This window comes from Pseudomonas fjordensis (genome assembly GCF_976987115.1).
This window is the reverse complement of the sequence record NZ_OZ336860.1, coordinates 2,431,351-2,489,021: the sequence shown is the minus strand read 5'-3', so window position 1 is coordinate 2,489,021 and position 57,671 is coordinate 2,431,351. Positions and strand designations below refer to the sequence as shown.

49 protein-coding genes and 1 tRNA gene (2 of these 50 only partly in view) are annotated in these 57,671 nt (G+C 59.4%); 29 read left to right on the top strand and 21 right to left on the bottom strand.

What is annotated here, in order from left to right; genetic code table 11:
• Both ACWHXD_RS11455 and ACWHXD_RS11450 read right to left on the bottom strand, forming a co-directional pair.
• Nucleotides 1–454: the 5' portion of a DUF6543 domain-containing protein gene (locus tag ACWHXD_RS11455; protein WP_138762645.1), read on the bottom strand. Its footprint begins 4,751 nt before the window's first position; the window shows 454 of its 5,205 coding nt (coding positions 1–454); its start codon is at nucleotides 452–454; the stop codon falls past the left edge of the window.
• A 92-nt stretch (nucleotides 455–546) separates the two neighbouring features.
• Nucleotides 547–2,586: a M3 family metallopeptidase gene (locus ACWHXD_RS11450; protein ID WP_186932427.1), complete on the bottom strand. Its 2,040-nt coding sequence runs from the start codon at nucleotides 2,584–2,586 to the stop codon at nucleotides 547–549.
• 410 nt (nucleotides 2,587–2,996) lie between these two features.
• Here ACWHXD_RS11450 and ACWHXD_RS11445 point away from each other — a divergent pair, with 410 nt between their 5' ends.
• On the top strand, nucleotides 2,997–3,296 hold the full coding sequence (locus tag ACWHXD_RS11445; protein WP_014718001.1) for a hypothetical protein: 300 nt from the start codon (nucleotides 2,997–2,999) through the stop codon (nucleotides 3,294–3,296).
• A gap of 120 nt (nucleotides 3,297–3,416) precedes the next feature.
• The gene (yecR, locus tag ACWHXD_RS11440) at nucleotides 3,417–3,719 is read left to right on the top strand and encodes a YecR family lipoprotein (protein WP_032892382.1); all 303 of its coding nucleotides are present in this window, start codon (nucleotides 3,417–3,419) and stop codon (nucleotides 3,717–3,719) included.
• 41 nt (nucleotides 3,720–3,760) lie between these two features.
• Here yecR and ACWHXD_RS11435 read toward each other — a convergent pair whose 3' ends face one another.
• Nucleotides 3,761–5,011 (bottom strand): MFS transporter, encoded by a 1,251-nt coding sequence (locus ACWHXD_RS11435; protein ID WP_138762647.1) that lies wholly within the window; start codon nucleotides 5,009–5,011, stop codon nucleotides 3,761–3,763.
• A 102-nt stretch (nucleotides 5,012–5,113) separates the two neighbouring features.
• Between ACWHXD_RS11435 and ACWHXD_RS11430 the strand changes: the two genes are divergently transcribed.
• Nucleotides 5,114–6,067, top strand: a complete 954-nt coding sequence (locus ACWHXD_RS11430) for an AraC family transcriptional regulator (RefSeq protein WP_032892385.1) — start codon at nucleotides 5,114–5,116, stop codon at nucleotides 6,065–6,067.
• A 236-nt stretch (nucleotides 6,068–6,303) separates the two neighbouring features.
• A complete protein-coding gene (locus tag ACWHXD_RS11425) occupies nucleotides 6,304–6,531 on the top strand; it encodes a hypothetical protein (RefSeq protein WP_138762648.1) in 228 nt (75 codons plus the stop codon).
• 150 nt (nucleotides 6,532–6,681) lie between these two features.
• Here the strand turns inward: ACWHXD_RS11425 and ACWHXD_RS11420 are convergent, their stop codons facing one another.
• The 8 genes from ACWHXD_RS11420 to vasI are packed head-to-tail and all read right to left on the bottom strand — an operon-like array spanning nucleotide 6,682 to nucleotide 20,574.
• Nucleotides 6,682–8,004, bottom strand: coding sequence for a hypothetical protein (locus ACWHXD_RS11420; protein ID WP_098952012.1), 1,323 nt, complete (start codon nucleotides 8,002–8,004; stop codon nucleotides 6,682–6,684).
• 49 nt (nucleotides 8,005–8,053) lie between these two features.
• Complete coding sequence (tssM, locus tag ACWHXD_RS11415) at nucleotides 8,054–11,692, bottom strand: type VI secretion system membrane subunit TssM (protein ID WP_138762649.1); 3,639 nt, start codon at nucleotides 11,690–11,692, stop codon at nucleotides 8,054–8,056.
• A gap of 20 nt (nucleotides 11,693–11,712) precedes the next feature.
• On the bottom strand, nucleotides 11,713–13,047 hold the full coding sequence (locus ACWHXD_RS11410; protein WP_186932426.1) for a T6SS immunity protein Tli4 family protein: 1,335 nt from the start codon (nucleotides 13,045–13,047) through the stop codon (nucleotides 11,713–11,715).
• Nucleotides 13,044–14,297: a T6SS immunity protein Tli4 family protein gene (locus ACWHXD_RS11405; protein WP_138762650.1), complete on the bottom strand. Its 1,254-nt coding sequence runs from the start codon at nucleotides 14,295–14,297 to the stop codon at nucleotides 13,044–13,046. Before ACWHXD_RS11405 ends, ACWHXD_RS11410 begins: the two co-directional genes overlap by 4 nt.
• The gene (locus ACWHXD_RS11400; RefSeq protein ID WP_138762651.1) at nucleotides 14,285–16,081 is read right to left on the bottom strand and encodes an esterase/lipase family protein; all 1,797 of its coding nucleotides are present in this window, start codon (nucleotides 16,079–16,081) and stop codon (nucleotides 14,285–14,287) included. Before ACWHXD_RS11400 ends, ACWHXD_RS11405 begins: the two co-directional genes overlap by 13 nt.
• Nucleotides 16,078–18,597 carry a type VI secretion system Vgr family protein gene (locus ACWHXD_RS11395; protein WP_138762652.1) on the bottom strand — a complete coding sequence of 840 codons (2,520 nt, stop codon included), beginning with the start codon at nucleotides 18,595–18,597 and terminating at the stop codon, nucleotides 16,078–16,080. The genes ACWHXD_RS11400 and ACWHXD_RS11395 overlap by 4 nt, the downstream gene beginning before the upstream one ends.
• 4 nt (nucleotides 18,598–18,601) lie before the next feature.
• On the bottom strand, nucleotides 18,602–20,020 hold the full coding sequence (tssA, locus tag ACWHXD_RS11390) for a type VI secretion system protein TssA (protein WP_138762653.1): 1,419 nt from the start codon (nucleotides 20,018–20,020) through the stop codon (nucleotides 18,602–18,604).
• Nucleotides 20,008–20,574 carry a type VI secretion system-associated protein VasI gene (vasI, locus tag ACWHXD_RS11385; RefSeq protein ID WP_238344573.1) on the bottom strand — a complete coding sequence of 189 codons (567 nt, stop codon included), beginning with the start codon at nucleotides 20,572–20,574 and terminating at the stop codon, nucleotides 20,008–20,010. The genes tssA and vasI overlap by 13 nt, the downstream gene beginning before the upstream one ends.
• Before the next feature lie 437 nt (nucleotides 20,575–21,011).
• Here vasI and tssB point away from each other — a divergent pair, with 437 nt between their 5' ends.
• The 23 genes from tssB to ACWHXD_RS11270 all read left to right on the top strand — a co-directional run bounded on the left by tssB (nucleotide 21,012) and on the right by ACWHXD_RS11270 (nucleotide 45,222).
• Nucleotides 21,012–21,515 carry a type VI secretion system contractile sheath small subunit gene (tssB, locus tag ACWHXD_RS11380; RefSeq protein ID WP_499084006.1) on the top strand — a complete coding sequence of 168 codons (504 nt, stop codon included), beginning with the start codon at nucleotides 21,012–21,014 and terminating at the stop codon, nucleotides 21,513–21,515.
• Between the two features lie 30 nt (nucleotides 21,516–21,545).
• Nucleotides 21,546–23,024, top strand: a complete 1,479-nt coding sequence (gene tssC, locus ACWHXD_RS11375; RefSeq protein WP_032892394.1) for a type VI secretion system contractile sheath large subunit — start codon at nucleotides 21,546–21,548, stop codon at nucleotides 23,022–23,024.
• The gene (gene tssE / locus ACWHXD_RS11370) at nucleotides 23,025–23,441 is read left to right on the top strand and encodes a type VI secretion system baseplate subunit TssE (RefSeq protein ID WP_032892396.1); all 417 of its coding nucleotides are present in this window, start codon (nucleotides 23,025–23,027) and stop codon (nucleotides 23,439–23,441) included.
• Nucleotides 23,442–23,448: 7 nt separating this feature from the next.
• Complete coding sequence (gene tssF / locus ACWHXD_RS11365) at nucleotides 23,449–25,215, top strand: type VI secretion system baseplate subunit TssF (RefSeq protein ID WP_138762655.1); 1,767 nt, start codon at nucleotides 23,449–23,451, stop codon at nucleotides 25,213–25,215.
• Nucleotides 25,179–26,201, top strand: coding sequence for a type VI secretion system baseplate subunit TssG (gene tssG / locus ACWHXD_RS11360; protein WP_047710549.1), 1,023 nt, complete (start codon nucleotides 25,179–25,181; stop codon nucleotides 26,199–26,201). Before tssF ends, tssG begins: the two co-directional genes overlap by 37 nt.
• Nucleotides 26,198–27,547 (top strand): type VI secretion system lipoprotein TssJ, encoded by a 1,350-nt coding sequence (gene tssJ / locus ACWHXD_RS11355; protein ID WP_138762656.1) that lies wholly within the window; start codon nucleotides 26,198–26,200, stop codon nucleotides 27,545–27,547. The genes tssG and tssJ overlap by 4 nt, the downstream gene beginning before the upstream one ends.
• A 37-nt stretch (nucleotides 27,548–27,584) precedes the next feature.
• A complete protein-coding gene (gene tssK, locus ACWHXD_RS11350; RefSeq protein WP_098952019.1) occupies nucleotides 27,585–28,931 on the top strand; it encodes a type VI secretion system baseplate subunit TssK in 1,347 nt (448 codons plus the stop codon).
• On the top strand, nucleotides 28,924–29,730 hold the full coding sequence (gene icmH, locus ACWHXD_RS11345; RefSeq protein ID WP_032892403.1) for a type IVB secretion system protein IcmH/DotU: 807 nt from the start codon (nucleotides 28,924–28,926) through the stop codon (nucleotides 29,728–29,730). The genes tssK and icmH overlap by 8 nt, the downstream gene beginning before the upstream one ends.
• A 103-nt stretch (nucleotides 29,731–29,833) precedes the next feature.
• Nucleotides 29,834–30,355, top strand: a complete 522-nt coding sequence (locus ACWHXD_RS11340) for an Hcp family type VI secretion system effector (protein ID WP_032892404.1) — start codon at nucleotides 29,834–29,836, stop codon at nucleotides 30,353–30,355.
• A 77-nt stretch (nucleotides 30,356–30,432) separates the two neighbouring features.
• Nucleotides 30,433–30,690, top strand: coding sequence for a PAAR domain-containing protein (locus ACWHXD_RS11335; protein ID WP_047710546.1), 258 nt, complete (start codon nucleotides 30,433–30,435; stop codon nucleotides 30,688–30,690).
• A gap of 26 nt (nucleotides 30,691–30,716) precedes the next feature.
• Entirely contained in the window at nucleotides 30,717–32,747 is a 2,031-nt protein-coding gene (locus ACWHXD_RS11330) for a type VI secretion system Vgr family protein (protein WP_138762657.1), read from the top strand.
• A complete protein-coding gene (locus ACWHXD_RS11325) occupies nucleotides 32,744–33,679 on the top strand; it encodes a hypothetical protein (protein WP_499084003.1) in 936 nt (311 codons plus the stop codon). Before ACWHXD_RS11330 ends, ACWHXD_RS11325 begins: the two co-directional genes overlap by 4 nt.
• The gene (locus ACWHXD_RS11320; RefSeq protein ID WP_138762659.1) at nucleotides 33,676–37,002 is read left to right on the top strand and encodes a T6SS effector BTH_I2691 family protein; all 3,327 of its coding nucleotides are present in this window, start codon (nucleotides 33,676–33,678) and stop codon (nucleotides 37,000–37,002) included. The genes ACWHXD_RS11325 and ACWHXD_RS11320 overlap by 4 nt, the downstream gene beginning before the upstream one ends.
• Nucleotides 37,003–37,146: 144 nt before the next feature.
• On the top strand, nucleotides 37,147–37,950 hold the full coding sequence (locus ACWHXD_RS11315; protein ID WP_499084000.1) for a DUF6708 domain-containing protein: 804 nt from the start codon (nucleotides 37,147–37,149) through the stop codon (nucleotides 37,948–37,950).
• Between the two features lie 84 nt (nucleotides 37,951–38,034).
• Nucleotides 38,035–38,838 (top strand): DUF6708 domain-containing protein, encoded by an 804-nt coding sequence (locus ACWHXD_RS11310; protein WP_499083998.1) that lies wholly within the window; start codon nucleotides 38,035–38,037, stop codon nucleotides 38,836–38,838.
• An 84-nt stretch (nucleotides 38,839–38,922) separates the two neighbouring features.
• Nucleotides 38,923–39,726, top strand: coding sequence for a DUF6708 domain-containing protein (locus ACWHXD_RS11305; RefSeq protein WP_499085049.1), 804 nt, complete (start codon nucleotides 38,923–38,925; stop codon nucleotides 39,724–39,726).
• An 84-nt stretch (nucleotides 39,727–39,810) separates the two neighbouring features.
• Nucleotides 39,811–40,614 (top strand): DUF6708 domain-containing protein, encoded by an 804-nt coding sequence (locus tag ACWHXD_RS11300; RefSeq protein ID WP_499085047.1) that lies wholly within the window; start codon nucleotides 39,811–39,813, stop codon nucleotides 40,612–40,614.
• Between the two features lie 84 nt (nucleotides 40,615–40,698).
• Entirely contained in the window at nucleotides 40,699–41,481 is a 783-nt protein-coding gene (locus tag ACWHXD_RS11295; protein ID WP_499083997.1) for a DUF6708 domain-containing protein, read from the top strand.
• A gap of 115 nt (nucleotides 41,482–41,596) precedes the next feature.
• Nucleotides 41,597–43,117: an IS21 family transposase gene (gene istA / locus ACWHXD_RS11290; RefSeq protein ID WP_081273177.1), complete on the top strand. Its 1,521-nt coding sequence runs from the start codon at nucleotides 41,597–41,599 to the stop codon at nucleotides 43,115–43,117.
• Nucleotides 43,114–43,854, top strand: a complete 741-nt coding sequence (gene istB, locus ACWHXD_RS11285; protein ID WP_064491510.1) for an IS21-like element helper ATPase IstB — start codon at nucleotides 43,114–43,116, stop codon at nucleotides 43,852–43,854. The genes istA and istB overlap by 4 nt, the downstream gene beginning before the upstream one ends.
• 149 nt (nucleotides 43,855–44,003) lie before the next feature.
• Nucleotides 44,004–44,333, top strand: coding sequence for a hypothetical protein (locus ACWHXD_RS11280; protein WP_138762663.1), 330 nt, complete (start codon nucleotides 44,004–44,006; stop codon nucleotides 44,331–44,333).
• A 12-nt stretch (nucleotides 44,334–44,345) separates the two neighbouring features.
• The gene (locus ACWHXD_RS11275; RefSeq protein ID WP_138762664.1) at nucleotides 44,346–44,537 is read left to right on the top strand and encodes a hypothetical protein; all 192 of its coding nucleotides are present in this window, start codon (nucleotides 44,346–44,348) and stop codon (nucleotides 44,535–44,537) included.
• A 73-nt stretch (nucleotides 44,538–44,610) separates the two neighbouring features.
• Nucleotides 44,611–45,222, top strand: a complete 612-nt coding sequence (locus ACWHXD_RS11270; protein WP_192901653.1) for a hypothetical protein — start codon at nucleotides 44,611–44,613, stop codon at nucleotides 45,220–45,222.
• A gap of 581 nt (nucleotides 45,223–45,803) precedes the next feature.
• Here ACWHXD_RS11270 and ACWHXD_RS11265 read toward each other — a convergent pair.
• The 5 genes from ACWHXD_RS11265 to ACWHXD_RS11245 all read right to left on the bottom strand — a co-directional run bounded on the left by ACWHXD_RS11265 (nucleotide 45,804) and on the right by ACWHXD_RS11245 (nucleotide 49,516).
• Nucleotides 45,804–45,879: transfer RNA gene (locus ACWHXD_RS11265), tRNA-Gly, on the bottom strand.
• Between the two features lie 60 nt (nucleotides 45,880–45,939).
• Entirely contained in the window at nucleotides 45,940–46,500 is a 561-nt protein-coding gene (pgsA, locus tag ACWHXD_RS11260) for a CDP-diacylglycerol--glycerol-3-phosphate 3-phosphatidyltransferase (RefSeq protein WP_032892416.1), read from the bottom strand.
• A 32-nt stretch (nucleotides 46,501–46,532) separates the two neighbouring features.
• Entirely contained in the window at nucleotides 46,533–48,356 is a 1,824-nt protein-coding gene (gene uvrC, locus ACWHXD_RS11255; RefSeq protein ID WP_138762665.1) for an excinuclease ABC subunit UvrC, read from the bottom strand.
• Between the two features lies 1 nt (nucleotide 48,357).
• The gene (gene gacA / locus ACWHXD_RS11250) at nucleotides 48,358–48,999 is read right to left on the bottom strand and encodes a response regulator transcription factor GacA (protein ID WP_003190387.1); all 642 of its coding nucleotides are present in this window, start codon (nucleotides 48,997–48,999) and stop codon (nucleotides 48,358–48,360) included.
• Nucleotides 49,000–49,150: 151 nt separating this feature from the next.
• A complete protein-coding gene (locus tag ACWHXD_RS11245) occupies nucleotides 49,151–49,516 on the bottom strand; it encodes a helix-turn-helix domain-containing protein (RefSeq protein ID WP_032892420.1) in 366 nt (121 codons plus the stop codon).
• Nucleotides 49,517–49,598: 82 nt separating this feature from the next.
• On the opposite strand from ACWHXD_RS11245, the gene ACWHXD_RS11240 reads away from it, so the two are divergent.
• The gene (locus tag ACWHXD_RS11240; protein ID WP_044273192.1) at nucleotides 49,599–49,838 is read left to right on the top strand and encodes a DNA-binding protein; all 240 of its coding nucleotides are present in this window, start codon (nucleotides 49,599–49,601) and stop codon (nucleotides 49,836–49,838) included.
• Nucleotides 49,839–49,873: 35 nt separating this feature from the next.
• Here the strand turns inward: ACWHXD_RS11240 and ACWHXD_RS11235 are convergent, their stop codons facing one another.
• The gene (locus ACWHXD_RS11235) at nucleotides 49,874–50,320 is read right to left on the bottom strand and encodes a GNAT family N-acetyltransferase (protein ID WP_032892423.1); all 447 of its coding nucleotides are present in this window, start codon (nucleotides 50,318–50,320) and stop codon (nucleotides 49,874–49,876) included.
• Nucleotides 50,321–51,070 carry a carbon-nitrogen hydrolase family protein gene (locus ACWHXD_RS11230; protein ID WP_138762666.1) on the bottom strand — a complete coding sequence of 250 codons (750 nt, stop codon included), beginning with the start codon at nucleotides 51,068–51,070 and terminating at the stop codon, nucleotides 50,321–50,323.
• 1,195 nt (nucleotides 51,071–52,265) lie between these two features.
• On the opposite strand from ACWHXD_RS11230, the gene ACWHXD_RS11225 reads away from it, so the two are divergent.
• Entirely contained in the window at nucleotides 52,266–53,345 is a 1,080-nt protein-coding gene (locus ACWHXD_RS11225; RefSeq protein ID WP_098952035.1) for a 3-deoxy-7-phosphoheptulonate synthase, read from the top strand.
• Between the two features lie 57 nt (nucleotides 53,346–53,402).
• On the opposite strand, the gene ACWHXD_RS11220 is transcribed toward ACWHXD_RS11225, so the two are convergent.
• From ACWHXD_RS11220 to ACWHXD_RS11210, 3 genes are all read right to left on the bottom strand, one after another.
• Nucleotides 53,403–53,825 carry a hypothetical protein gene (locus tag ACWHXD_RS11220; RefSeq protein ID WP_032892429.1) on the bottom strand — a complete coding sequence of 141 codons (423 nt, stop codon included), beginning with the start codon at nucleotides 53,823–53,825 and terminating at the stop codon, nucleotides 53,403–53,405.
• Between the two features lie 133 nt (nucleotides 53,826–53,958).
• On the bottom strand, nucleotides 53,959–57,573 hold the full coding sequence (locus ACWHXD_RS11215; protein WP_192901654.1) for a transporter substrate-binding domain-containing protein: 3,615 nt from the start codon (nucleotides 57,571–57,573) through the stop codon (nucleotides 53,959–53,961).
• 11 nt (nucleotides 57,574–57,584) lie between these two features.
• Nucleotides 57,585–57,671, bottom strand: partial view of a response regulator transcription factor gene (locus ACWHXD_RS11210; protein ID WP_032892431.1) — the 3' end only. The gene runs 540 nt beyond the window's last position; the window shows 87 of its 627 coding nt (coding positions 541–627); its start codon lies beyond the right edge, outside the window; its stop codon occupies nucleotides 57,585–57,587.

Below are 57,671 nucleotides of genomic sequence, written 5' to 3'. Positions count from 1 at the left end.
GGAAGACAGCGCCACCCACGGTATGTGCGCTAATTGTCAGGTTCGCAGTGGGCGTCAGGATGTGCTGCTGGGAGATGGAAAGGTAATCGAGCAACCCTTGGCGCTGCGACGAGTCTTTGAGCCACGCCCCCAGTTGCGTCTTGAGTGCGTCATGGCTTTGCAGCTTTTCCAGGCCGCGAACGGGCGTGTAGAGAATAACGCCCCCTTCCGGGGCGGGGCTCATGACGAAGGCGCCCGCCAGTTCAATAGCCGGTTGGCCGGGTACGTTCAGTTGCAGGGTTTGGACGTGCATCGGCACTGTTTGTGCGCGTCGCAACGCATCGGTGGCCAGGTAGACGCTGTCGAACCAGTCAAGGTCCTTGAGGGTAAAGTTGCGTGCGCGTTGGCGCTTGCTGAGCTGCGTGCGCTCGGTTTGAGTTTCGCTGAAAAAGTACGGTGGGTTGTCCGTGACCATTGAATACGCTCCACGCCGGATGGGCTGCTGAACTGAGCAGCGGTGAGTGATCGGAAAAGATCACTCTGGCGCTTCACGTTTCAGTCGAGGAGCTACATATGCCTATGCTCATGCCCCGCTGGTAGCTCGGCGCATCGCTTGCCGTCCCCGCGGAACAGCGCAAGTGAGCGCAGCAGCGTCCCGGTGTCCCCCTCAGTGATAAAAGCGTCCCGGAAGGCTTTGCCGGTCTCAGGGTTGAACAGGCCATCGCGCTCAAACCGCTCAAAAGCCTGGCGGGCCAGCACACCGGACCACGGGTAGGAATACAGTTTGGCCCCATAGCTCCCCATCGGTTGTTCGAAGCGGTTGATCGGGCGGGCGCCATCAGGCCACTGCAAGTACCCCACTTCAGCGTTGGCCTGGGTGAACACCTCGTGTGGTGTACGCCCGTCACCGTAGGTACGGTGCAACTCGAAGTCGACGAGGCCTGTGAGCAACACACTGGCGGTTTCATGACTGGTCTGGGTGTGAACCCATCGGCGCATTTTATTAGCCATATCATCACCCAAGGGCTCTCCCGTCTGAAAATGGCCAGAGAGCCAGACCAGGAACGGCGAAGTAAAGCAGAACTGCTCCAGCACTTGGCCGAAGAATTCCGCCGCATCATGGCTCCATTGGTCCATACCGGAAATCGCCCGATAGGGGGCGACGGTCAACAGGTGCTGCAGGCAGTGGCCGAACTCATGCAACAAGACCCTCAATTGCAGATGATCCAGCAAGCAAGGCTGGGCCTCTGTCGGCCGTGGCAACTTGCTGCGTAGCACCGCGATAGGCCGTTGCGGACGCCCCTCGGCCGTCATTCGGTGGCTGCGCAAGCCAGAGGCGGCGCCAGTCTCGCCACCCTCTACGCGGCGATAAGGGTCAATGAACAAATGTCCGATCGGCTGTTCATACTCCCTGAGCTCAAATACCCGCACATCCGCGTGCCAGGTATCGACCGTGGTCTGTTCGACCAGCTCAACGCCGAACAGGGTCTGGGTAAAGGTGCACAAGCGTTGCAGCACGGTGTCCAACGGGAAATAGTTGCGCAACGCATCCCGGGAAACGCCGGCCACGTCCTGACGGATTTTTTCCACGAAATAGCTGTGATCCCAGGGTTGCAGAGCGTCGACCCCGTGCTGCGCGGCATAGCGTTGCAGTTGTTGCGCCTCATCGGCGAATGTCGTGCGTGCCTGCTCAACCTGTTGATGCATAAAGGCAACGACCTCATCGCTCGTCCGCACCATTTGCTCCACCAACGCCAGCTCGGCGAAGTTGGCATAGCCCAGCAATTGTGCTTTCTGGTGACGGCTGTCGAGCAACACCGTCAGGATCGGTTCATTATCGGTGGCAAGGGCATCCGCACCGGTGTCCACGGCACGGCTGTAGTAAGCCACCATCATTTCCTGGCGCAAGGCTCGATGGTCGGCGTAGCTCATCACGTCCTGAAAGGACTGTTCGCAAAGGGTTAGTAACCAGCCATCCAGACCTGCGTCCCGAGCCGCGACCGCCAGGCGCGCCAAGGTTGCGTCGGGCAGTCCGCTCAGCAGCGCCTTGTCTTGAATGTGCTTACGCCATGCATCGCTGGAGTCTCTTACCCGGCGCAGGAACTCCTGGCTGAACTCACCGATTTGCTGGTTCAGCGCTTTGAGCCGTAGCTGCTTCTCAGGAGAAAGATCAAGGCCAGCCAAATGGTACTTGCGCAATATTTTACGCAACGCACTGTGGCGTTGTTGATTGAAAAGCGCCGCAATCGGGCTATCGGCAAGCTGTCGGTGCAGCTGATACAGGTCGTTGTTCACGGCCAACTCGGCTTTGTACTGCATGGCCAACTCGTAACTGCGGTGCGATGCCTGCGCCCACGTCGGCCCTTGGGGCTGGGCGTCAAGCAGCTCAATGAGGTTGAGCACGCCATCCAGGCGAGCCTTCAACGCCTCCAGGGCTTGCACCAGGTCGTCCCAGGTGGGAAGTGGTGCCTGGCTGGCAATGATCGTGGCGGTGGCGTTGCGACTTTCAGTGATGATCTGCTCAACGGCAGGCACCAAGTGTTCGGCCCGGATGGCTGAGAACGGTGGCAAGTCGTAGGGCTGTAGCAGTGGGTTGTTTTCAGACATGAAGTCACTCCTCAAAGGTAGCTTGCGAAGCAGCCAGCCTAGGGAGTGAATCATCGTTGGGTGGGCTAAATAGGTATGAGTAATAGGAACAAAAAAGCGATAGCGCGCAGGACACGATCGTCAGTCATCAACATCAGCCTTTGAACCCCCGCCTTACCCATGCGCTGGCGCAGGCGCGCGTCATGCAGCGTGGCAGAGGCCGATAACCGCTTGGATTGTTGTAGGTGATTTCCTTCAGCCCCAACACGCTTCACCGTAGCCTCCGTCTCGATTTCCTCCAGGTGATTGTGGGGCCTTTTACGCGCTCCTAGACTTCGCCGCCGTAGGGCAAATCCCTGTTCCCTCATGATTCCCACAGGCGGCATGGCGCACATTTTTTTGCCGCCGCCACTCGCAAGGAGCCTCACCCAATGACCAAGACCTCAACCGCCCTCCTCCTACTCGCACTGGCCAGCCTGCTGGCGGGCTGCACCACCAACCCCAACGTATTGCAGATACACAAAGTCACCGCTGAGGCGATTGGCTTGGCCTCTACGGATGAACTGACCATGGGCCCGGTCACCAAGAGCAAGGAAGACTTCCTGGGCGGCGCGGAACTGAACTTCAAAGCCACGACCGCCAAGGGCCGTGTGTTCAACTGCTCGACGGTCATGACGCCAGGCATCCTGCTTGAGCCGCCGAAGTACTCGCGCCTGACCTGCACGAAGTAAGCCTGGCAGCCGGTGCGGGCGTTGCGCGTACCGGCTATGCGCACAGATCCAACGCTGATACTGGCGAACAAAAACGCTGCCTACCCACGTCATTTCTACCCATGAGGATCGTCCTCGACAATGAAACCCGTCATCGTCGCCATTGCCCTACCGCTCTTTGCAGGCTGCGTCACGCCCAAATACTGGGAAGCTACCGGCGGCAACCCGTCCGATGGGCTGGTCCAACTCTCCTACGTACATACGCCGTTCGAGTACGGCCAAATCCGCGAATCCCAAGGCTTGGCGATCGCCACGGGGCGCTGCCAGTTTTGGGACTATGCGCGGGCAGAACGCGCAGGCACAGAGAAATCCGTGTGCCGAACGATGGGGCAGTTTCATTGCCTGGAAACCACGGTGACTCAGGATTATCGGTGTCAAAAGTGACATCCACCCAAGGCGCAAAGAGGCGGTTTAAAAAAAGCGAATCAAAGATGCAACGCGGGCCTGGACTCGCGAACGCCATGGACAGAAGGCACCCGCACACGCAGCGCAATCAGCAACGCAGCCAGCAGCATCAGCACCGCTGCCGCTATGAATACGCCCGCGCTGCCACCGAGGCTGAACACTGCACCACCCGCGGCGGCGCCCGTGGCGATGGCGGACTGCACAGAGGCCACCACCATGCCGCCGGCGCTTTCCGCCTGATCAGGTACCGCGCTGGCGACCCAGTTCGACCACGCCACCGGCACACCGCCAAAGGCCAAGCCCCAGATTGCCAGCAGTATCGCCTGCCCCGGCAACGAGGGCGGCAACAGCACCAGCGCCAGTGCTGCAACGCCGACCAGCGCAGGCATCAACACCAGAGTGGCCAGCGGGCGGCGCTCCAGCAGCTTGCCGGCCAACAGTGTGCCGACGAAGTTCGCCGCCCCGAAGCCCAGCAACATCAGCGACAGCCCTTGCGGGCCGATGCCGGTAGTGCCTTCAAGGAATGGCCGAACATAGGTGAACATCGCGAAGTGGCCGCTATGCACCAGTACACAACCGAACATCCCCATGGCGATGCCCGGGCGCTGCAACACGTCGAAAACCGTGCGCAGACGTGCCGGCCGGCGCGGCGCGAGGCGCGGCAAAGTCAATGACTGAAACGCCAGGGTCATCATGCCGACCGCCGCCGCTGCAAAGAACGCACTGCGCCAGCCGTACAGCCCGCCCAGATAGCTGCCCAGCGGCACTGCAACGACCGTCCCGACGGCAATCCCACTGAAAATAATCGAAAGCGCCCGAGGTAACAGCGCACTCGGCACCAAGCGCATCGCCACCGCCGCAGCCATACTCCAGAACCCGCCAAGGGCAATCCCCAGCAAGATGCGCATCAACAACAGCACCGCGAAGCTGGAGGAAACGGCGACCAACAGATTGGAGGCAACCATCAACGTGGAAAACCCCAGCAACACCCAACGTCGGTCGATGCCGCGGGTCAGGCCTGGCACCAACAAACCGGCGAACAACGCTACCACTGCTGTCACCGTTACCGCCTGGCCAGCCAGCGCTTCGGACACGCCCAAATCAGTCGCCATCAGTGTTAACAAACTGGCCGGAAGGTACTCAGCGGTCAGTAACCCGAACACCCCCATTGCCAGCGAGAAGACGGCCATCCACGCGGGGGCCGCAGGCTCTGCATCCGAGAAGGCGTCGGGATGGCGGTTGGATACGGCATTACATACACAGTCAGTCATTGCAGGGATCTCCCAATCATCATTGCGACCCGCAGTCTAGGCGCGCGAATCTGGATGATCTATGATCCAAAATCTCTCATTTTTGACTAAAACACCTGAACAATGTCTGCAGAACAGTTTGCGCTTGCCTCGGATCTCATCAACGAGCTGTTGCGCGGCATGCGCCTGCGTGGCGTCGAATACCGGCGTATACAAGCCAGTCCGAGTTTCGGTTTGGGCTTCGCTGAAAAACCTGGGCATGCATGGTTCCATTTCATGGCCGTCGGCAATGCGGTACTGCGAATGGAGGACGGCACCACCTACGCGCTGTCTGCCGGCAACGCCGTGTTCATCTCCCACGGCGCGGCCCATCAACTGTATTCCCATGCGGACGTGCCCGTTCAGGACATCGACCGCCTAGACGGCGTCCCCCTCGGTGACACCGTGAGCGCGGTGCACACCGGAACCGATGCCAGCCCAACGCCGAGCACCATTTTGTTCAGTGGTTGTATGGAGTTTGAACTGGGCAGCATCCATGGCCTCGGCAAACTGATGCCGGGCCTGATGTTGATTGATGCCGACGGCCAGCGCTACCCTGGACTGGTGCCTATTCTGTCCACCATGGAACGCGAGGCCAGCGCCGCACGTGTGGGCTTCGCCGGTATCCTCGCACGGTTGGCCGACGTGGTGGCCGCCATGATCGTTCGCGGCTGGGTGGAGTGCGCTTGCGGGAATGCCTCTGGCCTGGTCGCCGCCTTGCGCGACCCCCGCTTGGCCGGTGCACTGCTAGCGCTCCATCAACAACCGGGCCGCGACTGGACCGTTGCGCAATTGGCAGCGCAATGCAACACCTCACGCTCGGCCTTCGCGGACCGCTTCCAGGTGACGATTGGCATGACGCCGCTGCGCTATGTCACCGAACTGCGAATGCGGCTTGCAAGCCAATGGCTGACCCTCGAAAGGCTGCCGATCGAAGAGGTAGCACAACGCTTGGGCTATACATCCCAGGCGGCTTTCAGTCGCGCATTCAAACGCATTACGGGGAAGACACCGGGGTTCAGTCGCAAGGTGAGGTAGCCTACTGTCACGTGAAGCTGAGCGCATGTAGTCGACGATCTTTACCCCTGAATAATTTAACGCCCGTTACGTCGAGGAATGGGTCACGGCAGTGCACAACCGGCTAAAGGACTGTCAAGTATGACAGTAGACGCCTGCGACGCCCCACCTGAGAATGAAGGCCACGCGGCGAGAATCCCCAGCCTCTGAGACTGGGCCAGCACGTTTGCCGCCAGCACTCGATGAGGGGCTCAGTCATGGAGATCACTGAATGCCGTGCCGCAGACAACGTCATCTTGACGCTAAAGCAACCGATGAACGCGCGACGCACCCGTCTGCTGTGCGGCTATCTGCGCCAGATCAATCCGCCGGCCAAGTATTTGATCCTGGTCGAGGAATGGACGGCGCAAGCCCATTACGTGCAGTTCAACCAGATTAGAGGGTGCGCGCGCATCAGCAAAAAACTGCGGCCACGCCCGGCCTGAGCATTCGCTCATGAACCTGCGTTCACGTAGCATCAGCGTAACGCTGGCGGTCGGCTTGTTCACCACCATGGGAGTGGCACAGGCAGAACGTGCCCTCATCGAGCCGTCGCAGATACAAGAACTTTTATTGTATGGAGCACCCTGCCCGCTTTACGAGCGCAGCGCCTCACCAATTTCTTCAATAGCAAAACCAACGTCATGCCCCGCACGAATCAACTCCGCGAACCGCAGCATCACGGAAGAGCCGACATCGTGGGACAGCGCCAAGGTCATCAGTTCGCGTATGGGTTCATCAAGCGCTGCTTCGACGCTGGGTGAACACGCCTGCCCTGTGAGCCAGGCAACAAGGGACGAGACCCTATGGCCTGGGGTGTCTTCATCAACACCCAAAATCTCGCCTAACACCATTCCCAGTGTGCCGGCAGGATGTTGTTCCGGGCGGCTCCAAGTCTTGAGTTCAATTGACTCTCGCTGCACCTTTTCCAAGTTCCGCCGAATCTTTCCAGGAATGGTCGCCGCCGCTTTAGGGCGATTGTAGTACTCGCGGTTAGCTAAACTTGCGGCGTCCCTGACAACCTTCCAGGCCACCGACCACAGCTGTGAAACACTGTAGGTATGCAATGCTGCGCGCATCGTACTTTTAATTTCTGCCAGCTCTTGTTCCGACAGATCATGGTTATAGAGTTCGCACTGAACGTCCAGATAGCGCATGACATCAGCGACTGCGTAATCAAGCCACAGGTTGAAAAGCCCGTCAGCGTCGGTATACACCCTATCCGACAGGTTACGAATGACCTCGTCCGCACGCCTTGATGCGACATCTGGCGCCAAACGATAGACAACCTGGTCCCTCAACACCCAAATCTCATCGCCCTCCCAATAGTAGGTGCCCGGGCTTGCTTTACTGGGGTCATCAAGGACGAGCCCAGCCTCACGCAATTGCATCATGAAGTCATCGACATACCGAGGCGCCAGCCCTCGACAATCACCCGGTCTGAAGCCGCCATTGGTCAACCTCGGGGTAACAGCCCTGTCCAACGCCAGCAGAAGCACCACCTGATTATCCGGCACCGCTGAGTAGTCCACCGTGCGGGTTGACTGCTTGCGTACGTATTCGGCCAACTGCCGTTCAAGCTCTGCGGCTTTGGTCTTTTTAGCCTCAAGCGCAATGGCGTCATGGTCGTTTTGGCAAAGCGTACAAAGCTTCGTGGACCGTTGAGGGACCTTTTTGGCCTCTGAGCGATTTTTGATTTCGATCAGTTTCGCGCACTTAGGGCAGACCTGATTGTCATCAAATGCATTGCAACGTTGCCGTATGAAGCTGGCGAGTGTAACGCCTGGTGCCATTTCAATAACGTCCGTCAGCGCACCCACTTTTTCAACGTACTGCCCTGATTCATCGACAGCCCAGTAACGCTCGATCAATTCAATTTCTTTAGGATCGTCGGTCAACATTTGGAGCTTGATTGCCATGTAAACAGTCCTGTTTCGTATGTGATTATTTTGTCCAGTCATCGCTGCCTTATGGACGCTCAACGCTGAAAGCTATTGCGGCGACACCCCCAACCTTGTTCAGGTCCCTCTTCGTTTTACGCTCTTCCAACAAGGTCCTGGGCAACACAAACCCTTCAAAACTGCGCTGTGTAATCGGGTTGTTAGCCTTCTCCGCGCCTATCCGATAACGCATCAACCCATCGGCGACTGAGAAGGTCAGGTCCACACTGGTGTCGGTACGGCCATTGAGGTGCCCGCGACTCAGCAGCCGGAACAACGACCACGGCCCGCGGTAGCTCAGGCTGGCGGTGTTGCCGGTGCTGTGCACCAGGGTCAGTTGGCTGCCGTTGGTATTGCCCAGGCTGTTGGGCCACACCAGCCCCGTGCGTTGCGGCGCGCCGTGCTGGTAGGGGATCAGTTGGCCGTCGACGCTGAGCATGCTGCTCAGGCGCGTGGCGCTCAGGGCCAGGGGTTCGATGGTGAGTTGCACGGCCAGATGGCCGCGGTGGTTGAAGAAGGTGTCGCGGATGCGCTCGGCCTTTTTCAGTTGCTCCAGCACGTCGCTGCGTACCAGATAGCCGCCGAGGCTGTCGGAGTACAGGGCATCGAGGTTGTCCTTGAGGAACACGTTCAGGTATTGGTCGTGGAACTGCTGCAGACGCCCCTGCGGGCCGAAGAAGGCTTCAAAGTCTTCCAGCGAGGCGTCCTCGCCACTGGCCTTGAACGGGTAGCGGCCCGCCAGGCGTTCGCGGTAAAAGCTGTAGATTTCACTGTCCCAGCGTTTTTCCAGTTCGCGCAGGGCAGCGATCACCAGCACTTGCGAGGTTTGATCGGCGAGTTTTTTGACCTGCTGATTCAACGGCTCGGGCAGCCCCACGGCGACGCGTTGCAGGTTGGCGATGGGGTCGGCGCCGCCCAGGGAGAAGCGGTTGAGCACGGTTTTAAGGGCGGCTTTGCCGGGGTCCGGGTTGTCGTGCACGGCCTTGGCGTAGTCATAGACGGCGCTGACCGAACGCAGGGTTTCTTCGTAGTAGGACGGCTGCTCGCCTCGTGCGGTGATCAGCTCTGACAGATTTGAGAATGCGCGCCGAATCCCTGCTGCCTGTTGTTGCCCCTCGGGCACCTTGTCCAGCTTGAGCGGGGCTTGCCCTTCAGCCAGGGGCGCGGCCGGGTAGATCACGCTGTTGTCACGCAGGGTTTCCAGCAGGCGTCGTAGCGGTGCGGCCGGGCCGGTGACTTGTTCCAGTACCGCCACGCCGTGGCTGAGGTCGTCAAAGTCGGTCACCGCGAACTGGTTCAGCGCACGCCGCCAGCTGTCGACGTAGTCGGCGCTGTACAGGGCGCGGATACGCTGGGTCAGCACGTTGCGGTCTTCGTCGGAGTAGTCCAGGCGTTGTCGTTCGCCAAGCACCCACTGGTCAATCATCGCCAGCTCGATAATGCCCTTGGTACCGGGTTCGAAGTAATCCTTGAAACCCTTGGCGGTGAGCAGCGGCGGCAATTGCAGACCGCTGCCGGCTTGATCGGTGTTCAGCGCACGGTAGACGATATCGAACGCCGGGCCGACCTCAGTGCGCAGGTCCAGCGGCCGATGCATACGCTCCAGGGCATCCTGTTTCAGGCTCATATATACCCGTTCGGCCATGGGCAACTGGCGCAGTTGCTGCTGCACTTGAGTGATGCGCTCGCGGTAGTTCGGCAGGTCGGCATCGGCGTATTTCAGCGCGTAGCCCAAATGGCCCATCAAGTCGGCCTGCAGTTGGCCCTGGCCCGGATAGGCGCGCTGCCATTGCTTGGCGACCCACTCCTCGACAATCGCCGGGCGGCGGTTGGGGCGCTCTTCGAGCATGCGGTACACGCGCAAGGCTGCCAGTTGCTGATTGCTGCCGGCGGGCGCGGTGTTAATAGCCTCCAGCACCCCGCTGGCAATGGCCGGCAGGAAGCGTTTGGACAGCAGATTCAAATAGGCCTCATCCACCGTTGGACCAATCGCCCTGCCCTGGTACAAGCCCATATCCGACAGCAATGGCCAGGCTTCACGGTAATCACCGTAGACCAACACCGCATCGCGAATCTGGTCCAGAGGCAGCAACAGGTTGCGCCCCGTAGGGTCGACCGTGGCGTCGATGTCTCGCTCACTGAACTCCTGACTCTTGGCCAACACGTTGGCCGCTTTGTCGCGGTTGATATCGAAGTAAAACTGCCAGGTGCCGACGACCACCAGACACCCCAAAGACGCAACGCTGAACCCGGCGATCAACAGCCGCCGTTTGCTGCGAGCCACCTTGATGTTGTCGCCCGCCAGGCCCGCTTCGGGGTAGATCACCCGCTGGAACAGTTGCTGGGCAAAGTAGATAGCCGTGCCACCGGCCGGTTTGACCTCCGGTGGCGGTGGTGGCAGTTGATACGCCTGCCCTGCTTCTTTGACGAAAGCGTTGCTCAGAGTGCCCTGCTGCAACACCGAGGAAAAATACAGCCCGCGCACCAACGCGGGTGTGGTGAACCGATCACTGCCAAGCAGCTCGGTCAGGAAGCCAAACAACGCGGGGCGCAAGCCCGCCATCTGATGCATCAGCGCCTGCAAGCGATCACAGTCATCCAACGTGCGCGCCTCCCGGGTGCTGTTGAAAACCTGTTCGCAGAGGCAATCGACAAAGGCTTGATATTGACGCGTCAGCTCCGCCAGCCAGGCATCAAAGTCATCCACCGCGTCCAGGCTGAACGTGAAACCCAGCAGATCTTCGCGACCACTGCGTGACAACCTGGCGAAGAATTCTTCGAAGCCTTCCAGCAGGTCGAACTTGCTCAGCGTCACGTACACCGGCAAGCGCGTGCCCAATTGCCGCGTCAGCTCAAATAGCCGGGTGCGCAGCAGGTTGGCGTGGGCCTTGCGTTGTTCGGGACGTTGCGCCAACAAGGTCTGTATATCAATTACCAGCACCACGCCGTTCAATGCCCGACGGCTGCGGTTGCGCGTCAGCCAGTCGAGCAGATGCGACCATAGGCGCGCATGAGTGCCGCTGGGCAACACCGGCTTGACCTTGCCCTGCTGCTCGACGTTTTCAGCCGGTGAATCCGGGTGGCTGAGAAATTCACCCGGTGGGTCAATCAACACCGCCTCGTCCCCGATCCACCAATCCACCGGATAGGCCAATTGCTCTTCCTGAGCCCTGACCCCAGCCTTGGTCACATGAGACAACGAAAAGCTTTGGTTGGAGCGGGTGATCAGGCTGGTCTTGCCGGCATTCTCCTCACCGAGCACCAGGTACCACGGCAATTGATACAGCGAACGACGGCGCTCCATGTTGTTGAGCAAATTGCCCAGGCTGCGGTCCAGCGCCCGCTCTTGAGCTTCGATATAAGGCAAGCAAGGGTCGGCCTGCACGGCAGCCTCGTGCTGGCGCTCAACCTGCAAACGCTGATAACGCTCGCGCACGCGCCACGCCCAGATGAGCAGCGGCACCACGATCACCGCCACACTGGCCGAGACCCGCATCGCCCACTCGGCCAACGGTTGGCGCTCACGCCACGTCCACTGCGGGCCCAGCCACCAGATGGCGACCAGCAAGAACATCACGCCCAACAGCACCAACACCGGCCATGCCTGGTTGAATTGGCGCAGCACCGGCAGGCCCCAGCGTTTGAGGTAACCCCAGACTGTTTTCATGAATTGCTCCTAACGCTTTTTTAGAGTTCGTTGCTTACACACGGTGAACGCATCCCTGTTGCTCCCGCTGAACCACGCCCAGGGACATAGCTTGGGTTTTCAAAGCTGGCGATGAATTCATGGAGGATGCGTTTGCTTTCAGCAGCCTCCTTGACACTGGGGCCGCGAATGTTGGCCTCAGGGTCCGGTCTGGGCGCGACCGCGCCGTAGCGGATGCGTACGGATTTGAGGATTGCGTCCCACACGGCCATGGCTTCGTAGTCGGTGAGCGAGGGGTTGACGGGTTCCGGTGACGCGGGTTGTTGCCAGAGTGGGAGTTCGTAGCCTTTGTTGGCGAATTGGGGAAGGGTCCAGCGCACAAGATCCCTGGGTTTATCAGGATCTATGGCGGTACGCTTCTTTCCGCCTGCCGATAGGCGAATACTCATAGCTGGACGGCTTAGGGATGGGTTATCTCGATAGTTCTCGCTGACGAAAAGTATTTGACGATGTGTGTCATCACTGAAGCCGATCAAGGATTCTTCGGCTTGCATTCCGGCTAATGTGATTTTGCCTATACGCAGTTGTTCATAATCGCCAGCGAGGAATATTTTCCCGTCTTTTTGGGTTCGGACATGCAAACGTTCTCCATCATCAGGTGATAAGGCGTTGTAGTAGACGTTCAGCGATACGTCTGAAGCAGGGGGGCGAGAATAGAAACTGGCAACCTCATGGTCGTGATGACTGCGAATGACAACCGGCCCAAGCGCAAAGCCCGCGCCTGCGGTTTCGGGGGTGACTTTTAAGATCTCTTTTGAGAGTTTTAACAGACGATCTTCAACAGGAGCGGTATTACCCTTGAAGGAGTCAGCTCGGAGCATGACGTAGACGTCATCGACCAGCAGGTGGAGTTCGTGAACGAAAGTCTGACGCGGTGTTGGACGCCGGTAGTATTGCAACATGACACTTTGCGGTGCCTGCGCTTTGGCTGACACCAGCATTGATACGTCATCCATCTCATAATTTTTGACCGCGGCGATCCGGCTGGCCCGCTCCTGCAAGGCAGCGGAAAAGCGTTGCTGTGACACCCCTTCGCCCAACACCCGCACTTCAACGGATGCATGATCGGCCCCCAGCCCGTAGTGCAACTTCACATCCCCGCCCCCCGTCCAGTTGGCGGGCAAATCTATCAGCCCACGGCCCAGCGCCCAGGTGCGCATGTTGCTGGTCAGTTCGTGCACGGTTTGTTTCTCCTGTTCGCTGGGTTGTTTGAAGGTGGTGCAGCCCGCGAGCAACGCGAGCGTCAAGCAAACGAAAAGAAGCTGGGGGGTTTTAGGATGAAGGCGGCTAAAAGAAAGCCGGTGGGCGCTATTCATTGATCGCTATCCCCTGGTAATGACCTACGTTTTTCCAAGCTGGCAATGAACTCATCGAGGATGCGCTTGCTTTCGGCAACCTCCTCGGCACTAGGCCCGCGAATGTTGGCCCAGGGGTCCGGCTTGGGCACGACCGAACCGTAGCGGATGCGTACGGATTTGAGGATTGCGTCCCACACGGCCATGGCTTCGTAGTCGGTGAGGGAGGGGTTGACAGGTTCTGGTGACGCGGGTTGTTGCCAGAGAGGCAGTTCGTAGCCTTTGTTGGCGAATTCGGGCAGGGTCCAGCGAACCAAATCCTCTGGTTCGTCGGGGCCGATCGGTTCGGCTTTCATACCTCCAGCCGACATGCGAAAGTTCATGCTCGGGCGACTTAGCGATGGATCCTCACGATAGTTTTCGGCTCCGAAGAGGAGTTGACGATGAGTATCGTCGCTGAAGCCAATCAGGGATTCTTCCGCCGACATTCCCGCAAGAGTGATCTTCTTCGTGCGCAGATTTTCATAATCACCTGCGAGGAAAACCCGTGCGCCGTCCTCGGTCCGGGTCTTTATGCTCTTCGTTTGACTAGGCGATAAAGCATTGATGTAAATTTCCAGCGAAATATCAGAGGCAGGCGGACTGAACTCAAAGCTGGCGATCTCCTGATCATGGTAACTGCGAATGACTACCGGCCCGAGCGCAAATCCCGCGCCAGCATTTTCGGGGGTAACTTGGAAGATCTCTTTTGAAAGTTTTAACAGACGATCTTCAACAGGAGCGGTATTACCATTGAAGGAGACAGCGCGGAGCATGACGTAGGCGTCGCCCACCAGCAGATGGAATTCGTGCACGAATGTATCTGGGACTTCGGTGCTCTCAAAATACTGCAGCCATATTTTCTGCGAGGTTTCACGCCTTGCTGAAACCAACATGGATGCGTCCTGCTGCTCATCATTTTTGACAGCCGCGATTCGACGCGCACGCTCATTCAATGCGGCATCAAACCGCTCCTGCGTCACGCTCTCTCCCAACACGCGTACCTCAACAGACGCATGATCGGCGCCCAGCCCGTAGTAGAGCTTCACGTCGCCGCCACCACTCCAATTGGCCGGCAAATCAATCAAACCTCGGCCCAACGCCCAGGTGCGCATATCGCTTGTCATCTCGCTCACGTTACGTTTCTCCTTCTCGCTAGGCTGTTTGAGCGCAGTACATGCAGTAAGAGAGCCCAGCACCAGGCAGACAAAAACAATGATTAACCGGCGCATAGGGGCCTCTTGGCTTTCGCCGCAATTTTGATAATCGAATAGAGGGTGAATTGCTGCGCTAACGGGTTGGCGTAGGACGCCTCATGATCGAACCCAGGCGCCTTGATTTGCTGGCGAACGCCACCGTTGCGCGCGTGTTTTATCGGTGCGCTGCCCGAACTGACCGGCACAGTGCCGTCGCCGGAGCCGTCCTGCATCTTGCAATGCAGTTCCCAATAACTGGTCTTCACGATTTTGACAGGCGCATCGGGATCGCCACGCATGGGCGGTATGGGTTGCTCGTGGCCGCCGACATACACAGGGCTGCGGCCATCATCTCTGACCTGATGCATCTCGAGATTTGAAACTGTGAAGCTATCGGGGTATGAGCCGTGAGGACCATTGAGGCGAGACCCGCGCTGCATTTGCCAAGTGATGGATTCGAAACTGGGGTACTTAGCTTCGCTGCCGTAATAGACGTAGGTTTGAGGGTGATAGGAGCCGCTGATACATTGATGAAAGGCTTTTGCTTTCTTGATGTTGTCCGCAAATGTTTCCCACGTAATCGGATCACCATCCTTAGGTGCCAACCACTCTTCACGCAGTAATCCCCACCAACGGTCGCGGCGCAGATAGATCTCTTCATAAGGGTCTTTTACAGGCTGGCGCGGCATCGCCGAAACACCGTGGTTGTCGATCAACCTCAGCCAGCCAGGGGCATAATCTTGTGTCGGCAGCAATTGCAAAGCGCCAGGCGCCTGCGCAAAAACGGCGGTCACTTCCTGGCCGGTCGGACCAATCACTGCTCCGGCAATCGGATCTTCATCGCTCATACCGACCTTACAACGGCGATAAGCGACCGGAGCCCCAGTGGCGGGCATTACCCCATGCACGACGCCGGCAATCTTGGCACTCATGCCGGGCAGCTGCGCACATCGTCGAGCCACCAATCCGCCCATGGAGTGGGTGACCAGAATGACTTGTTGGCAGTTTCGACCGTATTGGTGCATCAATTCGTCTATGCGTTCGGCCAGGCGCTGTGCAGCGATTTTGTTGGAGTCCAGCCAGTTATACCCACACGCATGCACCGGCATTCGATAGTCACCGCGCGCTAACAACTCATCCGAGATAATCGACGGCAATTGACTCGCCAGGTTGACCCCCAATCCCGGCATAGCAATGGGAATTTCGGGTTTTAGCCGGGTGATATGAGTCGGCCCAGGCTCGACAGCGACGGTATGCAGGTGCTCAGGCCGAACGTCGAATTGCGGCCATTGGTGAGGCAGGAACTGGTTATTCAGGGTTTCTTCCAGCCAAAGAAGAAACGCGTGATAACTGGTTTCGCTGACTTCGCCCCAACCGCGCTCTCTGTAACGTTTGGTCAAGGCCAAGGCGGCCTTTTTCTTGTCCAATTCTGGCTGGGTAATGACCGTGCCTACGGCGAGCTTAGGCACTGCCCCGTTTCTATCAACCTCCGCACGAAGTGGATGCAGGATTTTCTGACGTTCACCTGCTGTTTTGAAAATCCAATTTTTCGCGAGCCACATATTCTTACCCATGAACCCCGCATCCAACCGCCAGACGGGACCCACCTTCTTCTTTTCCTTTCCTTTCTCCGGCTTGCTCTTCAAATTCGACCCCATGATCCCCGGCACAAAAATCACCGGCAGCACCCCATCCGGCGGCAATATGCAGTGCACCGGGTCGGTGATATGGCTGGGCGTGAGGGTCCAGGTATGCACGGGGTTGCCCCGCGCGTTGTAGTGCATGGGGGCGACACGGGGCGTCGTCGGGCTATTGGTCATGTGGGGTCTCCGTTTTCTAGCCATTCCAATGTCAACCCTTCCAGTGTCATGCCCTGTTGCAGGGTGACGTAGCCTTCGCCATCAGTGCAGCCCTCGAAGCGTGCGCCGTCTTTGCGAACCAAGGCGTAGGCACGGTTGCGCATGGGTTGACCGTTGAAAAAGGGTTGAAAGCGTTCGTTGAACGAGGTGCTGGGCCAGCTGTTGAGTTGCGTCGCGGCATGGCTGGGGTCAATGAATTGTTTGTTCGCAGCTTTCACAATGAAATCGCCGGGCATGCCCAGCTCGATATTGCCGCCCTGCATCTTGATGTAGGCCCCGCCGCACAGCAGGGTGATGTGTTTGTCCGCCGCCACCAGCACGTGTTGCTGGCTGGCGCTGATTTCCACGCTCTGATCTGCTTGCACCTGGATGCTGTTGTGCTGGGCCTGCAGCAGCAGTTGACCGTTCTGGGCGATATGGCGCATGTCACCGCCCTGGGCGAACAGGCCCAGCTCGTCACCCGCGTTAATCACCACTTTTTTACCGGCGGTCAGTTGCAGGTTCTGTTGCGCGACGCTGTCGATGTGTTCGCCTGCGCCCATGGCAATGCTGCGGGATGTGGCGGCAGCAATACCCGCGGGCCCGCTCAGGGCGATGATGGGCTGCGCGCCAGTGCCCGTGCCATTGGGCTGGTCATTGGCGCCCTGCCCCAGGGTGTTGACGGCCTCGGTAAGCGTCTGTTGCGGTTGCCAATCCTGGACAATGCCTTGGGCAACCTCCGCCGAACTGCCTAGCTGCTTGGCCAATGCCAGGGCGGTGTGCAGCACCTCAATGACTTGCTGGCGCTCCAGTTGGCCCGCAGCGGCCTTCAGTTGCGCTTCCGCAGTCAGCAATAAACCTTTTGCCGCGCGCAACGCACCGTGCCCATCCGTCCGTAACTCAAACCCCTCCCCCCTGGGTTTACCGCCACCGTAATGGCGGGGGTGAGTGAGGTAACCCAGATGCAGCGCGCTGTGCTCGTGATCACTCATCAACGCCGCGCTGATTTGCGCGGTGGTGTCGTCAATGCGCAACTCATTGGCGCGGGTCCCCTTGAATTCGCGACTTTTGGTTGTCGCTACGGCATTGAGCTTAGGTAGCTCGTAGGGCGGCAAATTGGTCTCGCGATAAGTCCGGCCTGTGGCGATGGGCTGGTCCGGGTCACCATCCAGAAAGCTGATGATCAGTTCCTGATCCACGCGCGGCACGGCCATGGCGCCCCAGGTCGCTCCGGCCCAACCCTGAGCCACACGAATCCAGCACGAACTCTGATCGTTGTTTTTGTCCGAGCGATCCCACGGGAACTGCACTTTCACCCGGCCCCATTCATCGCAGTAAATCTCTTCCCCTGGCGGCCCGACCACCGTGGCGATCTGCGGGCCGTCGATGCAGGGTTTGGCACGCAGCGGCGCCTTCCAATCTGAGGTCCAGCGGATGGCGCTGGCGGTCATTTCATAAGAGGTGCCGTGGTCGCTGCCGAACGCCTCTTCTTGCAAGCTGGTGTGCTGTTTGCCTTCGTGCTTGATGGCGATGGTGCGCCAACGGTCGTTGAAGTCTTCGCGGGGATGCTCGTTGAGGTCGAACGCCAGCCCCGGTTGCAGGCGTGCGTCGTCACCGGCCAGGTGGGCCAGTTTGGCGTCATTGCGCAGGGCGGTGAGTCGAGTCTTGGTGAAGGGTTTGCCGGCGATGTCGCGTTTGTAGCGGCCGGGGTAGTCGTAGCGTTCGTAGTCCTTGTGCTGGTTTTTCAGGTCCTGGTCGCCAGTGGCGGTGTGCTGTTGGTCGTAGCGCGGGTGGGTGAAGGTGTAGTCGCGTTGTACCTGGCGGGCGGTGCGTACTTGTTCGGTGTAGTGAAAACGGGTCAAGGCCGGTTCCGTGGCATCGCCGCCGGCCATGGGTTGGTAGATCACGGGGCAATGTTTGTGCGTGCCGATGGTGCCCAGGCCGCCGACGCGGTCGGTGAGGACGAGGGTGTGGCCGTCGTCGCGATGTTCGAAGGTGTAGAGCAGGCCTTCTTCGGCGGCGAGGCGGGCGATGAAATCGAGGTCGGTTTCGCCGGCCTGTACGCAGTATTCCCGGCGTTGGTGGTCGAAGCAGATTTCGCGGCGGATGTCGGTCAGTCGGTGCTCGGCGAGCACACTGGTGATGATGTCGGGCACAGTCTGGCCCTGAAAGATGCGCCAGTTGGAGCGCAGGTCGAAACGCGCCAGGGTCGGTTCGATGACGACGGTGTAGCGGGTGCGACGAAAGCCGGTGTCGCCCTGGGTGAACAGGCTGACCAGGCCATGGACGTAACGTACTGGGGTTTCGCCACGCCAGATGGTGAACAGCCCCGCCAGGTCGAGCACGTTTTTGAAGTCGATGGCCGCGTTGTAGCTGGCCAGTTGCAGTTCCAGCTTGAACGGCTGGGACAGGCCTTCTTCAAGCGTGAAGGACACCACATCGAAGGCATCGCCTTTCAAGGGCTCGAAGGTGAATCGCAGGTCGCTTTGGCGGGGCACGTGGCTAGTCCTTACTTTGACTGATGATGGCCGCCACCTTCTGATACAGCTCCGGCTCCCAACCCTGCGCCGTGGTATCGCGCATCAAGCGCGCAACGCTGGCGTACAAATCGTCCGCCAGCCACGACAACCCACGCGATGCCAGCAGGTCGGCGGCAATCACGGTGGCGTAGCTGCGATGGCGCGGAGCGTCTTGGGTGGCGTGCAGTTCCTGCAGGCGCAGCAGCACCACTTCCACGCCTTCGGTGTTGAGTTGAGTGGCCAGTTCGTCACGCAAGCCGGCGTATTCCTGCACCGGGCTGCCGGTGGCTTGCGCCTGATCGGCGCCGGTAATCCAGGCCTGGGTTTGCGCATCCACGAACGGCGTGCCGTCGCTGAAACACAACTCCAGCAAGGCCGGAAGACGGCAGACAAACCGCTCGCAGGTCTGGCGGATGGCGCCGGCCACCTCTTCCATCGCCAGGCGCGAGGCGACTTGGGCGGCCAGGTAACTGCCGCGCAGCCAGTACGGCGAGGCGCAGACGCTTTTTTCGATGCGCAGTAACAGGTTCGGCTCAATGGCGTTGTGGTTAAGCGCATCCTGGTAGCCGTCGACGATGTCTTTGGGCACGGCGGTCAGTTCGGTGCGCCGGTCACGGACGACTAAGGGCGCGGTGCGAAGATGCGACCACAGGCCGAAGCGGCGCAATTGGTAGCCGGTGGGGTCGTACGGGTCTTGCTGGTTGATCTGCTCGGCCATGTTCAACACCGCACGGCGTTGTTCACGTTCGTTACTGGGCGCTTGCGGTTTAGGCGGGCTGAAAAAGGCTGCGTCCAGAGCGCCGCTGGCGGTGGGCATACGGGCAGGCGCGTTCACCACGGCCGGCTCGCTGTATTTGTCCAACTGCCGTTGCAGGGTGTCCAGCGCTGCGGGGTCGAGCTTGGCGCTGTCGACGCACTGTTGCAGGGTAGCCAGCGCCCGTTGCGCCGCTGCTTGGTAAGCCGGCTCAAAACTGCTGCGCTCCAGGGCCGGCAGCACCTGGCCCAGGTCCTCCAGCAGGCGCTGCACCTGCTTGCGCTTGTTCAGGTAACCGGTGGGGCCGGGCTTGGGGTAAGCGCTGTCCCAATACTGTTCGACCATACCCGCGATCAGACCGAGGGCATCGGCCCAGCGCACCCACTGGCGGGTACGCAACCAGACCACTTGCAGATGGCCGACGATGCGCCAGTGCTTGCACTGGGTCGTCAGGTAGTCGCGGGAGGCTTCATCGATGTAGGGCCAGTCGATATCGCTCTCGCGCAAGCCGCCCAGCTTGACCATCTCCTGGTCGATGGCCTGATAGGTTTCGTCCTCTACATCGAAATGCCCGGCAGGTTGCGCGGGGTCGATGGGGGCCAGCAGCCGCTCGACGATGTCGACCGGAACGTCGATCACCAACGACATGCCTGGCGCTCCTGTTCGATCAGTTCGCCCAGCCCCTCGGCGTCGAATATCAGGCCGTGCAGCCTTGGATAGTCGCTCTCCAGCCGCAGGCGCTGGCCACCGCCCATATTGCGCAACAGGGAAATCGCCTGCAGCCCGCGCCCGGCATCGACCACCAGGCCGGCGTCGTCCAGCACCTGCCATTGATAAGCTACGGATACGGGGCGCTCATCCTTGAACAGTTGAATGCGTATTTTGTTGGGCTTGGCCGGTTCATCCAGCACCAATTGCAGGCGCGAAATTTTCGACTCGCAGCTGATGGCCAAATAGGGCCGGGGCGGCAATGCTCCCAAGGCCGGGGCCGAGATCACCAACCGTGGTGGCTGGTCGTTGTCCAGCGCCGGGAATGACGACAACAGAAAGCGCTGATCCTCAGGCTGGCGCTTGGCCTCATTGCGCTGTACCAGGTCGACAATCGGCAGCACCCGGCTCAGCGCAGGCGGCGGCGCAGGCGGATGATGGATGGGCGTGCCGGCAGCTAAGTCAAAGCATTCCAGGCGTTTGAGCGGGGACACGATCGCCGGGCAATCCTGTGCCATCGGCATTGCGTGTATGTGCGGGGCAATCAGCATTGCTACCAGGCCCCCTACCCAACACCAACGTTGCGATCCTTTGCGCATCAACGCCTCCCCCTACATTATCAATAAATTCAACTTTTGCTATTGAACCAAGGCGATCACTCATCTTCGAACACAGCAACTTTTCATGAACTTATATAAATAACGAACTGGCAAGTCCGAGGCATCATTTTTTTTGCAACACCCTCAAATACCAGATACACCCCTCAGATAAAAAAACCTGACACTGTATGAATTTTCCCAGACTCAACATAAACATTAAACAGTAATTTTTCTTACATCCAAGTACCACGAAACGAATCGACTTCGTCCGACATGACTTTTTCTGAAACATGGGCTTTTAATAGCGCCACCTTCAAAAAAGGATTTTTCCCATGTCGAAATCCCAAAGTTCTGTCGCGCCTAAAAAACGCATCAATATCAAGTACGTGCCGGCCACAGGCGACCAACAAGCCGAAGTCGAGCTACCGCTGAAGTTACTGGTCACGGGCGACTTCAAAGGCCACGGCGAACTAAGTGCTCTTGAAGATAGACCATCCATTCGGATAGATAAAGACACCTTCAATGAAGTTCTTACCAAAGCAGAAGTTGCCTTGGACATGGCGGTCCCGTCGGTACTGAACAACGATCACGACACCGACCTGAATGTGCAACTTCAATTCAAAACCATCAATGACTTCGGCCCTGACGCCATTGCTCGCCAAGTACCCGAGCTGAACAAGTTGCTGGAACTACGCGAAGCCTTGGTTGCGCTCAAGGGACCAATGGGCAACGTACCCGCCTTTCGCAAGCACCTGCAAAACCTGCTGACCGATGAAGCCGCCCGCCAACGCCTGGCCAGCGAACTGAACCTGGTGCTTGACGCGCCAAACAACTGAGTTCTTTTACGTCCATATGGAGTAGCCCTTATGCCTAGGGAAAGTAGTGCCGCCCAAGTACTGGTCGCCGATGAACAGTCGTCGTTGCTCGATCAATTGCTGGCCAATACCACCATCCGCCCGTCCCAGGAAGGCTATGCCGTGGCCCGCCAAGGCGTGGCTGCGTTCATCAGCGAGATCCTGCAAAGCGGTGATCACGAGCAGCCGGTCAACAAGCACCGGGTTGACCAGATGATTGCCGAGATCGACCGCGCGTTGAGCAAGCAAATGGACGTGATCCTGCATCAGCCGCAGCTCCAGCAACTGGAATCGGCTTGGCGTGGCCTGAAACTGCTGGTGGACCGCACGGACTTTCGCGAAAACATCAAGCTGGAAATGCTGCACGTCACCAAGGAGGAGTTGCTGGACGACTTCGACAACGCCGGTGATATCACTCGCAGCGGCTTGTACAAGCACGTCTACACCGCCGGCTACGGCCAGTTCGGCGGTGAGCCGGTGGGGGCCATTGTCGGCAACTACACCTTTGGTCCCAGCTCGCCGGACATCAAGTTGCTCAGCTATGTAGCCTCCATCGGTGCCATGTCCCATGCGCCGTTTGTGTCGGCGGCCGGGCCGGAACTGTTCAACCTCGAAGGCTTCCAGGGCCTGCCCGACCTCAAAGAGATCAACGATATTTTCGACGGCCCCCGCCACACCAAATGGCGCGGCTTGCGCGAGTCCGAAGACGCTCGCCATTTGGCCCTGACCTTGCCACGTTTCTTGCTGCGCACGCCCTACAGCACTGAAGACAATTCGGCCCGCAGCTTCGGCTACAACGAAACCGTCGACGGCAACCACGACAACTACCTGTGGGGCAACACCGCGTTCCTGATGGCCTCGCGCATCACTGACAGCTTTGCCCGCTACCGCTGGTGCCCGAACATCATCGGCCCACAGTCCGGTGGTGCGGTGGATGACCTGCCGGTGCACCTGTACGAGTCCTTCGGCCAACTGCAGGCCAAGATCCCTACTGAAGTGTTGATTTCCGACCGCAAGGAATTCGAGCTGGCCGAAGCCGGTTTTATCCCGCTGACCATGCGCAAAGACAGCGACAACGCGGCGTTCTTCTCGGCCAACTCGGTGCAGAAACCCAAGAATTTCCCCAAGACCCGCGAAGGCCAGGAAGCCCAGACCAACTACAAGCTCGGCACCCAGTTGCCGTACCTGTTTATCGTCAATCGCCTGGCCCACTACATCAAGGTGCTGCAACGCGAGCAGATCGGTAGCTGGAAGGAACGCCAGGACCTGGAAAGCGAGCTGAACACCTGGCTCAAGCAGTACATCGCCGATCAGGAAAACCCGTCGACCGATGTACGCAGCCGTCGTCCCTTGCGCGCCGCAAAAATCGAAGTGCAGGACGTCGAGGGCAACCCGGGCTGGTACCAGGTGTCGTTGGCGATACGGCCGCACTTCAAGTACATGGGCGCCAACTTCGAGATCTCCCTGGTCGGTCGGCTGGACACCCAATAAATGCGCGGCGCCAGCCTGTTCGAACGCCTGGAACCCGATGCACCGCGCTACCGCCAAGGCTGCGCGGATGAGCAGGCGCACCAGCGTATCGAGGCGATCAAGCGTCACTTGGAGCAGGTGCTCAACTCACGCCAGGGCTGCTCACAAAGCAGCCCTGAACTGGGCCTGCGCGACTTCAACGGCGTCACCCAGGCCAGCAGTGACCTGGTACTGGCCATCAGCGCCGATATCCGGCGTTCGGTGGAAGCGTTTGAACCGCGCATCAAGGTCACGGGCGTGCGCTATCAGCCCGATCCGGACCTGCCGCTGGAGCTGAACTTTCGCCTGGATTGCCAGGTGCAGGTCAACCACAAGGAAGAACAGGTGCAGATCGAAGTGGCCATGCACGGCCGCGACGGCTACACCCGGGTGAGATGAGGATGCGATGGACTTGAAACAACGCTTTGCCGAGGAGTTGCGCTACCTGCGCGAACTCGGCCGCGAGTTCGCCGAGGACAACCCGCAACTGGCGCAGTTTCTTGGCGATCAGGCCGGCGACCCAGACGTGGAGCGGCTGCTGGAGGGCTTTGCCTTCCTCACCGCCAAGCTGGGCATGAAGATTGATGACGACCTGTCGGAGCTGACCCACCCGCTGTTGCAAATGCTCTGGCCCAATTACCTGCGGCCCCTGCCCAGTGCGACCATCATCCGTTTTACACCGCTGCCAAATGCGATCAGTCAGCGCAAAGTGATTCCCAAAGGGACGCGGCTGTTTGCCAACCCTGTGGACGGCATTTCCTGCGAGTTTCGCACCTGCACCGACGTCAACCTGTACCCCTTGGCGTTGCATGCGGTCAGCGATGCCCACAGCCGCGAAGCCTCGACACTGCGCGTCGACCTTAATGTGTTGACCCAGCAGCCGCTCGACAGTCTTGAATGCGACCAGCTGGACTTTCACTTGGGCGGCGACAACGCCACCGCGCTGAACCTGTACCTATGGCTGGCCCATTACCTCAAAAGCATCACGCTGTACGTCAACAACACGCCTTATCGCCTCAACCCCGACGATCTGGGTTTTCCCGGTTTCACCCCCGACGAGGCACTGCTGCCCTACCCGCGCAATGTGTTCGATGGCTACCGCATCCTGCAGGAATATTTTGTGTTCCCGCAGCGCTTCCACTTTTTCAGCCTGACCCGGCTTGCCAAGGTCTGGCCGGCCGTCACCACCGGGCAGATACGCTTCGAATTTCAGTTCTCGCGGCCGATGCCGGTCAATACACACCTGCGCACCAGCGACCTGCATCTGTTCTGCGCGCCGGCAGTCAATCTATTCCGCCACGATGCCGAGCCCATCATGCTGGATGGGCGCAGCCAGGAACGCCGTATCAGCCCCACGGGCAACCGCCAGGATGCGTATGAAATTTTCAGTGTCGACCACGTGGCCGGTTGGGACGCCGCCGACAAGGAGCGTAAAGGCGACCCATTGCGGCGCTTCACCCCGTTCGAATCGTTCCAGCATGAGATCGAACATGCCCGGGGCCGCACGGCACTGTATTTCCGCACGCATATCGAGGAGTCCCACGGACGTGAAGGCTTGCGTCATCGCATCGCCTTTGTGCGCGGCGATGAAAGCCTGTATATCGGCGAAAACGAAGCAGCTTCGATCGAATTGACCTGTACCAACCGCGACCTGCCGCAGAGGCTGGGTATCGGGGATGTGTCGCGGTCTACCGAGGCCACACCCTCGTTTGCCACCTATACCAATCTGATTGCGCCGACGCGCAGCTACCGGCCGGTGTTGGACAGCAGCCTGCACTGGACGCTGATTTCCAACCTGTCGCTCAACTACCTGTCATTGCTGTCGCCCGAGCCGCTCAAGGCGGTGATCCGTGCCTATGACTTTGCCGCCCTGCACGATCTGCAACAGGCCCGCGCCACCCGCAAACGCCTCAACGGCATCCAGGATGCGGTGACCACGCCCATCGACTGGCTGATGAAAGGCCTGCCGGTACGCGGCGTGCAGACGCGCTTAAAACTGGACCAGGACGCTTTTCTCTGCGAGGGCGAGCTGTACCTGTTCGCCAGTGTGCTTTCGCACTTCTTCGCCCTGTACGCAAGCATCAACTCCTTCCATCGCCTGGAAGTGATCAATACCACTAACAACGAGCGCTACGAATGGCCACTGTTGACCGGCAGACAACCCGTGATCTAGCTGACCTGCTGCTGGCCGACGCGCGAAACTATTCGTTTCACCGTCTGCTGGAGCACTTGCACGCCTTGCATGGCGATGACCTCGAAGCACGGCCCCTGAGTGATGCGGTGCGCCGTCGCGTACGCCTGCAAAGCCATGCGGGGCTGGGGTTTCCGGCCTCCGACGTGGTGGAGGCCGCACGCATTGAGGACGATCGTGAAGAGGTGCGCTATCGCTTGCAGACCAGCTTCTTTGGCCTGCACGGTACGGATTCGCCACTGCCCGGTTACTACCTTGATCGCCTGGCCTACGAGCAGGCCCAGGAGCGTGGCATTCGTCCGGCGTTCATGGACTTTTTCAATCATCGTTTGCTGACGCTGCTGCACACCAGCTGGCGCAAGTACCGCTACTACGTTCGCTTCCAGGCCGAGGCCACCGATCGCTTTTCGCGGTACGTCTTCTCGATGGTCGGCCTGAATGACAACGACCTGCGCGGCGCCACCCCGCTGCCCTGGGGCCGATTGCTGAGCTTTGCTGGCTTGATCGCCAACCGCAGCCGCTCGCCGTCGGTGGTGTCCGGCATCGTCGAGCACTGTTTCGACCTGCACGGCGTTCATATCCGTGAGTTCGAGGCCCGCTCGGTCAGTTTTGCGCAACGCCAGCGCCTGGCGCTGGGCAAAGCCAACGGCACCCTGGGCAGCAACTTTGTGGTGGGTGACCGCAGCAAGACCCGCGCCAGCAAGTTCACCCTGGTGATTCCCAACCTGACCCAGGCGCGCTTTCGTCAGTTTCTGCCCAGCGGCGATCAGTTCGGGCGCTTGCGCCAGTTGATGGATTTTCTGCTGCGCGATGCCACCGCCTACGACCTGGAACTGGGGCTACGCGAAGAAGATGTACCGCCGTTCAACCTGCAACGCGCCAGCGGCACTCACCTGGGTTGGACCAGTTTTATCGAGCACCAGCAACAACGCCATCCCGCCGTAGTGCGGATTCGGGGGCGCGCATGAAGCTGACCCTGGTTATCAGTAACCCCGCGCAGTTGCTGCACGGCTATCTACCCAGCCACCGCTTTGGTCCGCAGGGCGGCAGCATTGGCAGTGCCGCAGCGGATTGGCATCTGGTGGATCGTCAGAACAGTGTGCGGCCTAACCACTGCGATATCCGCGTTGTCGAGGGGCGCTTTTGTGTGATCGACCGCAGTGGCTGCACCTACATCAATGGTCATGATCTGCCGGTGGGTTGCGACAGTGCGGTAGCACTCAACGATGGCGACTTCTTGCAAGTGGGCGCCTATCGAGTGGCCGTGCAGTTTGGCGAGCATGCGCCAGGGCAACGCTCGCTCGAAGCGCTGTTCAGTGGTCGCCCGGATGGCCTGCTGGAGTGGCACCTGGAGGAGGTAACGAACCCTCCGCTGGCCGAAGTTGCACCTGTGGTTTGCCCGGAATTCGAACGCCTTTGCCAACCCGTGGATTTAAGCGAGCAAGGCGATCCGCTGCGAGCGATGCATAAAGCGCCGCCGCCCAAACCGCTGGCGGATAGTGGCGCGCCCGCACACAAGCGCAGCTTCAGCCTGTTCAGCAACCTGCGCCTATGCACCTTGTTGTTGGCCTGCCTGGCCCTCGGCGGCTGCACCATGCTCGGCAAGATCGGCCAGGTGATCTGGACCCCTTCTATCCCGGTCGGCGGCCCCGACGACCAGCCCAGCCGCTACTCCCTGAGCCTGCACGCCAGCGATAACGTCAACCCGCGCCTGATCAGCACCGGCACCGCACCGGTTGAGGACGAAAACCGCTCGCCTTACACCCTCAACGTCCAGGCCGCCAGCCCGCAGGCGCTGACGGACAAAGTGCAAACCCTGCTCAACCATCTTTACGAAGCCGTGCCAGCGCAATCGTTGCTGACCCTGGAGCCCACGCCTGCGGAGCAAATGTCGCCCATCGAGGACGCGCTGCTCGGCGCTTACGACGCCCAGGGCGTGAGCCTGACCACCCCATGGGGCAGCCCGGCGCTGGAGCATGTCGCCACGCCGATCGCCTTCAAGGTGCTGCAACTCACCGATGACTCGCTGCTGGTCAACGCCAGCCCCGAAGCCCTGGCCGAGGACCTGAAAAAGACCTTGGGCAGCACCTACATCCGGGCCGACGACTACCTGCTTCAGCCCGGCCAATTCAAGTTCATCGACCTGCGTGCCCTGGATGAAGACACGCGTTTTATCGCGGTGATCGCCAACTACCACAGCAGCGACGTCGGCCAGTGGAAACAGCGCCTGCGCGTCGAGCCCAAAGGCCGCCAGTACGCGGTGCTGGTGCAGTTGGATGCCACCCAGGTCAGCCTCAAGGGAGAAACCCGATGACGCCCTTTTCAGCCGCTTTTGCCCCGAGTAATTACTGATGAGTTCACGCAACCCCGTCATCTGGCATGAAGGTTTGTTCGTCAAGCCCCAACACTTCCAGCAACAGGCCCGCGCCGCCGAAGCCGCCGTGCATCAGCGCCTGCACAGCCTCAACGACGCCCTCTACGGCTTCAGCGAACTGACGCTGAACACCGAGTACCTGAGCTTCGGTAAAGTCGCCATTACCCAGGCACGCGGGATCATGCCCGACGGCAGTGTCTTCGATATTCCCCACGACCTGGCGCCGCCCTCCCCGCTGGAAATCGCCGACAGCAGCGCGGTCAACCAGATCGTTTACCTGACGCTGCCACTGCGGTCCAACGGCGCCCTCGAAGTGCGCTGGCCCGACCAGTACGGCAACAGCCGCTACATTGCCCGCCGCGAGGAAATCCGCGATACCCACAGCGATGACGGCGATCAGGTCGGCATGGACCTGGCCGTGCCCAACCTGCAACTGATGCTTGAACGCAGCGACCGCAGCGCCTTCACCGGTATCGCCCTGGGCAGGATCAAAGACAAGCGCCCCGACGGCAGCCTGGTGATGGATGAGCACTTCTATCCCACCAGCCTATCCCTGCAAGCCGTGCCGGCGCTGCATCGCTACCTCGGCGAAGTGGCCGGGCTGATGCGCGAGCGCGCCAAGAACCTGGCCCAGCGTATCGGCTCACCGGGGCAGTCGGGGGTGGCCGATGTCACCGACTTCAACCTGCTGCAAACCCTCAACCGCTTGTTCCCGCTGTTCCAGCACCTGGCCCGGCAACGCCAGGTTCACCCGGAGCGGCTGTACATCGCATTGGCGCAAGCCTGCGGCGAACTGGTGACCTTCACCGATGAAGGCCACCTGCCCCAGGAATACCCGGCCTACCAGCACGACAACCTGCGCGAATCCTTCCAGATCCTGGAGCACACCCTGCGTCGCGCCTTGGGCACCGTGCTGCAACCGCGCGCAGTGTCGTTGCCCATCGTCGATCAGGAGTACGGCGTGCGTAGCGCCGCATTGAACGACAAGCGCCTGTTGGACAACGCCGAGTTCATCCTCGCCGTGCGCGCCGGGCTGCCGGCGGAGACCCTGCGTCAGCAACTGCCCCGGCAGATCAAGATCAGCTCCACCGAAGGCCTGGAGCAACTGGTCAGCCTGCAACTGCCGGGCATTCCACTGCGGCCGCTGCCGGTGGCACCGCGGCACCTGCCGTTTCATGCCGGCTTCAGCTACTTCGAACTCGACCGCCATCACCCCGCCTGGCAAAGCCTGAGCAGTGGCAGCGGGTTCGGTTTCCATATTGCCGGTGAATTCCCGGAGCTGGAATTGCAGTTCTGGGCGATCAGGAGTGAGAGAGATGAATAAGGAAACATTAGGTTCATGGCGTCATGAGGAGGTCTCCGGCGCCATCGACGTTAGCGGCGAATCGATCACTGTCAGCAACAGCACGTACTTGGCGGATCCAGAGTTCGACATCCGCGGCGTGGCCTGGAACCCGCTGTGCGATGCCGCCACGCCGCTGATCGGCCTGGTCATCCGCCTGCGCCGTCTGGACCACCACCATGACGTGCCTGCGTTGTACCAAAGCGTCAGTAACCAGATCACTGCGATCATGGAAGAAGTCCGCCAGCTCGACTACGACGCCGGCATGCTCAAGGCCTACTCCTACAGCCTGTGCCTGTTGGTGGACGAGGTGGTCATGCGCACCACCTGGGGCAGGCTCTCCACCTGGAGCGCACGCTCGTTGCTCAGCCAGTTCCACGGCGAGACCCGAGGCGGCGAAAAATTCTTCACCATCATGAACAACATGATCCCCGAAGCCGCCAGGTACCAGCATGTTCTGGAGTTCATGTACCAGTGCCTGATCTCCGGCCTCAAAGGCAAATACGGCGCCCACGCCAAGGGCGATGACGAAATACAGAAAATCATCGACCAATTGCACGGATTACTACGCCCTCTTCGCGGTGAAACACCCAAGCGCCTCACCGACCCGCTCACCAACGTCGCACCGCGCAACTACCGAATAAAACGCGCCTGGCCATTGTGGACACCATGGGCCATGGCCGCCGTCGTGCTGACGGTCGCCTACACGATCTACTCGATCCGCCTGAACACCATCACCCAGCAGGTGTTGGTGTCGCTTGAGCGGGTGCTGCACCTGTAACCGATTTTCAGCGCGCTCATGTCGAGCGCCTGCAAAGCCATGGCCGTTTCGGCCATAAACCGCGACCTCAAGGTCGCTCAATCATCGCGACAAGGAGCTTGTCATGCCAACACCCGCGTATATCAGCATCCACGGCAAAAACCAGGGGCATATCTCCAAAGGTGCTTTCACCGCAGACTCGGTGGGCAACGTTTATGTAGAAGGCCATGAGGACGAAATTCTCGCCCAGGCCATCGACCACACAATATGCACACCTACCGACCCGCAAAGCGGCCAACCCGCTGGCCAGCGCGTGCATAAACCGCTGATTTTCACCAGTGCACTGAACAAAGCCTCTCCAATGCTCTATCAAGCCCTGGCCACCGGCGAGACGTTGCCAACCGTCGAGGTCAAGTGGTTCCGCACTTGCGGGGAGGGCAAACAGCAGCACTTCTTCACCACCAAACTCGAAGACGCCACCGTCGTCGAGATCGAAACCGTACTGCCCCATGCACAAGACAGCAGCAACGCCAACTACACCCAACTGATCAGGACCAGCCTGGCCTACCGCAAGATCAGCTGGATTCATGTAGTCGCCGGCACTGAAGCTTCGGACGACTGGCGCAAGCCGGCAGCAGCGGGTTAAGCGCGTACCCGGCTCCGTCGCTGCGGCTCGTGCAGCGGCGGACCCTTCACTGACTTGAATCCTATTAAGGAGGCTCTATGCCTGCCGTCGTACTGGTCGGACACGACCATGATTGCCCTTTGTGCGGCCCCACCACCGTCGACAGCGGTGCCCGCAACATGACCGTCAATGGCAAAGCTGTCGCCCGTGTCGGCGACACCCTCGGATGCGGCGCCGTGATCACCAGCGGCTCACGCTCTATGACCGTCGAAGGAAAAGCCGTGGCCCGGGTTGGCGACACCACCGACCACGATGGAAAACTGGAAAACGGTGATAGCAGCTGGTTGATCGACTGACACTTACATACTGAAATGGAGGCCACATGCCCCGTCAAAGCGACCTGCGTTACACCTTCGAACCGCTGCGGGGCGATCCCTTCGAAGTGGTCTCGTTCACCCTTGAAGAAGGCTTGTCCCAGCCCTTCAAACTCGAACTGGAACTGGTCAGCCATCATCCGGCCATCGACTTCTACCGCATGCTCGACCTGGCCGCGGTGTTCACCATTTGGCGCGACGACACCCCGGTACGCTACGTCCACGGCCTGGTCAGCCTATTCCAACAGGGCGATACCGGTTTTCGGCGCACCCGCTACACCGCCGTGGTCGAACCGACCCTGAAGCGTTTCGACCTGCGCTCCAACTGGCGCATCTTTCAGGCCCAGACCGTGCCCGACATCATCACCAGCATGCTGGCCGAGCAAAAACTGACCGACATCCGCAGCGAAATCTGCTTCGATCACCAACCTCGCGAATACTGCGTACAGGCCGGTGAAACCGACCTCGACTTCATCGCCCGCCTCGCCGCCGAAGAAGGCCTGCTCTACACCTTCGAACACCGCGCCGACGGCCACACCCTCGTGCTCACCGACCGCGTCGGCGGCCTCGGCACCATCGGCACCCACACCGACTGCCCGGTGATCTACCAGCCCATGGGAGGTGGCGACTCCAAGGAGCCCGCGTTAAACCGCTTCCACTACACCGAACAAGTGCGTACCGCACGCCAGGTGCAGCGCGACTACACCTTCACCCACCCGCGCTACGACCAACAGCACACCGCCACCGGCGACCAGGACTTGAAAAACCAGCACAAGGACTACGAACGCTACGACTACCCAGGCCGCTACAAACGCGACATCGCTGGCAAGCCCTTCACCAAGACACGCCTAACGGCGCTACGCAACGACGCCAAGCTGGCGCATGTGGAAGGCGACGATGAACGCCTGCAACCGGGGTTGGCCTTCGACCTCAACGATCATCCCCGTGAGGACTTCAACGACCGCTGGCGCACCATCGCCATCAAGCACGAAGGCAAGCAACACACCAGCTTGCAGGAAGAATCCTTTGGTAGCGGCCTCGGTACCTCTTATTCGTTGAAAGCCAGCGCCATCCGCTGGACCTCGGATTGGAAGGCGCCGCTGCGCCCCAAACCCTGCATCGACGGCCCGCAGATTGCCACGGTGGTCGGCCCGCCAGGAGAGGAGATTTATTGCGATGAATGGGGTCGGGTCAAGGTGCAATTCCCGTGGGATCGCTCGGACAAAAACAACGATCACAGCTCATGCTGGATTCGTGTAGCGCAGGGTTGGGCCGGTGCGACCTGGGGCGCCATGGCCGTGCCGCGAATCGGTCAGGAACTGATTATTGGCTATTTGGATGGCGATCCTGACCAGCCCATCGCCACGGGCCGCACCTACCGCGAGACCAATCTGCCGCCGTATGAGCTGCCCAAACACAAGACGCGGATGACCATCAAGAGCCAAACCCATAAAGGCAATGGCTTCAATGAGCTGCGTTTTGAGGATGAGCTAGGGCACGAGGAGGTGTTTATCCATGCTGAAAAGGACAAGAACGTTCATGTCAAACATGACAACACAACGTTTGTAGGTAATAACCGCAAAGAAGAAGTAGGCAATGACGAGCAGATCACTATCGGGAACGACCAGTCCCACGTGATCGGCCGGGACCACACGCTCTCGTCGGGACGTGACCATGAGACAACTGTCGGTCGGGATCGCAGTGAGCGGGTCGGCAATAACCGCTACGACACCACAACAGCCAACCACCACAGCGAAGTGGGCGGCCACTGCCAGCAAACGATCTCGGGGCAACATCGTCTAACTGCCGGCCAAGGCATACACCACACCACCACGGTCTACCAACTGCAAGCCAGTGAGCGTGTGGTCTTCCAAAGCCCGGGAGGTAGCCTCACGCTCGACGCGCAAGGCATTCACCTCAATGGCATAGCGATAACCCTGCGTGGCCCGGTCAACGCCACAAACCCAGGCAACGGCCAAGCCCTGAAGCTGCAGCTACAGCCCGAAACAGGTCAGGCCTGTGTGGAGAAAAACCGATGAGGCCGGCGAGCGTCCAGGCGTTCGTGGCCGAACAGCATGCGCCCGATGCCACCCTGTATTTATTACTCGACCCCTTGGCCGACTGCGCCGCAGACGATCCATTACGCATAGAGGTATTGCGCCAAACGCTCGGCGACGATGCCGTCACGCCTGTGCATCGGCCCGATCTGATCCATACGCCGTCGGCCTGCCCGGCGCTGGTGGCCCTCGCGACACCCGGAACTTCGCCGTCGCAGGAACTATTGGCGCTATCTGCCTTACGCGCTCATGAGGAGATGGATCGTCACAAGCGTTACGTGTGCGGCTGGCTCAGTAGCAGCGCCCCCTCCCAGGAGCTAAGTGCCCACATCGTTTCGCTCGGGCTACTGCCCTCGAAGCAAGGCCAAGTGTTTTTCCCGATCCATGAGCCCGTTCGGCTGGAGTTGTTGGCTGGCACCTTCGACAAAAATGAGGGGCCCTGGTGGCCAATTCGACGCTGGTTCCTGCCCACCAGCAGCGGTGCCGGCAGCGTATTGGTGGGCGCGCCCGAACGTCGCACCGTACCGGGCAGCCACACGACGGCGGTACAGCAGGACGCCCCCTTGGTTGCGGCCTTGTTGAGCGGTTGGCGTCGCGCACTCCAATTGCCGCTGGCGTATGCCCCGGCTCGCTGGAGCGGCCCTACTGCGCTGCCGCCCCAAGCGGCGGCACACGCCTATATCCATATCCAGCAAGCCCGTCAGCTTGGGCTTAGCCGCCAGGACGACATCCTGACACTCGCCTTGCATCGCCTGATGCTGCATCCGCATCTGCACCAGCACACCGGCTTTCGCGCCGTGATTGAACAAGCGGTTCAGGGGCAAGCGCCGCTCAGCCAACTGCTGGTCCCCTACAACGACATCGCCTTGCAAAGGGCAGTGTCGGACCTGACCTATGCCGGAGCACCTCAATGACCTTGGGCACACAACTGGGCATCGTTATAGCCGAAACCGCCGTTTCAAACGATCAATGCAAAGCCTGCCAACGTAAAGGGTTGCCCATCCTGCCATTGCGCCACGCACTGGTGCCGCGCTCACCGAATGAGCCAGTGCGTCCGGATACCGTGCATATCGATACGCGCCTGGGCTTGCGCACCTTGCGCGCCGGCTACCTGTATGTCTTGCTCGATCGCAAAACCTGGCAGGCTTACCAGATCAGCCCGGACGGTTATCTACGTCAATTCAACCCCTACGCACCGCCGCCTGCCAACGAGACCCCGCTGTCCGATGCGTGCGTCGCGGCCAACCACGACTGCCCGGCCTCGTTCCTCAACATCGACACGGACAAACATACCCAAGCGTGGCTGGCCTTTGCCAATGACCCGTGGCCCGCCAGCGTGCTGGACGCCTACAAGGCCGGTCAGGCTTCAGAGCGGTTCCAGACACTCGACCTCGCCAGCGCACGCGACAACCCCGCCAGCGTTGGCCTGGCCATGACCGATGAAAACCTGCAGGTGGACAAGCAGGTTTACGAATACCAACACCACCCGACGAGCCCATTGCCCATCCCTACCGAACCCGACTGGCGTTTTTATGAGCATCCCCCGCAAGAGGCAGCGCCAAGATTCGACAGCGTGCACGGTTTCCATAGCCGCGCCCATCGCCTGGGCGCGCTGAAGGGCTTCCTGCGCAGCGCCATCCCACAGCACAAGCTCCAACAAGGCGTCCTCGCGTTTGTACTGGATGACATCGTTGGCCTGGTGCAGGAACTCAACGACACGCGCAACCGCTGGGTGCAGCAGCGCCAGGCCTGGATGAACGACCCGGACCGGGCTTATCGCTACCAGACCTCTCAGTTACTGCTGGCCATTCGCGAAGTCCATCGCGAACAGGCAGAAGGCCAGACTCCCCTACCGGCGTCTGTCGAGCCCATGACCGGCGATGGCCCACCGGTATTTTCCAGCCCTGAGCAGCAACGCGAGCGAATCGTCCAGAAGCGCACACTCGCCCACAACCAGAAACTGGAGGAACGCTACGATGAACAGAGCCGTGCCCTGTTTCACCAACTGTATGAGCAGGAATGGGCCAACTATCAGCGTTACATCGACCAAAGCGCACACGCCTACGCGGCAGCCTGCCGCTCCAGCCTGTTTGCGTGTGTCGAGCAAAATGACTACGACGGTAATGACCGCCCATCAGGACGGGCCTACAGCCAGACCATGGCGCTGTGCCTTGAAGGTGGTATCAGTGAAGCACCCGCAACTCAGGATGACGGCCATACCGCCTCCCTGTGGAGTGAATGGCTGAACGACCCACAGAGCCCGATCTACCGCGCCCTTCTCTTGCGTGACAAAGGCTTGCTGGCCGATCTGTTGCCCAGTTTCAATGCAACAGGTGATGGCGACTGGAACGACAGCGAAAAGCTCTACTCCACCCTTACCAAGCTCATCGCCAACGACGACTTCAAGCAGCATGTCCACCCCCGTCTACAGCATGCCATGGCGCAGCTCCTCGGCGCCCTCAATGCCGCTGCCGCCCGCTTGCAACCGTCACTCGGCCCTGGCGTGGGGCGGGCGGTTTCGCGTCTCAACAGTGCCAGCCAACTGCTCTACAACGGTATTCATCTGACCGAACTCAAGGTGAAGATGAAGCTCGGTGAATACTACGCCCTACAATGCGAGCACCTGCGCAACCTGCAACGCAAGGCCGCTGATGCCATCGACCGCACCTGGGAAGGCCTCAAGGACGAGTTGGGCAAAACCGACGAAGAGGCCCGCAAGGTACGCAGACAGGTGCGCCCGTTGATTCAGGGCGGCCTGCTCAGCCTGGCGGTGCTGGACCCCAAAATAGCCAACCTCAGCGTGACCCTCAGCGTCTGGGTGGAAGGCCAGGTCACCGAGCTGCAGGACAGCCTGATGCGCCAGGCCAACCTCGGCGTGGATCAACTGGGCAAAGGTGCCCACGCTGCGCTAGTCGAAATCGCAGTCGGGGTTGGCACCCTGGACCCGCAGGCGCGCAAGGTGTTGCAGGGGGTCAAGGTGTCCTCGTACCTGGCGGCTGGATGGGTTCGCACTGGCTTTACCGGGCTGCGTGGCGCGGTCGGCAGTAGCGGGTTTTTGATGGCGATGGGCGGGATGTACCTGCTTAGCGACTCGCTGAACAAAAGTCTCAAGGAAGCGGAGAAAGCCATGGGCGAAAAGGCCGTTGAGGCCAGGTTGGCGGTGTATGGCAGTAGTTTGGGGGTGTTGGGTGGAGGGGTGGAAATTGTAGGTATTGCACTGGAAAAGGGGGCGGTTCAGGTGCAGAAGGCGGGCAGCTTGTCTGCCCAGGCGATGACTGCAGCAAGAGCGACTGCACGGGTGGGCAACGTATTCGTACGGGCTGGAGGGAGTATTGGTGCTGTGGCAGGGCTGTACGATGCTACGCGAGCGGGGTTTGCTGCTAATCGTACCTCCAAAGCGGGTGACAGCTCGGCTGCAGGTTTGTATGCAATTTCTACGGGAGTTTCAGGTGCTGCTGGGGTAATAGGCATTGTGGCTGCAGCCTCAGGAAGCACGGCGCTGTTAGGTCCACTCGGGATAGCCATACTTCTCGGGTTAGCAGGATATGGTTTGTACAAATGGGCGGAGGGGGAAGAGTCAACACTTCTCGATCGCTGGGCACGCCGGTGTTATTTCGGTAAACACAATGAAGATCCTCCCATTCATTGGAATAAACCTGAACATGCCCATATCGCCATCGCCGAACTGAATGCCGCAACCTTGGGTGTAGAGGCGGGCGTCAACTTCCGCTTACGAATCGTCGATAGCGGCTCACATGGCTGGGGCGGCCCCATGGGCAGCGTGGGCGCGCAGGTCCATGAACAGCACCTCGAATATCGCCTGGTTCTGCCGTTCTTCGACGCCAACCGGTCGGCCTATCGCTGGTCACTGACGGTTCATCGTCACGGCGATGGCTCGGCCAACCAGTACACCGGCGGCGAAGTGCTGGCCGAAGGCGAATTGAATCCCCCCACCCTGGCAACCGCAGCCAGCGAGCGCCGAGCAGCGCTGGCTGTACCCAAACGCCCGAACAAGCCAGATTACCGAGCCGACAGCACCCTGCCCACGCAGGAAGTTCGCACCGTCTCATTGCCCGATAACCGTACCTCGCAGGTCAACGACATTAAAGGCGCAGTTGTACTGTTGCCCGACCGCCGCCGGCACAACATTGAAGCGGCAACCTTGTCGGTAACCTACTGGCCCGATCGCGACATTCACGATGCCTACGCCGAGCTCATCTTGATGGATAGCTTGTAAACCACAGCCTTGGATGAACTTGGCATGGGCATTTGCCTACTTTTCCCATAGCGATCACCAACAGTGTGCCTGCTTATTGGTTGCCTGCTGCCCGCTTGAAGCGAAGGTAAAAAACAGCTCTCAACCCCAACTGGAACTACTCCAATGCTATTCACAACACCTTTACTCGACAAACCTGCTCCTGGCTGGAAGCACGATCTGCCGGGACCCAACGAATCGCCCTCCAACGAACCGTATCCACCCGTACTATCGAATCCGCCCAATCATGTTGACGATGTATATTTTGAACTGGCACGCGCCACAGTGCGAACTCGGGGGATTGGTATTTGGATAGCTCTTTTTATGTTTCTGCTGTCCATGGTTACACCAGCAGGTATGATTAGCTATGTTGTCACGGAGCAACACCTCCCTCCCTTAGTGCTAAGTTTGCTAGGCCCCATCGTATTTATTACTGGCATATGGCTAGGCATTTATATCTGGCGAATGGACGTTGACCCTCCCCGCGACGAACCCATCCGCTTCAACCGCATCCGACGCAAAGTCTACGTCTACCGCTTTTACCGCGACGGCCTAAGGCCCTTCAGCCGCACCGCCTGGGGCGTTCGGGCCGAAGTCTATGACTGGGATAACCTGCGTGCCGAAGCCTGCAGTGTGTACGGCCCCATGGGCAGTGGCGGCCTCATCGAAACCGTCACCCTTGCCGTGGTGAAACCTGGCACCCACCAGGTAATAGATCGTTTTCATTTCGCCCACGAAATTCAACAAGGCGAAATGTACTGGGCCATGGCCCAACTCTTCATGCAACAAGGCCCGCAAGCCCTGCCCGCTTTTCCCCGCCCACCTCGTGACTGGAACAACGAAGACGTGAGCTTCAATCTCGCGCGTCGCTTGGCCCCCAAAGTGCGATGGCCAGCCGAACTAGACCTGGAGTCACGCACCGAGCCCTGACTACAAGCCATCAACCGAAGCAGCCTCGATACAACAGGCTAAAGATTACAAGCGGCGTTCACCCCGAACTTGGAACAGCTCATCATGGTATTTAAAGCACCTTTACTCGACAAACCTGCTCCTGGCTGGAAGCACGATCTGCCGGGTCCAAACGAGTCGCCCTCCAACGAACCGTATCCACCCGTCCTATCGAATCCGCCCAATCATGTTGACGATGTATATCTTGAGTTACCAAGTGGGACCTTCCGAATTAGGGGTGTTGCCGTTTGGGGGGCTATGGCTCTTTTTTTGTTCTCTCTCATTCCTCCCTTCACTTGGATTACCCTTTTTATAACAACTGGAACTGTGCCTTCTTTTGTATTTAACTTCTTTGGCCTCATCGCGTTTATCGTGCCTCTATGGGTATGCGTATTCTTCTGGCGAATGGACGTAGAAGCCCCCCGCGACGAACCCATCCGCTTTAACCGCTTCCGACGCAAAGTCTATGTCTACCGCTTCCACCGCGACGGCCTCAGACCCTTCAGCCGCACCGCCTGGGGCGTTAGGGCCGAAGTCTATGACTGGGATAACCTGCGTGCCGAAGCCTGCAGTGTGTACGGCCCCATGGGCAGTGGCGGCCTCATCGAAACCGTCACCCTTGCCGTGGTGAAACCTGGCACCCACCAGGTAATTGATCGTTTTCATTTCGCCCACGAAATTCAACAAGGCGAAATGTACTGGGCCATGGCCCAACTGTTCATGCAACAAGGCCCGCAAGCCCTGCCCACTTTCCCCCGCCCACCTCGTGACTGGAACAACGAAGACGTGAGCTTCAATCTCGCGCGTCGCTTGGCCCCTAAAGTGCGATGGCCAGCCGAACTAGACCTGGAGTCACGCACCGCGCCCTGACTACAAGCCATCAACCGAAGCGGCCTCGATACAACAGGCTAAAGATTACAAGCGGCGTTCACCCCGAACTTGGAACAGCTCATCATGGTATTTAAAACACCTTTACTCGACAAACCTGCTCCTGGCTGGAAGCAAGATTTGCCGGGGCCAAACGAATCGCCCTCCATTGAACCGTATCCTCCCGTACTATCGAATCCGCCCAATCATGTTGATAACGTGTACCTCGAACTGGCGCGTGCCACAGTAAGGACTCGTGGAGTTGGTGTTTGGTTAACTTTTCTTATGTTCTCGCTTGCAATAGTCGCCCTACTTTCTTTGATCGCATACATATTGAAAGAAGGAACCATGCCGCCGCCCATACCCGGAATTGCTTTACTCATGGGTTTTATTGCAGCTCTTTGGGGAGGCGTGTTCATCTGGCGAATGGACGTTGACCCTCCCCGCGACGAACCCATCCGCTTCAACCGTTTCCGACGCAAAGTCTACGTCTACCGCTTTTACCGCGACGGCCTCAGACCCTTCAGCCGCACCGCCTGGGGCGTTAGGGCCGAAGTCTATGACTGGGATAACCTGCGTGCCGAAGCCTGCAGTGTGTACGGCCCCATGGGCAGTGGCGGCCTCATCGAAACCGTCACCCTTGCCGTGGTGAAACCTGGCACCCACCAGGTAATTGATCGTTTTCATTTCGCCCACGAAATTCAACAAGGCGAAATGTACTGGGCCATGGCCCAACTGTTCATGCAACAAGGCCCGCAAGCCCTGCCCACTTTCCCCCGCCCACCTCGTGACTGGAACAACGAAGACGTGAGCTTCAATCTCGCGCGTCGCTTGGCCCCTAAAGTGCGATGGCCAGCCGAACTAGACCTGGAGTCACGCACCGCGCCCTGACTACAAGCCATCAACCGAAGCGGCCTCGATACAACAGGCTAAAGATTACAAGCGGCGTTCACCCCGAACTTGGAACAGCTCATCATGGTATTTAAAACACCTTTACTCGATAAACCTGCCCCTGGCTGGAAGCACGATTTGCCGGGACCAAACGAGTCGCCTTCCAATGAACCGTATCCCCCCGTACTATCGAATCCGCCCAATTATGTTGACGATGTGTATCTCGAACTAGCGCGCGCGACTATGAGAGTTCGTGGAGTTGGTGTTTGGATGGTTCCTTTCATCTTTCTATTGTCTCTAGGCTTTCCGGCTACGCTGGTTGCTTTTGCAGTTAAAGAGCATAGTGCCCCCCCTACCTCTCTCGTTTTAGTAGCATTTTTTGGACTCATCACAGCTTTGTGGCTAGGGATTTACTTCTGGCGAATGGACGTTGCCCCTCCCCGCGACGAACCCATCCGCTTTAACCGCTTCCGACGCAAAGTCTATGTCTACCGCTTTTACCGCGACGGCCTCAGACCCTTCAGCCGCACCGCTTGGGGCGTTCGGGCCGAAGTCTATGACTGGGATAACCTGCGTGCCGAAGCCTGCAGTGTGTACGGCCCCATGGGCAGTGGCGGCCTCATCGAAACCGTCACCCTTGCCGTGGTGAAACCTGGCACCCACCAGGTAATTGATCGTTTTCATTTCGCCCACGAAATTCAACAAGGCGAAATGTACTGGGCCATGGCCCAACTGTTCATGCAACAAGGCCCGCAAGCCCTGCCCGCTTTTCCCCGCCCACCTCGTGACTGGAACAACGAAGACGTGAGCTTCAATCTCGCGCGTCGCTTGGCCCCTAAAGTGCGATGGCCAGCCGAACTAGACCTGGAGTCACGCACCGCGCCCTGACTACAAGCCATCAACCGAAGCGGCCTCGATACAACAGGCTAAAGATTACAAGCGGCGTTCACCCCGAACTTGGAACAGCTCATCATGGTATTTAAAGCACCTTTACTCGAAAAACCTGCTCCTGGCTGGAAGCGCGATCTGCCGGGACCAAACGAGTCGCCTTCTATTGAGCCGTACCCTTCAGCACTCTCGAATCCACCCAATCATGCTGACGATGTGTACCTTGAGTTGGCACGTGCCACAGTAAGGACTCGTGGGGTTGGTGTTTGGATAGCCCCTTTTATATTCATGATGTCCATGGCTTTTCCGATCAGTTTGATCATGTTTGTTGTGACAGAGCAAAGCGCGCCCCCCTTAGTACTGATTTTTTTTGGGCCTATTGGATTTATCACAGGCATATGGTTGGGCGTTTACGCTTGGCGAATGGACGTTACCCCTCCCCGCGATGAACCCATCCGCTTCAACCGCATCCGACGCAAAGTCTACGTCTACCGCTTTTACCGCGACGGCCTCAGGCCCTTCAGCCGTACCGCCTGGGGCGTTAGGGCCGAAGTCTATGACTGGGATAACCTGCGTGCCGAAGCCTGCAGTGTGTACGGCCCCATGGGCAGTGGCGGCCTCATCGAAACCGTCACCCTTGCCGTGGTGAAACCTGGCACCCACCAGGTAATTGATCGTTTTCATTTCGCCCACGAAATTCAACAAGGCGAAATGTACTGGGCCATGGCCCAACTGTTCATGCAACAAGGCCCGCAAGCCCTGCCCGCTTTTCCCCGCCCACCTCGTGACTGGAACAACGAAGCCGCGAACCTCAACCTCGCCCGCCGCTTGGCCCCCAAAGTGCAGTGGCTGTTAATGGCCAATTAAACTGACCCACCTCTGGCCAACAATTTTGACCCACCCATAGTGGCATTGGCCACCGACCATGTAGCGTCACCCGCCTTATGCACAGGCCGGGGACAGATCATTGAAGGAGTGGGTTGTGATTCACAAGATCAAGGGGTTGTATGACCAGGGCCGAGGCCTGTCGGTCCGTGCCATCAGTCGTGAGCTGGGGATTTCCCGGAACACCGTACGCAAGTATCTCCACCTGGATGAGATGCAGATCAGCGCTACCATTGCTGACCCTTCACGCACCAAGGTGCTCGACGAGCACCGCGATTATCTGATTAATCAGTTGGGTCAGTTTCCAGCCCTGAGCGCAGTCAAGCTGGCCCGTCGCCTGAGGGAGCGCACCACCGAGCTGGCGGTGTCAGACCGGAGCATTCGCCGCTATGTGCAAGCGCTCAAGCAGCAGGTTGCCAGTGGCCAGTTGCGCTATTACGAGCCGGTCGTTGAGTCAGTGCCTGGCGTGCAGTGTCAGGTCGACCCCGGTGAGCTGCGAGGCGTCATGATTGGCGGCCTGGAGCGTGTCGTTCATTTTGTGGTGTTTGTGCTGTCCTGTTCACGGCTGATGTATGTCGGTCTGAACTTCCGGCCGCTGGATACCGAACGGTTTATCCAGATGCACGACGAGGCCTTCCGCTACTTCGGCGGCGTCACCGAGGAGTGCATCTACGATCAGACCAAGATGGTGGTGATCAACGAGCAGTACCGTGAGCTGACGCTGAACCAGCGCTTCCACCAGTATGCGACTACCGTCGGGTACCGCATCCATGCCTGCGAGGGCTATGACCCGGAGAGCAAGGGCAAGGTGGAGGCCGGGGTCAAGTACGTCAAGCGTGACTGCTTCTACGGCGAGCACTTCCAGGACGAGGCCGCCGTCCGACAGCACCTGAATGATTGGCTCGAGACTGTCGCCAACGCACGCGTGCACGGCACGACGGGGCAGCATCCAAGAGCGCATTTCGAGGCACTGGAGCGTAGTCAGCTCAAGCCCTATCTCGTCCCGCAGAACCTGCTGCACGTGGCGCCGACAAGGGAGACCCGCAAGGTCGACAAGACCGGCTTGATCTCATGGCAGGCCAACAAGTACTCGGTACCCATGGCCTGGCAGCAAGCCCGTGTCGGTGTCAGCGCACAGGACAACCAGTTGCTGATCCATGACCTGGAGAGCGGTGAACTCATAGCCACCCATGACCTGTGCAAGGCCAAGGGCCGGATGATCAAGAACAACAACCATTACCGAGACCATGCCCAGCGCATTACCGACCTGGAGCGCGGCATCGACTCGATCCTGCCCGATGCCCTTGGGGCAACCCTGTGCCAACTGCTCAAGCGTACTTCGCCGCGTATCTACAAGGATCAGCTGGTTGCTGCACGCGACCTGCTCATGGCCCATGCGCCGGTTGATACGGCGTTGCTCGGCGAGTTGTGCGAGCGCAGTGAACTGACCGCCACCGGGCTCAAGCGCTACCTCGAAGCATGGCAGCAAGCCAAGGCGCGGGGCCGGATCATCGGCGACCATGACTATGCGCCAGAGGCCGGTAGCCAGGTTAGTCACGCCGACCTGAACGCTTATGCCCGCATTGGCCAGTCGACTGGCCACGGGGTGACCCAATGAGCCTGCTCGACAGCACTATCGCGCAGTACCGAAGCCTGCGCCTCAGCGCGACCGCGGGTGAGCTGGCCACCCTGCTGGCCAGAGCCGAAGCCAATGAACTGTCCTACCTGAGCTTCGCCCAGTCACTGGTCGAGCATGAGCTTAACGCCCGCTCCAGTAGCCGCGTAAGCCGCAACCTCAAGCAGGCGCAGTTCCCCTCGGAGAAGCATCTGGAGGCCTTCGATTACCGGCACCAGACCACCATCACCAAGCGCCAGGTCAGCACCTTGCTGGACTTCAGCTTTATCGACAACCGCGACAACCTGGTGTTCATCGGACCACCGGGTGTGGGCAAGACCCACTTGGCCATTGGGATTGGCCACAAGGCGGTTCAGGCGGGCTACAAGGTGCTGTTCCGCACGGCTCTGGCGTTGGTCGAGGATCTGGAGCTGGCGGAAATGAAGGGCGAGCTGAAGAAGCGCCTTAATCAGCTGAGCAAATACGACGTGCTGATCATCGATGAGCTGGGCTACCTGCCGATGACGCGCCAAGCCCGGTACAACCTGTTCCAGTTAATCAACAACCTGTACGAGTACCGCTCGGTCATCCTGACCACCAACAAGGACTTCACCAGCTGGGGCGAGTTCTTCCATGACGACAACGTGGCCGTGCCCATCATCGACCGCGTGATCCACCATTCACACATCTTTATGCTGGGAGGTGAGAGCTATCGTTTGAAGCAGAAAACCGGCGGTTAGCGGTGAGCAAGTGGGTCAATTCTATTGGCCAAAAGTGGGTCAAAATTAATGGCCATTGACAGTGGCCGGCCGAAATAGACCTTGAGTCACGTACAGCCTCTTGAGGTTCCGTCAATGCGAATCAGCCTATAACGGATGAATCAGGGGGGTTGATTGAACACTTCCGCACGCTGTCGGAAACCGACCGGGTGGCGATGCGCTATTTGACCTGCGCCCTTCAAGGAGGTGTCCCGTTTTTGACAGACTCGCACCTCCCCACCGCCAATCTGACCAGGGATACCAGTTTGGCGGGCTCTCCGCTCAATCGCACCTTCATTCAACCGGGTTTGAAAGATCGCTCCTACATCGTTGCCAAGCCCTTCCGACAGCCCCTTCTGAAAAACTCAGCAGTCACAAAAAATGACGAGCTCTTTCTTACAATAAACGTTATGTATTCAGTTGTTCCGGGCAAGAAGCCCACGTCTCCATTCATCTCATAAAGAAATAGGGTCATGCTAAATACTTCGTTTTTTCCCTCATTACGCACCGCCCCCGGCACCTCCCTGCGGCCCCGCCAAATCAATCGAGAAGAAGAGCGCTTGATCCACTACTACCGCTCATTGTCGAATGAGGATCGTGAAGCGGTACGCTGCCTGTTGTATGCGGTCAAGGAAACCAGTGGGGCCGAACGCCCTCACCCATAAAAAGTGACACCGTCATGGGTCAGCGAACGATGAAGTACCTGCGGGGTTGGACACGCTGCCAAGAGCCGGCCCCATGGAGCTTTTCTACCCAGCCAAAGCACGCCTGCCGACCCACAAGCAACACCATCACGTGCGTGATTGTGACCGCGACCTCGCCGTCGGAACGTTCGACCTTGCTAGAGTACGAAGCCCCATCGCCGTGGAGGAACTGCGCATCCCCATGTCCGCCCTCCTCAGCCTTCAGCCACGATTTCCCTTCGGTGGCCTGACCATCTCCCGCTGTGTCGACGCGCTGACCCGACAAGATCTGCTCGACCCGCTTCCCTACGTGCGCCGACACATCTGCGGCGACTGGGGCGATGTGCGCGCAGAGCATCGACGCTACAACGACGCGGCGCTGAAACTTGGCGGTTACCTGCTGTCGTCCTATGTCATTAGTGACGGCTTGGACCTCTGTGTCTTCACCGAAGCGGACCGGAACCGTACGGCGGTTGCGGTTGGGGAATCCTGCTATGTGCTCCCGCAGGGCTCGCTACTCGCCTGTCGCCGGGAATTTTTCCCCAGCCCCTGTTTCCAGCCATTGTGCATTAACGCTCAACAGTCCTGCGATCCTATCGAGCTGCGAGTGCGGGATACCACGAGAAAACCAATTGGTCAGCCGCTGAGGGCTGATCTTCAGAAATAGCGCGAAATCCATTGGCGCGATCTTGCACTCCGACAGCACTACCCGCAGACGCACTCCGGAATATTCCGCGCTGGCAGCGCGAAGCATCGTTGATCGTCGCCCTGTGCGCGCTTCTTTCTCTTGGCCGTAGACCATTCCTTGCTCCTCGTATAGCTCCATGTGTTTTTTGCGCCTTTCATAATGCAGGTTCACTGAGTATAAACACCGCGTTCATGGGGTCCAATTCCGATGTCGCATAGCTTCTTCGGGTGAGCATTTGGGGCGCATCACGCAGAGAGGCCTTTTCAAGCAGTTGCCAGGACATGTGGCAAGTCCACTGCCTGTAAACCACCGTGACTCAGGATTATCGGTACCAGAAGTGACGCATGACCAAAGGTCTATGTATGCCGGGAGGATGAACAAACAGTAGCTGGCTTGGCGACAGGTGAACTGAGCGAATCCGTTAACAATACGAATTTGAGTCTTACAGGATCACCCTGGGCGCCCAAGGTTTTGCACACAAAAAAAGACGCCTAAGCGTCTCTTCCGTAAATCACAGGCAAAAAAAAGCCACTCGATTGAGTGGCTTTTTCTTTAACGTTTGGAGCGGGAAACGAGACTCGAACTCGCGACCCCGACCTTGGCAAGGTCGTGCTCTACCAACTGAGCTATTCCCGCTTGGTGATGCGCATTCTATAGAATCCTCAGCACCCGTCAACCCCTTGATTCAAAAAAGTTTTATTTCTTTTCAACCGTGGTTCGCAGATGAGGCCAGGCGGCGCGCAGGTATTGCAGCATGGACCACAGGGTCAGGCCGGCGGCGATGAGCAGCAAGGCGTAGCCGGTGAGTACCCAGAATGTGAAGTCCGACGGGTTGGCCAGCAGGATGACCAGCGCGAGCATTTGCGCGGCGGTTTTCCATTTGCCCATGTTGGAGACGGCGACGTGGGCGCGGGCGCCGATTTCGGCCATCCACTCGCGCAGGGCCGAGACGACGATTTCGCGGCCAATGATCACGGCGGCCGGCAGGGTCAGCCACAGGTTGCCGTGTTCCTGTACCAGCAGGACCAGGGCAACGGCCACCATGAGTTTGTCGGCCACAGGGTCGAGGAACGCGCCGAAGGGCGTGCTCTGTTCCAGGCGGCGTGCCAGGTAGCCGTCGAGCCAGTCGGTGGCGGCTGCGAAGGCAAATACCGAGCTGGAGGCGATGTAGCTCCATTCATACGGCAAATAGAACAACAGAATGAAAATCGGGATAAGCAGGACGCGTAGAACGGTGATCAGATTAGGGATATTCATCGGCACAACTGGCTACGAGGTGAGAAGGCATTCTATTCGCTGTGCAGGTTTGCATAAATCAGCTCAGCGAGCTTTTTACTGATACCGGGTGCTTTGGCTATCTCGTCAATGCTGGCACGGGACAGCTCCTGCAAGCCACCAAAATGTTTAAGCAAGTCGCGACGGCGGGTCGGGCCTACCCCCGCAACCCCTTCCAGGGTTGAGGTTCGCCGGGTTTTGCCACGGCGGGCGCGGTGGCCGGTAATGGCGAAACGGTGCGCTTCGTCGCGGATCTGTTGAATCAAGTGCAGTGCGGGTGAGTCGCCCTTCAAAGTGAACTCATGGGCGGCATCATTCAAGTACAACGTTTCAAAACCAGCCTTGCGCGTGGTGCCCTTGGCGACGCCGAGCAGGATCAGGTCGGGCACCGCCAGTTCGTTGAGCACGTCACGGGCCATGGACAGCTGGCCCTTGCCGCCGTCTACCAGCAGGATATCGGGCAACTTGCCCTCCCCGTCCTTCAACTTGCTGAAGCGCCGCGTGAGTGCCTGGTGCATGGCGGCATAGTCATCGCCTGCGGTAACGCCTTCGATGTTGTAGCGTCGATAATCGGATTTGATCGGCCCTTCCGGCCCGAATACCACGCAGGAGGCCACTGTGGCCTCGCCGCTGGAGTGGCTGATGTCGTAGCACTCCAGGCGCTGGGGCGGCTCGTCCAGGTTGAGCACCTCGGCCAGGGCGTCGAAGCGTGCAGCGACGTGCTGTCGGTTCGCCAGCCGCGCGCCCAGGGCCTGTTCGGCGTTGGTCACGGCCAGTTGCTGCCAGCGGGCACGGGTGCCGCGTACGCGGTGGCTGATGTCCAGCTCGCGGCCGCGCAGCTCGTGGATCGCTTCGATCAAGGTGGGAAAGTCTTCGTGCACCACGTTGACGATCAGCTCCGAAGGCAGGTCGCGCTCAGGGCTGCTGACGTAATAGTGGCCAAGGAACGCAGCCATGACCTCCGCCACGTCTTCGTCGATACCGGTCTGCGGAAAGAAGTTCTTGCTCCCCAACACCCGCCCACCACGCACGCTGATCAGGTGCACACAGGCGCCGCCCGGGTTGACGAACGCGGCGATCACGTCGACGTCACCGGTGCCGCCTTCCATGCTTTGCTGGTCCTGGACACGGCGCAGCAGGGAGATCTGGTCACGCAGTTCGGCAGCCTTTTCGAAATCCAGGGTGCTGGCGGCCTGCTCCATGGCTCCAGAGAGCTCATCGGTGAGCGCGTTGCTGCGCCCTTCGAGGAACATCACCGAGTGGCGCACATCCTCGGCGTACTCCGCAGGTTCCACCAGGCCCACACAAGGCGCCTTGCAGCGCTTGATCTGGTATTGCAGGCATGGCCGTGTGCGGTTCTTGTAGAAGCTGTCTTCGCACTGGCGCACAAAAAAGGTTTTTTGCAGCAGGCTCAGGCTTTCACGAATCGCCCCGGCGCTGGGGTAAGGCCCGAAGTACTTGCCCTTCTGCTTTTTTGCCCCGCGGTGAATGCTCAGGCGTGGAAAATTGCCGTCCGATAAAAATACGTAAGGGTAGGATTTATCGTCACGTAGCAGGATGTTGTAAGGCGGCCGCCATTCCTTGATCAGCGTCTGCTCAAGCAGCAGCGCTTCGGTTTCATTGGCGGTGATGGTGGTTTCGACCTGGGCGATACGCCCCACCAGGGCGGCGGTTTTCGGCGCAAGGCCGGTCTTGCGAAAGTAGCTCGCCAGACGGCTCTTCAGGTTCTTGGCTTTGCCCACGTAAAGCAGGCGCGCCTCGCTGTCGAACATGCGGTACACGCCGGGGCGGCCACTGCAGGTGGAGAGAAAGGCACTGGGATCAAACGGTGTGGTCATGTCAGGCGCTGGCGTCCACCATGCCGTGGCGCACCGCGAGCAGGGTCAATTCAACATCACTGCTGATGGCAAGCTTCTCGAAGATACGATAACGGTAGGTATTGACGGTCTTGGGCGACAGGCACAGCTTGTCAGAAATGGTCTGCACCTTCTGGCAACCGACGATCATCAGGGCGATCTGGATTTCCCGCTCCGACAGCGCATCAAACGGCGAATCGCTGGTGGGCTGGAACGATTTGATGGCCAATTGCTGGGCAATCTGCGGGCTGATGTAGCGCTGGCCAGCAAATACCAGGCGAATGGCTTGCACCATCTCGGCCAGGCCTGCGCCCTTGGTGAGGTAACCGGCGGCACCGGCTTGCAGCAAACGGGTGGGGAACGGGTCTTCCTCGCACACCGTGACCACCACGACCTTGATGTCCGGATGGCTGCGCAATAGCTTGGTCGTGGCACCAAGACCGCCAATCCCAGGCATCTTGACGTCCATCAGCACCACATCGGGCTTCAACTCCCGGGCCTTGATCAGGGATTCCTCCCCCGACTCCGCCTGGCCGACTACTTGCAGGCCGTCGATGTCAGCCAGCATTCGTGTAATACCTGTACGAACGAGATCATGGTCATCGACTACTAGCACCCTAATCAAGCAGACACCTCGCGATATGGTCTTATAGGTTGCTGAACACCTTAGCAAAAAACCAAGGCGCAGACCTAGTTGCAAGTGTCATATATATAGAGATTCAACGCGTTGGGGCTGTTCACCACGTGGCAAACAGCCCTGTTTCCTGGGTTAAAGGTCAGGATTCCTGGGGGTGCGGCTTGGCTTTTCCGTTCACCACGGATGAATGCTCGGCCAAGGTACTGGTCAAGCGACGGATTGCATCCTGGTCTTCCTTGAACATCGCTCGGTAATTGCCCAGCACTTTTTCTTCGATCTTGCTCAGGTTATCCAGCTGGATCGGCGTTGGGCTGCCGGTCAACACGTACAGGATATCCACGCCTTTTTCGGCGACGCGAGACAAATAATCGGCCTTGGGCGCACGACCACCACTTTCATATTTGCCTTGGGCGTTCGCTTCAACGCCTCCAATTTCACCAAAAACTTTCTGCGACAGGCCAAGTCGCTCTCTTTCTTGCCTTAAGCGCGAACCGATTCCACTCATTTGGATGTATGATCCTAAATTGGCACACCCCAAGAGGTGTCACACCATCACTTCGTTAAACAAACTTGAACGGTTTTGAACTATGCCCGGAATCCGTACTGCTGCACAAGCCAAGGCCTGGCTGGAACATCAAGGAAAGTCAGTTCAAGCGTTCGCCCGGGAGCATGGCGTAGACCCGGCAACCACCTATCAAGTGCTCGCCGGGCGAAAAAAGGGACGACGTGGAGAAGCCCATAAAGTGGCGGTACTTCTGGGCATGAAAGAGGGCGTCATCGTGGATGAGCCTGAAGCTCAATCCCACGATGAACAAAGCACTAGCTGACAGCAGTATGCGCTTATTTGTAGGACGTGCTTGTTTTAGTCCGATGTGAGTGCGCGACACTCACGCTCCATCCGCCAGAAGCCATCCTCTTCACCGACAATGCTCAACCCCAGGCGCTGATACAGCCTCCTTGCCGGGTTGGTCTTGAACACCGTCAAACGTAGAAAGCCCAGGCCCTCGACGCGTGCCTTGAGCACCATTTGCGCCAGCACCCAACTGCCCGCACCCTGCTTGCGGCAGCATTCCAGCAGGTGCAGCTCGCGGATATACAGGGCCTTGCCGTCGCGGCTCAGGCTGATAAAGCCCATGACGCCGTCATCGTTGCAGATCAGCCAGTTCTCGCGGCCCGCCCAGGCCACGTCGAAGCCGTCGTTGGACCACAACAAGCCGTTCTGACGGTAATAATGGCTCATAGCCTCCCGGGTCAGGGTGCGGGCAAACGGCAGGTCTTGCTCAGTGGCCCGGCGCAAATGAAACCTCATTCAGAGAGCTACCACGTGGCCGGCCCACTGCCCGTTCTCGCGACGGGCGATCACCAACGCGTCGCCGACACCGGGGGCGGCAACAAGCAAGTTGCCATCGGCGGTCCAGATCGCACTGCGGCCGGCACAGGCCCAGCCTCCGGACGGGCCACCATGGTTAGCCATCAGCACCAACAGGCCATGCTCGGCCGCATAGCCTTCAAGCCAAGCACTGTCCGCCGCGTAGCCTCCCTCGCTGATCAGTACGCTTGCGGCATACACCGTGGCGCCCGCTGCCGCCGCTTGACGTGGATGACTGGCCTGGGAAAAGTCCGCGCACACCGCCAATGCTATGCGGTCATCTCCGAATGCCAGGACCTCGCCGCCCTGCCCCGCAGCAAATGCCAACTCCTCACCGGGGTGCAAGTGCTGCTTGGTGTAGACGCCTACTGAGCCGTCCGCCCCCAGCGCCAGTGCGCCAATCAGTACACCTGTTTGTGACGCCAACCGCACCGGCATGCCCACCACGGCGGTCAACCGCAGCTCCCGCGCCAGCTCACGCAACGGCGCCAACACGGCGTCTTGCGGGTCGATGGCCAAGTCGGCCGCCAGGAACGGCTCGTAGCCCGTCAGTGACAGTTCTGGAAACACCAGGCACTGCACGCCCTGTTCAGCCGCGGCCCACATCAACGCCAGGTGCCGCTGGATATTGGCAGCGACATCGCCCGGGATGGAAACGGTTTGCGCCGCAGCAAGGGTCAAGGCAGTCATGGTCGCGTCCTGGCAATCATTGTTTGAGAGCCGTCAGCATATCCACACTTGCCCCATAGCGGCATAGGTATCTACACAACTGAGTGGACAGTAGCAGCGGACGGTAACCACGATGCGAAGCGAGTCGCTCTTGATCTGCTTTTGATCTTGATCTTAAGCGCCCCGTCAAACCACGCTGGCCGGAATTCGACAGGGATTTGGGGGGTAAACCGGCAGGGATGCCGGTTTAGCCGCCCCGCGCCATGGATGGCGCGTGGCGGCGGCCCCCCAAATCACTGGCGGATTACGGGCACACCGAGCCTAAGCGAGGTGCCGAGTGGTGGGGCAAGAGCGCTTTGCTTACTTTCGCGCTTTTCGAAAGTGAGCCGCCGTCAGGGCGGAACCCTAAGTAGCCGTTACCGCAGCAATGGATATGCACACCATCCAACTGTGTTGACTGCCAGGCCGCCTTCGCGAGCAAGCCAGCTCCCACAGTTGGATCGTGGGGTGTCAGGTAGATAGGTGTTGACTGTCAGGCCGCCATCGCAGGCAAGCCAGCTCCCACAGTTTGATCGCGGGGTGTCAGGTAGATAGGCGTCGGCTGGCAGGCCGTCACGGGAGCAAGCTCCCTCGCCACAGGTCCAGCGTTGCCCATAGCGGTAAGTACCGCCACGCAATAGAAATTACTGATTGAATCCACCTGCACGCCTCTAGTAAGCTCCCCCCATCATTTGGAGAGCCCCATGTTGCCACTCACCCACACTCAGGTTTGCCCTGCTGCCAGCGCCTTGCGCTCGGTGTCGGCTACCCGTGTGAACGGTTCGAGCGCACTGGCCGGCTTTTATTTTGGGTATTGGTTTAGCCACTGGCGCGCCTGATACCTGAAATCGGCGCCCACTACTCAAGGGGTCGCCTACCAGAGAAATCTAAACCCCCGGTCGGCTCCCCGACCGGGGGTTTTGTTTTTTCAGCGCCTAACAACTTGTTTGCTCACGATCACTTAAAGGAATCACACCATGAACTTCACCACCTATTACCGCTACGACACTTGCACTGCATGGCGATTTAGCCAGCTCCGTTCGGGACAGCCTGCCGCCTCCGACCGGTCACCCCATGGTGGCAAGCCAGCACACGTAGCCGATACGGCCAATTGTCGAACACCCCAGTAGGCCAAGTGTGCGGGAATCGCCCGCCGCTTGCCCAGGAAGCCTTGAATATGAACTCCTCCGTCGCCGCTTTGCCCGTCTCTACCCTCAACAGTGCCAATGAAGCCCTGACCCAGCGTTTGCCCAGCTCCCTTGAGCTCAAGCATCAACTGCCGCTCAGCCCGTTCCTCAACGAACAAGTCCACGCCCATCGCCAAGCCGTGCGCGCCATCCTCAATGGCGAAGATTCACGCTTGCTGGTGATTGTGGGGCCGTGCTCGATCCACGACCCGGAATCGGCCATGGAATACGCGCGTAATCTGAAGAAGCTCGCGCTTGAAGTCAGCGACCAGATGCTGTTGGTGATCCGTGCCTACGTCGAGAAACCGCGCACCACGGTGGGTTGGAAAGGCCTGGCCTACGACCCGCACCTGGACGGCAGCGATGACATGGCCGCCGGCCTGACCCTGTCCCGCGAGCTGATGCGTGAAATGCTGCGCCTGGGCCTGCCGGTGGCCACCGAGTTGCTGCAGCCCATGGCCGCCGGCTACTTCGATGACTTGCTCACGTGGGTCGCCATTGGCGCACGCACTACCGAATCGCAGATTCACCGCGAAATGGCCAGCGGCCTGGGCATGCCCGTGGGCTTCAAGAACGGCACCGACGGTGGCGTCGCCATTGCCTGCGATGCGATGCGCTCAGCGTCCCACCCGCATCGCCATTTCGGCGTCGACAGCCAGGGCCACCCGGCGATCATCCAGACGCCCGGCAACCCCGACACGCACCTGGTGCTGCGCGGCGGCCACCGTGGGCCGAACTACGATGCGCAAAGCGTGGCCGACGTGAAGCATGACCTGGCCAAGTCCAAGGTGGCGGCGCGGATCATGGTCGACTGCAGCCATGCCAACAGCGGCAAGAACCCGCTGCGCCAACCGGCGGTATTCAATGACGTGCTGGAGCAGCGCCTGCAAGGTGATACCTCCCTGGTAGGCATGATGCTTGAGAGTCACCTGTTCGAAGGCTGCCAGCCGCTGAGCGCGTCGATGAAATACGGCGTGTCGGTGACCGATGGTTGCCTGGGCTGGGACGGGACCGAGCAGTTGTTGCGCAGTGCCGCTGAGCGGTTGCGGGAACACGGCAAAGCCGACTGATCGGTGAAAATCAACATCTGGGAGGGAGCTTGCTCCCTCGCCACAGGCCCAGTGAGGTTATGCCCGGGCCACCGGCATGCGGGACAGCTCCCGCAACCACGGCAACACCCGCAGTCCGTGGGCAGTCTCGCAGGGGTCGACGATGTCCATGAAGTGTTCAAGGTTGACGTGGTCCGGGACGCCCGGCAGGCGCACCCGCACGGCCGGCGTTACACCGCAAGGGGCGCCCAGGTCCAGATGTTCGTAGACCAGCACATGACGCACCTGGGGCTGAGGTTCATAGGCTTGGGCCATCAGCCCGGCATGGATTATCAGTACATCGAAGGGTTCGGCAGGAATGGCGGTAAGAATCCGCACCTCTTCGAACGTTTGCACCGGCACGATCCGGTAATAACCCAACCGGTTGAGCATTTTCTCGATGTACAGGCGTTGCAGATGCTGTTCATCGGCAATCAGGATGGTCAGTGCTTTGTTCGGCATGGCAAACCCCTGGCAGGCAGTGCTCGGCAGTGAGCGCTGCCCATTTTCCAGACATATGCCGACGACAAAATCAGGCATGTTCCCGGTTCGCGTAAGAGTTTTCCCAAATTTCCCGAATGGCGATCAACCGCAGTCAAGGCTGATTGCAATAAGCGCTCAAGCCATGACGCAAAACATCGATCGCTTCAGACACGTCCTCAACCGCTGACCCCAATGCCTGACGGTCGCGCTGTTCACACACTGCCTCCAATGCTTCACACCCACTGATCAATAGGTTTGCCTTGACCATCCGCGCGCCGCCCTTGGCACGGTGAGCCAGGTCGTGCAGCTTGGCGAAGTCTGCCTGGCTGGCCAGGCGTGGCAGCAAGGCACGGTCTGCCTCCAGGCTGTCGAGCAACGGCGCCAGCAATTCGACAAGCGCAGCGTGATCATCGCCGGTCAGCGCGACCAGTGTGCTCAAGTCGAATGTCGCCACGGTCTGCGGGCCCGCGTCGGCCACACGCGAGGCCAGCGCCGACCGCAAGTCGTCAAGCCCGGTTGGCTTGAACAGGCAGCCATCCATGCCCGCCTGCCGGCAGCGCTCGGCCTCCTCCGGCTGGGCGTTGGCGGTGAACCCCAGCAACAGGCAGGGTTCCAGACCCTGTTCACGCTCTTGCGCGCGAATGTCCTGTGCCAGCTGATAGCCGTTCTTGAACGGCATGTTGCAATCGGTAATGACGCCGTCGAACTGCCCCGCTCGCCACTGTTCAAGCCCTTGAACACCGTCTTCGGCCGTGACGATTTGGTGGCCCAGAAAGCTCAACTGTCGAGCCAGCAGCAAGCGGTTGGCCGGGTAGTCATCCACCACCAGAATCTTCAGCGCACGGCCCTCAGGCGCCGCCTCTTGCGCAGGCTCAACCGGGGCCGGCAGCGTGGCGGTCATGGCCAGGGTCAGCGTCACGTCCACCCGAGTACCGTGCCCCAACACGCTACTCAAGTGCAATTGGCCGCCCATCATCTCGCACAGGCTGCGGCTGATCACCAACCCCAGCCCAGACCCGCTACGTGCCGACTGCTGGTTATTGCTGCCCTGGATAAACACACTGAACAACCGCTGCTGATCGGCGATGCTGATTCCGATGCCGGTGTCTTGCACCCATAACTGGACGGCCAAGCGATCATCCTCGACCTTAGCCCGCGCAACCAGACTGACCTGCCCATGAGCAGTGAACTTGATGGCATTGCTCAAAAGGTTCGATACCACCTGCTTGAATCGCAGCGGGTCGACCAGCACCGCCCGGTCGATCAACGGGTCCAGCTCAACCTGCAGCGCCAGCCCCTTGGCGCGGGCCAGCCCCTCGAACACGCGCGCGACCGACGCCAACAGCTCATGCAGGTTGGCGGGTTCCAGGGTCAGCGACAAGTGCCCCGACTCGATGCGCGCGATATCGAGAATATCGCCGATCAACTCCAGCATGCCCCGTGAAGCCACAGAGGCCACCTCCAGGGCGTCGCGGTCGACCCGCCCCTGCTCGGCATTTTTCAACGCCAGTTCGATCATGCCGATCACGGCGTTCATGGGCGTGCGGATCTCGTGGCTCATGGTCGCCAGGAAGGTCGTCTTGGCGCGATTGGCGGCGTCGGCATCGTCCTTGGCTTCCTGTAGCTGGCCGAGCAACCGATGCCGCTCGCTCACGTCGACCCAACCGGCAATCATGCCCACCACCTTGTCGTCGCCGTCGCGGTACGGCAGCATCCACTGGTAGATGGTCAGCACATCGCCATTGGGCACCTTGAGTATTCGATCATGAATCTGCGGCTCGCCCCCCGCCATCAAGCGCAGGTAATCCTCATGAAACGACTGAGCCTGCGGCGGGTTTTCGACGTCGGTTTCCACCACCGTCCTGCCGATCACGTCTTCAAGCTTGTAGCCAAACACGTCGAGGTAGGCGTTATTGCAGGCCATCAACCGCCCTTGGCGGTCACGCACGTAAATCGGGTGCGGCGTGCCGTCGATCAATACGCTCATGAACCGCATCTGATCGCTCAGCGCCCGCTCGGCCTGTAGCCGCTTACGAATCAGGCTGCGCAGGTAAATGGCCCAGCCCAGCGTGACGGCCAACAACAGCGCCGCCAACCCGAAGCCCTGAAGAATCACGTTGCGATAACGCAACCAGTAACTGTCCTCGATGATGACCTCGCTGCGCCACTGACCAATCAATTCGTCCATTTCCTGCGGGGTGATACTCAGCAGCGCCTTGTCGAGGATCGAATACAACTCCAATTGACTGCGGTTGACCCCAAAGGTCACGCGTGCAGGCTCAGTGCCGACCGTACTGGTGACACGCAAGCGGTCGCGGTAATACCGACTGATCAAATAGCGCGCGCTGATCAACGAGTTGACCGCGCCGTCGGCGTCACCGTTGGCCACCAGCGCCATGGCTTGCTGGGGGTTCTCCACATCGACAAACATCACGCCTGGAAAATTCTGCGCTATCTCATCATGCAGGCCATTGCCGACCACCATGGCCAAGCGTTTGCCAACCATCTCTTCCAACGTGAGCGGGCTGTGTGGACTGTCACGGGTTACCAGCACAAAGGGGTTGGTCAGATAGGGCCGGGTAAAGCGTATTTTTTCGGCCCGCTCCACACTGGGGGTGATAACCGCCAGCATGTCCGCCGTCCCCGCACTGACGATGTTGACCTGGCGCGGCAACGAACTGCCTGGCACCACATCGAACTTCAAGCCGGTGCGCAAGCTGATGCGCGATAACACCTCGGCACTCAACCCTTCGAATTGACCTCGACCACCAATAAAAGATAACGGTAGGAAGTCATTGAGCACCGCGACCCTGACCCGTGGGTTTTTCTGCACCCAGCGTTGCTCACTGGCGCTCAAGTGCAGCCGGTCAACGCCGATTATGCCCAGGTTACCTCCGCTCCAGCGGCGCAGGATTTCCATCTGCTCGCTGGCGGGAATCGCCTCCAGCGCGGCATTGAGGATGGGCAGTAAGCGCGCATTTTCGCGGGTGACGGCAAACGCAAACGGATTGACTTCCAGGCCGGAAAAATCCGCCATGCGTACATTATTGAGGTGGTTGCGATTGATCAGGTAATTGCTGCTGATGGCATCCCCCAGGTAGACGTCGGCACGACCAAACGCCACGGCGCCAATGGCTTCGAACGTCGAGGCAAACAGTTCCAACTGGGCTTTGGGGTAAAACGCCCGTACGGCGTCGGGCTGCATGTAGTGATAGAGCATTGCCACGCGCTTGCCGGCCAGGTCGTCATTCAATACCTGGCTGTCACCGCTGCGGGTCACCAGGGTCGGTTGGTCGTTGGCATAAGAGCGAGACAGCAGCAGCTGCGGGTCCGCCGCTTCATAGCCATTGGCGGAGCCGAGGAAATCCACCGCCCCCTGCTTCAGCGCCTCAACCACCTCATCGCGGGTGTCGTAACGCCGAACCTCGATGGCGATATGCAGGGCCTGGCCGACCAATGCGGCAAAATCAGCCGTGATACCTTCAAGTTCGTCGTTGTTATTGGTCAAGTCAAAAGGTGCGTAATCGGGCGCCGAAACGCCCATCAGCAATGTGCGCCGCTCACGCAGCCAACGCCAATCGGCCTCGTCCAGCGCCACTGGCGGGGTTTCGATATGAGAGTGCCCCAACAGCCGCAAAGCGTGAGGCTCTTCAAGGGCCACCGCGATCAGAGGTAACAGGCTCATCCAAAGGATCGTGACGAACCTGATAAACGCGGCGGTGATCATTTCAGTTCAGATCAGATCAGATGGTTGCGCTGGGCAAACGTGGATAAGTGCACTACCGAGGACATTCGCAACTTCTCCTTGAGTCGAGTCTTGTAGGT

Excerpts from the sequence above, each read along its gene's own strand:
- tssG (WP_047710549.1), top strand. The coding sequence starts at position 25,179 with ATGGCCACTGTTGACCGGCAGACAACCCGTGATCTAGCTGACCTGCTG.
- istB (WP_064491510.1), top strand. The coding sequence starts at position 43,114 with ATGAGCCTGCTCGACAGCACTATCGCGCAGTACCGAAGCCTGCGCCTC.
- ACWHXD_RS11320 (WP_138762659.1), top strand. The coding sequence starts at position 33,676 with ATGACCTTGGGCACACAACTGGGCATCGTTATAGCCGAAACCGCCGTT.
- tssJ (WP_138762656.1), top strand. The coding sequence starts at position 26,198 with ATGAAGCTGACCCTGGTTATCAGTAACCCCGCGCAGTTGCTGCACGGC.
- ACWHXD_RS11300 (WP_499085047.1), top strand. The coding sequence starts at position 39,811 with ATGGTATTTAAAACACCTTTACTCGATAAACCTGCCCCTGGCTGGAAG.
- ACWHXD_RS11220 (WP_032892429.1), bottom strand. The coding sequence starts at position 53,825 with ATGCCGAACAAAGCACTGACCATCCTGATTGCCGATGAACAGCATCTG.
- tssK (WP_098952019.1), top strand. The coding sequence starts at position 27,585 with ATGAGTTCACGCAACCCCGTCATCTGGCATGAAGGTTTGTTCGTCAAG.
- uvrC (WP_138762665.1), bottom strand. The coding sequence starts at position 48,356 with ATGACCACACCGTTTGATCCCAGTGCCTTTCTCTCCACCTGCAGTGGC.
- ACWHXD_RS11450 (WP_186932427.1), bottom strand. The coding sequence starts at position 2,586 with ATGTCTGAAAACAACCCACTGCTACAGCCCTACGACTTGCCACCGTTC.
- ACWHXD_RS11325 (WP_499084003.1), top strand. The coding sequence starts at position 32,744 with ATGAGGCCGGCGAGCGTCCAGGCGTTCGTGGCCGAACAGCATGCGCCC.
- pgsA (WP_032892416.1), bottom strand. The coding sequence starts at position 46,500 with ATGAATATCCCTAATCTGATCACCGTTCTACGCGTCCTGCTTATCCCG.
- ACWHXD_RS11420 (WP_098952012.1), bottom strand. The coding sequence starts at position 8,004 with ATGGCAATCAAGCTCCAAATGTTGACCGACGATCCTAAAGAAATTGAA.
- ACWHXD_RS11330 (WP_138762657.1), top strand. The coding sequence starts at position 30,717 with ATGCCCCGTCAAAGCGACCTGCGTTACACCTTCGAACCGCTGCGGGGC.
- tssC (WP_032892394.1), top strand. The coding sequence starts at position 21,546 with ATGCCTAGGGAAAGTAGTGCCGCCCAAGTACTGGTCGCCGATGAACAG.
- yecR (WP_032892382.1), top strand. The coding sequence starts at position 3,417 with ATGAAACCCGTCATCGTCGCCATTGCCCTACCGCTCTTTGCAGGCTGC.
- tssM (WP_138762649.1), bottom strand. The coding sequence starts at position 11,692 with ATGAAAACAGTCTGGGGTTACCTCAAACGCTGGGGCCTGCCGGTGCTG.
- ACWHXD_RS11230 (WP_138762666.1), bottom strand. The coding sequence starts at position 51,070 with ATGACTGCCTTGACCCTTGCTGCGGCGCAAACCGTTTCCATCCCGGGC.
- tssA (WP_138762653.1), bottom strand. The coding sequence starts at position 20,020 with ATGTCGTTGGTGATCGACGTTCCGGTCGACATCGTCGAGCGGCTGCTG.
- ACWHXD_RS11340 (WP_032892404.1), top strand. The coding sequence starts at position 29,834 with ATGCCAACACCCGCGTATATCAGCATCCACGGCAAAAACCAGGGGCAT.
- ACWHXD_RS11305 (WP_499085049.1), top strand. The coding sequence starts at position 38,923 with ATGGTATTTAAAACACCTTTACTCGACAAACCTGCTCCTGGCTGGAAG.
- ACWHXD_RS11435 (WP_138762647.1), bottom strand. The coding sequence starts at position 5,011 with ATGACTGACTGTGTATGTAATGCCGTATCCAACCGCCATCCCGACGCC.
- ACWHXD_RS11430 (WP_032892385.1), top strand. The coding sequence starts at position 5,114 with ATGTCTGCAGAACAGTTTGCGCTTGCCTCGGATCTCATCAACGAGCTG.
- ACWHXD_RS11225 (WP_098952035.1), top strand. The coding sequence starts at position 52,266 with ATGAACTCCTCCGTCGCCGCTTTGCCCGTCTCTACCCTCAACAGTGCC.
- tssE (WP_032892396.1), top strand. The coding sequence starts at position 23,025 with ATGCGCGGCGCCAGCCTGTTCGAACGCCTGGAACCCGATGCACCGCGC.
- tssB (WP_499084006.1), top strand. The coding sequence starts at position 21,012 with ATGTCGAAATCCCAAAGTTCTGTCGCGCCTAAAAAACGCATCAATATC.
- ACWHXD_RS11295 (WP_499083997.1), top strand. The coding sequence starts at position 40,699 with ATGGTATTTAAAGCACCTTTACTCGAAAAACCTGCTCCTGGCTGGAAG.
- tssF (WP_138762655.1), top strand. The coding sequence starts at position 23,449 with ATGGACTTGAAACAACGCTTTGCCGAGGAGTTGCGCTACCTGCGCGAA.
- ACWHXD_RS11445 (WP_014718001.1), top strand. The coding sequence starts at position 2,997 with ATGACCAAGACCTCAACCGCCCTCCTCCTACTCGCACTGGCCAGCCTG.
- ACWHXD_RS11235 (WP_032892423.1), bottom strand. The coding sequence starts at position 50,320 with ATGAGGTTTCATTTGCGCCGGGCCACTGAGCAAGACCTGCCGTTTGCC.
- ACWHXD_RS11275 (WP_138762664.1), top strand. The coding sequence starts at position 44,346 with ATGCTAAATACTTCGTTTTTTCCCTCATTACGCACCGCCCCCGGCACC.
- ACWHXD_RS11310 (WP_499083998.1), top strand. The coding sequence starts at position 38,035 with ATGGTATTTAAAGCACCTTTACTCGACAAACCTGCTCCTGGCTGGAAG.
- ACWHXD_RS11410 (WP_186932426.1), bottom strand. The coding sequence starts at position 13,047 with ATGAATAGCGCCCACCGGCTTTCTTTTAGCCGCCTTCATCCTAAAACC.
- ACWHXD_RS11335 (WP_047710546.1), top strand. The coding sequence starts at position 30,433 with ATGCCTGCCGTCGTACTGGTCGGACACGACCATGATTGCCCTTTGTGC.
- ACWHXD_RS11270 (WP_192901653.1), top strand. The coding sequence starts at position 44,611 with ATGGAGCTTTTCTACCCAGCCAAAGCACGCCTGCCGACCCACAAGCAA.
- ACWHXD_RS11425 (WP_138762648.1), top strand. The coding sequence starts at position 6,304 with ATGGAGATCACTGAATGCCGTGCCGCAGACAACGTCATCTTGACGCTA.
- icmH (WP_032892403.1), top strand. The coding sequence starts at position 28,924 with ATGAATAAGGAAACATTAGGTTCATGGCGTCATGAGGAGGTCTCCGGC.
- ACWHXD_RS11240 (WP_044273192.1), top strand. The coding sequence starts at position 49,599 with ATGCCCGGAATCCGTACTGCTGCACAAGCCAAGGCCTGGCTGGAACAT.
- ACWHXD_RS11405 (WP_138762650.1), bottom strand. The coding sequence starts at position 14,297 with ATGCGCCGGTTAATCATTGTTTTTGTCTGCCTGGTGCTGGGCTCTCTT.
- ACWHXD_RS11315 (WP_499084000.1), top strand. The coding sequence starts at position 37,147 with ATGCTATTCACAACACCTTTACTCGACAAACCTGCTCCTGGCTGGAAG.
- ACWHXD_RS11400 (WP_138762651.1), bottom strand. The coding sequence starts at position 16,081 with ATGACCAATAGCCCGACGACGCCCCGTGTCGCCCCCATGCACTACAAC.
- ACWHXD_RS11215 (WP_192901654.1), bottom strand. The coding sequence starts at position 57,573 with ATGATCACCGCCGCGTTTATCAGGTTCGTCACGATCCTTTGGATGAGC.
- ACWHXD_RS11245 (WP_032892420.1), bottom strand. The coding sequence starts at position 49,516 with ATGAGTGGAATCGGTTCGCGCTTAAGGCAAGAAAGAGAGCGACTTGGC.